Genomic DNA, 56,736 nt, shown 5'->3' with positions numbered 1-56,736 from the left:
CGGGGCTGCCGCATCCGGAGCAGCACCGGCCGCGTCCCGTGTGGAAGCCTCAGGCGATGCAGCGGCCGGAGCAGGGGGCTCTTGTCCCGGCTTCCGGGCTTCCAGTGGCTCGCTCTTGCTTGCCGGCGGAACCACTGTCAGCTGGCCTGCAACGGCCGGCGCCGGGATCACGGCCCCCGCGGCGCCGTCCTTAACTGCCGGGGTTGCCTTACCGGTCACCGACAGCGTGGACAGGTCGATCTGGCCCTTCACTGTGGAGGGCACCATCCCCAGCTTTGTCGCCTGGGCCGCAAGGTTCTGCGGAGCGTCGAAGTTCTGGACCTGCTGGGTGAGGTCCTGGTTCTGTTTGGTCAGCGTGCTCTGCTTTGCGCGCAATTCCACCAGCTGGTACTGGGCGGTGGAAACCGAGATGTTCAGCACCAGGACGGCGATCAGGGCCACCGCGAGCAGGCCGAAGCACAGCACCACAAATGGCGCACGGCGTTTCCGGGGAAGGGTCCGGACAACTGACAGGGGCGTCCGGCTGCGGCGTGGCGCGTCGGGCGAACCGGCAGGGAGCTTCTTCGCCGCCGCACCGGAGACGACGGGAAAGTTCTTCACGGCAGCGGTGCTCATTCAGCTCTCCTGGCTCGGATTCGTTCCACCGCGCGGAGCCTTGCTGAGGCAGCGCGGGGGTTTTCGGCGATTTCGACGGCGGTTGGCACTTCGGTGCCTTTGGTCAGGGTCTTCAGTTCGGGTTTGTGTTCTTCCAGCTCCACGGGGAAGCCGAGCGGAGCGGAAGATTTCGATCGGGCCTGGAAGACGCCCTTGACGATCTTGTCCTCCAGGGAGTGGTAGGACATGACCACAATGCGGCCACCCAACGCTGTGGCCTCCACTGCGGCCGGCACAGCGCGTTCCAGCACCTCGAGTTCCTCGTTGACCTCGATCCTCAGGGCCTGGAAGGTCCGCTTGGCCGGGTGTCCGCCGGACTTTGCGGCACCGGCCGGAACAACGGCACGGATCTGATCCACGAGTTCGCCGGTGGTGGTGAAAGGCTTGGCGGCGCGGGCGGTGACGATCCTGTTGGCTATCCGGCCGGCGAACTTCTCCTCGCCCCACTTGCGGATAATCCGGACCAGTTCCTCTTCGCTGTACGTGTTCACCACGTCCGCAGCTGTCTGCCCGCGGCTGGTATCCATGCGCATGTCCAGCGGAGCGTCGAAGGAGTAGGCGAAACCACGCTCACGTTCATCGAGCTGGAGCGAGGAAACGCCGAGGTCCATCAGGATCCCGTGGACCTCAGGGACGCCGAGGTCAGCCAGGACATCTTCGATTTCGTCATAGACGGCGTGCACGAGGTCGGTGCGTGCTTCGAAGGGCGCCAGCCGTTCTCCGGCCAGGGCAAGGGCTTCTTCGTCCCGGTCGATGCCGATCAGGTGCAGGTCGGGGAAGCGCTGCAGCATGGCCTCGGAATGGCCTCCCATGCCCAGCGTGGCATCAATGGCCACGGGTGTTTCACCGCGGCTCCTGGCCGCTTCGAATCCGGGCGCCAACAAATTGATGCACCGGTCCCGAAGGACCGGCACATGGCGTTCGGACGTGGGCTTCGGTTGATCGTTCATGCCTCGTCCTTTCTCGCCGTCGCTGTCACCTGGATGTTTCTTGACCCGGATCCCCATCCGCGCCTACCGTCCTGCCCGCCTGGCTCCGGGGAAGGTGAGCCAGGTTGGCCGGCTGGTGGGCCGGCTGGAGATCCCAACCAAGAAGCTGTCCGCTGTCCTGTTCCGGTCACAAAATGCCCGGAATGGGGTCATCGGTTTCAGAGAAGGCCGTTTCCTTCTCCGCGAGGTATTCATTCCAAGCCTGGGCGTCCCAGATCTCGGCACGGGTTCCGGCACCAATCACGGCCAGCTCCCTTCCGAGTCCTGCATACTCCCGGAGCGCCGGCGGAATAGTCACGCGCCCCTGCTTGTCAGGTACCTCGTCCGAGGCTCCAGAGAGAAAGACGCGGATATAGTCCCGCGCCTGTTTAGAGGAGATTGGCGCCTCCCGCATTTGCTCGTGGACCCGGGCAAATTCCTTCTCGCTGAAGACGTAGATGCAACGTTCCTGGCCCCTTGTCAGGACCAGTCCGCTGGCAAGTTCCTCCCGGAACTTCGCGGGGAGAATGATCCGCCCCTTTTCATCAAGACGCGGCGAATGTGTGCCCAGAAACACTGGCCCACCGCCTGTCCGATGTCAGGAACTGCACATCCCCTGTGTTGCAACCACCCTCTTATGTCCTCCACATTACTCCACTTTCCCCCACAGTCAACGCGAATTGGCCTCCCCGACCTGCATTCTTTGGGATAGCAGGCTCGAAATGGCGCGGAATTGTGTCCGTGGTGGGAAGTGGAGGACTTTCCACCACTCCGCTGGAATTCAGGTGTCGCCCGGCCCTGATTCAACCTTGCTTTTCACCCTGGGGGCGTTGATCCCCCCAAAATGCCCCGTCCTAAACACAAAAGACCCGCCGAAGCGGGTCTATTTACTGCCTGCGCCATGCGAGGGGAGCAAAGTGGGGAGGACGCGTTCCGATCAGCATGTTGGCTGGCCCAGACCCCCGCTGTCCGGATGCGCCATCGGCTGTTGCCACTTTCTGTACAGCGCTCCATCAGCTCCTGGGGCTTTCAGCACCTGCTTAAACACAAATAGACCCGCCGAAGCGGGTCTATTTGTTGTTCTCCCCTATTCCAGGGGAGCAAAGTGGGGGAATAAGTCCCGCCCAGCCGGCCGAACGGCTCAGGGTTCTCCCCTGCGCCTTTCGTCCCAACGTTCCTCGAGGCTGCTCATGAATGAGCTGCGCTGCTTACCGGCTTTGCCGCTGCCGGACTTCGAGCCCTTGGCTCCGGTTGAGCTGCTCCGCATTGTGGCGAAGTACACGCCGCCACCCATCACAATAAAACCGAGGACACCAACGAAGATGTTCTGGAGGGTGACGCCGACGAGTAACAGGAAGACCCCGGCAAGCGCACAGAGGACGCCGATCACGACGTGTCTTGTCGACCACGAACGCCCGGGGTCAGACCCCATTGAATTCGCGAACTTCGGGTCATCCTCGTGAAGCTGCTTCTCAAGCTGCTCAAGCAGCTTCTGTTCGTGCTCCGACAGCGGCATCACGACCTCCTTTTGTAGGCCAACGTCCGGGCTGGTCCCAGCCACTACTTCTGCTCAGATAACGTCTGGCATGCCCTGGTGGTTCCCGTACCCGCCGGCTGTGGCGGTAAACGAAAACCAGGCATGCAGACCCGGAGCGGGAGCATGTCCAAGAGAGTCCGGCAGTGAGTCCAGTCACTCAAAAACTTTGTATTTATAAGGATAGTTTGTTGAGGGCTGTTCTGAAAGACGGCAATGACTTTCGACGGCACTGCGGAGGAGCTCATTTGAGGCCTGGTCCAAAGCCTCATCCGGTGCCGCTTTCCGGCTCCAGGAGCCGGGCAGGAAGAACGGATTTGCTCCCGAATTTGCGGGCTACCTGGTCAAGTGCCTGCTCGGCGGCCCGCCAATTGTCATCCCGCCGGTCGATGCTGAGCTGGAGTGAGGTGGTGGCTGCGTCTTCGAGCTGTTCGGCCCGTACGCCCACCAGCCTCACTGCCATTGGCCGGTCCACCGATTCCAGGAGTTGCAGCGCGACTCCGTAAATGAGCTGGGCACTGTCCACGGGTGTCTGGACCGTCCGGCTGCGGGTGATGGTGGAGAAGTCAGCGAAGCGCAGCTTCAAGGCGATGGTCCTGGCCACCATGCCCGACGTCCGGAGACGCCCTGCGGTCCGGTGGGCGAGGCGGAGCAGTTCCCGGTGGAGGAGGGCGTCGTCAGCTGTGTCCACGGCGAACGTTTCTTCCGCGCCGATGCTTTTTTCCAGCCGGACCGGCGTTACGGGACGCGGGTCCTGTCCCCAGGACAGTTGATGCACGTGCTCCCCGGTGGCGCCCAGCATCTTCCGGAGCGAGGAGACCGGCGTTGCGGCCACATCAGCAACGGTCCGGATGCCCATCCTTGCCAGGATGTCCGCCGTTTTGGCGCCGATACCCCAGAGTGCGCCCACCGGCAGGCTGTGGAGGTAGGGCACCGTCTGGTCGGGGCCGATGAGGAGCAGCCCGTCCGGCTTGCACCGGGTGGAGGCGATCTTGGCCACGAACTTGGTCTCCGCAATCCCGACTGAAGCCGTGATGCCCAGCTCGGCGGCAACCCTGCTGCGGATCAGTTCCCCAATAGCGCGGGGCGGGCCCAGCCTGCGAATGGCGCCAGTCACGTCCAGGAATGCCTCATCAACGCTGAGCGGCTCCACCAGTTCAGTCACGGATTCGAAGATGGCCATCAGCTGCGCCGAGACATCGTAGTAGACCTTGTGGCGCGGCTCGATAATGACTGCCTGCGGGCACATCCGCATGGCCACGGCCATCGGCATTGCCGACTTCACGCCAAAAGCCCGGGCCTCGTAGGACGCCGACAAGACCACTGAGCGCTCCGCCGGAAAGCCGACGATGACGGGCTTACCCCGGAGTTCCGGCCGCGTGCGCAGTTCCACGGAGACGAAAAAGGCGTCCATGTCCACGTGCATGATGCACTTGCGCCTGCGGGCCCGGAGACCGGCTCCGGCCGGCTCATTCGTCCCAACAGGTCCCACGGCTGCAATCCTATCGCTTTGTACTGACTAAACTGGAGGCTGAATCCGGCATCAACACCAGGAGGAAAGTCCCTGTGACGGTCATTGGAAACCTCAAGCCAGCAGCCCTGGCCGCTTTCGCTGCCGCGGCAGCACTGGCCCTCGCTGCCTGCAGCCCAACACCGTCAGGAACCCCCGGCCCCACTGCTTCCGCTTCCTCGCCGGCCACAGCCCAGTCAACCACCACAGCCTCCGCCAGCCCCTCCGCTTCTCCCAACACCTCCGCTACGGTAGGCGCCGTCGTCGAAGGCTTCCCCCAGCAGCTTCTGCCCCTCATGCCGGGCGCCACTGTGGTGTCCAGCAGCTTCGACAAGGCCTCCACGCCTGCCACTGCCGCCCTGGTTGCCACCATCAGCTCCCCCACTGCCGCCGTCCTGGACTTTTACACCAAGGAGCTTGAGGCGCGGGGATTTAAAGCGGTGCCGGGCGAAGCGGTGGGAGCGGTTGCTTCCAAGGATTTTGTCCGGGGGGACAACGAGACGGTCAACCTGTCTGCGGTGGAAGCGGCCGGTGTGGTGACGTTCACCATCGGCGCCAACGTGGCAGCTGAGTCGGCCAAGTGACGGCGGCCGAGCAGCTAAGGAATGAACAGGCCGCCTTTGTGGCGGCGGTGGCTGGCGAACTGACCGATTTCCTCACCTCCCGGCAGTCCGTTATGTCCGCGATCTCCCCGGACATCGAACCCATCATGGGTTCCATCTCCAACCTGGTCACGGGCGGCAAGAGGCTTCGGGCGCTGATGTGCTACTGGGGCTGGCGCGGCGCCGGCGGCGAGTCCGGCGCCCAGCAGGTGGTGACTGCGGGAGCGGCCCTGGAATTGTTCCAGGCGGCCGCACTGATCCACGACGACATCATCGACCGCTCGGACACCCGGCGCGGCGGCCCCAGCGTGCATCGCCGCTTCAGCCAGCTGCACGGCACCCATGGCTGGGCACTGGACAGTGAGCGGTTCGGCCAGGCTGCGGCGATCCTCACGGGCGACCTCTGCCTCTCTTTCAGTGAAGAGGCCTTCACGGACATTGGCGAGCGTGCTGCTGCGGGCAGCCGGGCGCGGCTGATCTTCAACCTCATGCGCGCCGAAGTCATGGCAGGGCAGTACCTGGACATCCTCGAAGAGGTTGCCGGACCGGTCCGCGACCGCGCCGGTGCGGTGAGCCGGGCGCAGTCCATTATCAGGTTCAAATCTGCCAAGTACTCCACTGAGCATCCCCTGGCGTTGGGCGGTGCCCTCGCGGGAGCCTCGAACGAACTTCTCCGCGGTTATTCGGCCTTTGCCCTGCCCCTGGGCGAAGCCTTCCAGCTCCGCGACGACGTGCTGGGCGTTTTTGGTGATCCGCTCACGACCGGCAAGCCTGCCGGCGATGACCTGAGGGAGGGCAAGCGGACGGTACTCGTGGCGCTGGCCCTGGACCAGGCCTCGGCAGCCGAGTCCGCCTTTATCGATGCCCGCCTGGGCAGCCCGGATCTCACGGATGAGGACATCCGTGAGATCCGGCGGATCATCGAGGAATCGGGAGCCCTCCAGGCCACCGAGGTCCTGATCAACGAATTCGGCGAAGCGGCTTTTGACGCCCTCGAAATGCTTCCCCTGGACGACCTGCCTAAAACTGCACTGCGGAGGCTGGCTGAAGCAACGGTCAGCCGGGCCTCGTGATTCCTTCGTTTTAGGACTGGCAATTACCAGGCAAGGGTTTGTGCCCTGCGCCTGATTTCAGTTTTGCGGCCTTCCCGCAAAGCGTCGATGGGCCGTCCCCGCAGTGATTCGTCAGGCGTAAAAAGCCAAATGATGAGGTCCTCGTCCGAATAGCCTGCGTCAGCGAGCACAACAATGGTGCCTTTGAGGCTGTCCACCACCTGTCCGTCCTGAATAAATTCAGCCGGGACTGAGCGGATCTTCCGTTCCCCCACACGGACAGCAGCCAGCGCCCGCTCGTCAATCAGGCTGTGGACTTTGGTGATGGAAACGTCCAATAAACGGGCGACATCGGGAAGGGGCAACCATTCGCCCACGAGGTTCTCTACATTACTCACGGATCAAGGTTGCCACGCTGCCCGCCGTGGCGCCTAGTCAGGAATTATTGCCGGGCAGTGCTGACGTGGGGACACTCCGGAAATTCTGGTATCCCGGCAAAGCGCGAATTCTTGTGCTAACCGCGAATCCGTGAGAGATTCACATACATCACTTTCGTAACAGAAATAACAGCAGTAACAGTAGTATCGAAAATGACAGCGGCATCCCCGTCCGCGCCCGCAGTTGAGAAGAGGATCCCTTCACATGACGATGTCCCGCTCGCCGAAGCAGCCCCCAAAGCCGAGCCTGCCTATGATTGCTGCCACAACGGCAGCGTTGCCAGCGGTCGTATTGTCGTCTTTAGCCCTCGCCCAGCCCGCCGCCGCCCAGCAGCCGGCGCGCCCTGTTCCAGCCACGCTCGCAGCGGCCATGAAGGCCCAGGCAGCGCAGGCGACGGCGGCCGTCATCCCGGCGTCGTCCGTCTCCACCACCATTCCCGCCGCATTCACGCCGGCACAACCGGCCGCGCCGGCGGAATACACCATCGCCCGGGGTGACACCATCAGTGCCATCGCAGGCAGGTTCGGTCTGAACACCGGCGAGATCCTGGCGCTGAACAACCTCCAGGCCAACACCATCATTTACCCCGGGCAGAAGATCAAGCTGTCGGGCTCGCCGGCCGCACCGGCCGCACCGGCCGCTCCCTCCGCCCAGCCGGCCCCCGCCGCACCTTCGAATGCCGGAGCGGGCGCAACGTACACCGTGAAGCCAGGCGACACACTGGGGGCCATCGCGGCTAAGCACAAGGTGAGCCTTTCGGACGTGTTCGCCTGGAACAACCTCAACATGCGCTCCATTATCCACCCCGGGCAGAAAGTCAAAGTAGGCGCAGGCGATGCTGCACCGGCCCCGGCTCCGGCAGCACCGGCAGCCCTGGCCAACGCGTCTGCCACTCCAGCCAGCCCGGCCGCTCCCGCTCCGGCAACGGGATCCTACACTGTCAAGGCCGGTGACACGCTGTCCGCCATCGCGTCCCGCCACAACGTCAGGCTTTCAGAGCTCCTCTCCGCGAACCGGCTGAGCATGTCGTCGGTGATCTACCCGGGAAACAAGCTGGCGATCCCGGGCGCGGCCGCCCAGCCGGCCCCGCAGCCGGCGGCGTCAGTCACTCCGCTGGTTCCCAATACCTTCCTCGGCTTCACTTACCCGGCAGCCGTGGTGAGCTCGGCCAACGAGAACAAGGCGCTCCTGAACGCTTCCCCGGTCCCGTCCAGGGAACAGATGCAGGGAATCGTGGCGGACACGGCACGGGCGATGGGCGTGGAGCCCTCGCTTGCCCTCGCCTTCGCCTACCAGGAATCCGGGTTCAACCAGCGGGCCGTGTCGCCCGCCAACGCTATCGGGACCATGCAGGTGATTCCCAGCTCCGGCCAGTGGGCCTCGGATCTGGTGGGCCGGAAGCTGAACCTCCTGGATCCCCATGACAACGCAACGGCCGGTGTGGCGATCATCCGCCAGCTCCTGGCCACCAGCAAGGACCGGGACACGGCCATTGCCGGTTACTACCAGGGCCAGTATTCGGTGAGCAAGTACGGCATGTACGACGACACCAAGACGTACGTTGAAGCCATCAAGGCGCATCAAAAGAACTTCGGCTGACACCCCGGGGCCGCCCGCTGGACGGGTGCAAAGGGACATCGGCACGGGTCCGGACCAGTATGGGTTCGGACCCGTTTCATTGCTGGCTTACGATCGTAGGGTGACGGAACACGTGTCAGACCCGTTGGTAGGAACCCTGGTGGACAACCGGTACGCGGTCCGGTCCAGGCTGGCACGCGGCGGAATGTCCACGGTCTACGTAGCGACTGACCAGCGGCTGGATCGGGACGTGGCTCTGAAAGTACTGCACCCGCATCTGTCCGCTGACGAAAGCTTCCTGGGCAGGCTGGGCCGCGAAGCGAAGGCCGCCGCCAGGCTGTCACACCCCCACGTCGTGGGAGTGCTGGACCAGGGCACCGACAACCACACTGCGTACCTGGTGATGGAGTACATCAAGGGCCACACGCTCCGGGACGTCATCAAGACCAAAGGGGCGCTTCCGCCCAGGCTTGCCCTGGCATTGATCGATCCCGTGGTGGAGGGCCTCGGCGCCGCCCATGCCGCGGGGTTCATCCACCGGGACGTCAAACCCGAAAACGTCCTGATTGCCGATGACGGCAGGATCAAGGTCGCTGACTTCGGCCTGGCACGTGCCGTCACCACGTCCACCAGCACCGGAGCCCTGCTCGGGACCGTGGCCTACCTTTCGCCTGAACTTGTTTTGGGCAAACCCGCCGACGCGCGCAGCGACGTGTACTCCGTGGGGATCATGCTTTATGAAATGCTCACCGGCCAGCAGCCCTTCACCGGCGAGGTTCCTATCCAGGTGGCGTACCAGCATGTCAACGGTACGGTCGGCCCGCCGTCGGCCCTGGTGCCCGGCCTCGCGGCCGAAGTGGACGAACTGGTGCAATGGTGTACTGCCAACGATCCCGAGAACCGGCCGATCGACGGGAACGCGCTGCTCCAGGAACTACGGCACATCAGGACCAACCTCAGCGACCGTGAACTGGACCTGCAGCCCCCGGCGGCCGCAGGGATGGCGTCCCCAGGCCATACAGAAGTCATAGCCCGGACCAGCAATCCAACCAGCGTTATGCCTTTTGGCCGCCCTCCGGCCCTGCCTCACAGCCCGCCCCGGCCCCCTGCCGTCACGCAGGCGGGCCAGGAAGGACGCCCGGCGCCCTCCGGTGCGCACCACAACCTCACTCCCCCGGACTCCGACGACGAGGCATGGGCTCCCGCCGCGGCTGCCCCACTAAGCAAACGGGCGCAGCGCAAGGCGGAGAAGGAAGACGAGAAGGCACGCGCACGGGCTGCCGCCGTGCCGGCACGAAGCCTGCGCGAGGGCAGTGCGCGACGCCGCGGAGTCCTGTGGGTTGTTGTCCTGGTCATCGCCGCGCTCCTGGCCACGGGCGCCGGCTGGTTCTTCGGCATGGGCCCCGGTTCTGCCGCAGCCATCCCGGCGGTAGCCAACAAAACTGTGGCTGAAGCACAGGAGTTGCTGAGTAATGCCGGGTTCCGGTCCACCACCAGCGATGTCTTCGACGACGATGTGCCCAACGGGCTGGTGGTAGGGACCGAGCCGCCGGCCGGTTCGGAGATCCGGAAGTTCCAGCCGGTCTCCCTGTTTGTCTCCAAAGGCCCGCAGCTTTTTCCAGTGCCGGAACTGGCAGGCGGGACTCTTGAGGAAGCCAAGAACGGGCTCAACGCCGCGGAAATGGCGTTGGGAGGGGTCACGGAGCAATACAGCGAGACGGCCGCCGCGGGTGTTGTCCTTTCGCAGGATCCCGCCCCCGGAACGCCCGCACGGCATGGCACGCCCGTATCGCTCGTTGTGTCCAAGGGCCCCGAGCCCATCCCGGTACCCAACGTGGTGGGCCGGGACGAGGACGCAGCCGTGGATGCCATCGAGGCGGCCGGGCTGAAGGCTGACGTGGCCCGGGAGGAGGTCTTCGACAAGAACGTCCCGGAAGGCGCAGTGGTGAGCCAGTCCCCCGCGAACGGAACTCTCACCCGCGGCGGCACGGTGACGCTCACCATTTCGAAGGGCCCGCGCATGGTGGAAGTGCCGAGCTTCATCGGCAAGCAGGCCGCGGAGGCAAAGAAGGCCCTTGAAAGCCTCGGCTTCCAGGTCAAGGTGAACAACATCCTGGGCGGTTTCTTCGGCACAGTCCGGGACCAGGATCCCGTTGATACCGAAGTTCCTGAGGGGTCAGTCATCACCCTGACAGTGGTGTAGGCGGCCCTGCGCCCACACCACCATCAGAGCGTCAGCGTTTGGCGAGGGCTCCGGCCACCAGGAAGGCCATCTCCAGCGACTGCATGTGGTTCAGCCGCGGATCGCAGACAGACTCGTAGCGGTCCAGGAAAGCCTCCTGGTCGATCGGGTCCGCCCCGCCGAGGCATTCGGCAACGTCGTCGCCCGTCATTTCCACGTGCAGGCCGCCCGGAACCGTGCCCAGGGCATGGTGCACCTCAAAGAAGCCGCGCACTTCGTCGATGACGTCGTCGAAGTTGCGGGTCTTGTAGCCGTTCGGGGACGTGACGGTGTTCCCGTGCATGGGGTCGGTGACCCAGAGCACCTGGGCACCCGAGGCAGTGACCTTCTCGACGACGGCGGGCAGCTTCTCGCGGATGTTGCCTGCGCCCATGCGCGTGATGAAGGTGAGCCGGCCGGGCTCGCGCTCCGGGTCCAGCTTGTCGATCAGGCGGAGGGCGTCGTCACCGGTGGTGGACGGGCCCAGCTTCACGCCGATGGGGTTCCGTACGCGGGAAAGGAAGTCAACGTGGGCGTGGTCCAGTTCCCGGGTCCGCTCCCCGATCCAGAGGAAGTGCGCCGAGGTGTCGTACGGGAAGCCGGTCCGGGAGTCGATGCGTGTGAGGGCACGCTCGTAGTCCAGGAGCAAGGCCTCGTGGCTGGCGAAGAATTCAACGCGCTTCAGCGCCTCGAAGTCTGCCCCGCAGGAAGCCATGAACTTGATGGCCCGGTCGATGTCCCGTGCAAGGGATTCGTAGCGGGCGTGCGCAGGGTTCTCGGTGAAGCCCTTGTTCCACTGGTGTACCGAGCGCAGGTCCGCAAACCCGCCCTGGGTGAAGGCCCGGATAAGGTTCAGCGTGGACGCTGAAGTGTGGTAGGCGCGGAGCATGCGGGCGGCGTCGTGGCCGCGCGACTCCGGGGTGAAGTCGTAGCCGTTGACGATGTCGCCACGGTACGCCGGAAGCGTTACGCCGTCGCGGGTTTCGTCATTGGACGAACGCGGCTTGGCGAACTGGCCTGCCATCCGGCCCATCTTGATGACGGGCATGGCCGCGCCGTAGGTGAGGACCACGGCCATCTGGAGGATTGTTTTGACGCGGGCGCTGATCTTGTCTGCGGTGGCCGCTTCGAAGGTCTCGGCACAGTCACCGCCCTGGAGCAGGAACGCCTTGCCCTGGGCAGCGGCAGCCAGCCGTTCGCGCAGGACATCAACCTCGCCGGCGAACACCAGCGGAGGGAGGACGGAAAGTTCCTTCACCGAGGCATCAAACACCTCCCTGTCCTGCCAGCTGGGCTGCTGGGAGATGGGAAGGTCCCGCCAGTTGTCGAGTCCCGGATAGTTGGCCGCTCCGCTCTGGGCGGTACTGGACAGCGAGAAGGCAGGTTTTGCAGATAGCTCAGTCACTATCTAAGACTAACGGCAGAGCAGGGTGGCCGGGCACCGCAGCGTCACGCATCCTGGACAGCGCGTCATGCGGGCGGTTCAGCGGCTGCACCGGATTCGGAAGGCTTGCCTGCCAGCCGGAGCTTCACCACGGCCGCATATTCGTCCACGTATTCCTGGCCTGAGAGCCGCATCAACTCGAACATGATCTCGTCCGTGACCTGCCGTTGAACAAGGCGGTCATCGGCCTGGTCCCGGTACTTGGCGAAATCCAGCGGTTCGCCAAAGATCATGCCGATCCTGCGGATGTTCGGGAGCCGCTTTCCGATCGGCTGCACCTTGTCCGTCCCGATCATGGCCACCGGGATCACAGGTACCCCCGCTTTGAGCGCGAGCCTGGCCACCCCCACCTTTCCCCTGTAGAGGCGCGCATCGGGGCTCCGCGTGCCCTCCGGGTAGATGCCCAGCAGTCCACCGTGCGAGAGGACCTCCATCCCGGCGCTGAGCGATGCCTCAGAGGCGGCACCCCCGGACCGGTCCATGGGCAGCTGGTTGGTGAGCCGGAAAAACAGGGCAGTCAACCTGCCCTTGATCCCCGTGCCGGTGAAGTATTCGGACTTAGCCAGGAACACCACGGGGCGCCGGACCATCAGCGGCATAAAAATCGAATCGGAGAACGAGAGGTGGTTGGAGGCGATGATTGCCGCGCCCTCGGCGGGAATGTTATCCAGGCCCTTGACCCAGGGGCGGAAAAGCAGCTTCACGACCGGACCGAGGAAGATCCTTTTCATGACCCAATAGAACACGTGTGAAACCTCTCCGGAAGGCAGCCGTCACGCCCGGCATCGGGCCTGGTCAGCAGTTCAATGAAACCCTACTCTAGTGAGATTTATCCGGAACAGTGACACGATGGAGTCATGAGCGAAAGCAGCATCCCGTCACGTCCTGCCGCTTTCAGCTATCCCGGCCACGGGCCTAACGCCCGGATCGGCGTGGCCATCTGCCATGGCTTTACCGGCAGCCCGCTGAGTGTCCTGCCGTGGGCGCAGCACCTCGCCTCCCAGGGCTACGCGGTGACGGTACCCCTGCTGCCCGGCCACGGCACGGACTGGCGCGAGCTTTCCCGGACCAGGTGGAGCGACTGGTACGGCAGTTTCGAAACCGCCTACCTGGACCTTGCCGAAAGCACCGACACCTGCTTTGTTGCCGGTTTGTCCATGGGCGGAGCCATCGCCCTGCTCACTGCCTCCCGGCATCCGGTGGCGGGCGTCTCGGTGGTCAATCCCGGCCTCAGCTTCTACGACCGGCGGATCCGGGTCATCGGCGTGCTCAAGTATTTCCAGAAAACAACCATGCCCATCCAGGAGGAGCAGGCCACCGCCACCGTGACGGAGGACGGGGACTATTCGCGCACCCCGCTCTCTGCGGTGCATGAGCTGAAGAAGCTGTTCGGCGCAGCGATCAGGGGCCTTGCCCGCATTGCGGCTCCGGTGCAGGTTTTCAAATCGCTGACGGACGCGGTGGTTCCGCCCACCTCGCTGGCTGTACTGCGGCACCGCCTGGGCGCCCGTCTTACCGAAGTGGTCAGCCTTGCCAGCAGCGGCCACGTAGCTACGCTGGACGTGGATGCGCCGGAGATCTTCGAGAAATCAAGTGCTTTTTTCCGCACCCATGCCCACCAGACCACGTCGATGGAGACCCCATGACCTCCAGCCCTGACCACAGCCCCTTCAGCAGTCATTTCGGCGGCGACGGGCCCCGGATCGGAGTGGTCCTCTCACACGGGTTCACCGGCAGCCCCCATGGCCTGCGCTCCTGGGCGCACGCCTTCGCCGCCGCCGGTTTCGCTGTCCGGATGCCCCTGCTCCCAGGGCACGGGACCAGCTGGCAGGACCTCGCACGGACCCGGTGGCAGCAGTGGCACGGCGCCCTCGACGAGGCCTACCTGGAGCTGGATGCAGACTGCGACTATGTCTTCTCCGCCGGGCTGAGCATGGGCGGGGCACTCGCGCTGCGCATCGCCGCCACCCGCCCCGTGGCCGGAGTGGTCCTCGTGAATCCGGGGCTGGTGATTGACGACCCCCGCGCCCCTCTCGCCGGGATCCTGAAGCTGGTCATGAAAAGCACGCCGGCCATCGCCAACGACATCCTCAAGGAAGGCATGGACGAAGGAGCGTACCCGCGCACTCCCGTCGCCGCCGCCCACGAACTCAACAAGATGTTCAAGGACACCCTCAGGATGCTGCCCAGGGTCACGGCGCCCGTCCGGGTCTTCCGCTCCACCGTCGACCACGTGGTATCCGATTCCAGCATCGTGGCGCTTCGCCGCGGCCTCACGCACGCGCCCCTGGAGCTGGTCCGGCTGGAAAACAGCTACCACGTGGCCACCATGGACAACGACGCGGAGCAGATCTTCGAGGGCTCCGTGGATTTCATCCGCAGCGTTGTCGCGGCTGGCGGTCCCGCCCCCGCCTTTCCCGCACCGTCCGGCCAGGAGGCTTCCCGTGAACAGGCCTGATCCCGGCTCACCGGACCAGGGCGCCAACCAGGACGACGCCGTCTGGCTCGACCTGGTGGCCCGGCTTGAAGGAAACTCGCCGGCCGACACCGGCGAGGCGTCAACAGAACCGGCGCCTGGTACGCAGAGCGGCACACCTGCCGCAGCGGGAAGGCCGGCCACCTTCCGGGACTTCGACCCCCTGGGCCTTGCCGCGCCCACCGAACTCTCGGCCAGCGAGCGGCAGGACGCCTCCGCCTCCGGCGTGCAAGCCGATACGTCCGCCGTGGACCGTAACGGAGCGGGGCCGCGCGATTACGACGCCCCGGAGGACGAGGGCGAATTCATCCCCGAGGATCCGCCCAGCCTCGCCGGCACGGATCCGTTGACCATGCTGGCCTGGCTCGCGGCGGTGGGCGGGCCTATAGCCCTCCTGTTGTCCGCCATGTTCTGGCGCTCGGCGCCGCTGCTGGCCATCGTGGGTATCGTGGCCGTGTTTGTCCTGGGGACGGTCTACCTGATCATGAAGCTTCCGCAGGAAAAAGACGAGAACGACGACGGCGCCCGGGTTTAGTGCCGCGGTCCGCCACGTCAGCCGCGCAGCCTGCTGCTGACCCGGGAGAGGTCTGCCGCGCCGATCAGTCCGGCGTTCGGGCCCAGTGCCGCCAGCTCGATGCCGGCCGCGGGCCGGAAGCCCCGGCCGGTCAGGTTCCGGGAGAAGGCCTTCCGGGCAGGCTCCACTAAGAGGTCCCCGGCTGAACACAGGCCGCCGCCGATGACGAACAGGCCCGGATCCAGCGCCGCCGCCAGGTTGGCAAGCCCCAGCCCCAGCCACCCGCCCACTTCGTCAATCAGTTCGCGTGAAGCAGCGTCCCCGCCGAGGGCCAGTTCGGTGACCGTCGCTCCAGTGATCGTCTCGGAATTTCCGCCCACGGCTGCCAGGAGCTCCTGTGCCACCGGTCCGTTGGCCCGCGCCAAGATCCGCGCTTCCCGCCCCAACGCGTTGCCGGAGGCATACTGCTCCCAGCAGCCCCGGTTGCCGCACTCGCACCGGTGTCCGCCGGGCATGATGATTTGGTGGCCGAACTCGCCGGCCACACCAAACCTGCCGCGCTCCACCCGGCCGTCCATCACCATGGCGCCGCCGATTCCCGTGCCCAGGGTGATGCATACCAGCCGGTCCTCACCCTGCCCGGCACCAAAGCGCCATTCAGCCCAGGCCGCGGCATCGGCGTCGTTCGCCAGCAGGACCGGCCGACGCAGAAGTTTCTGGAGGTTGTCCCTTAACGGCTCGTTACGCCAGGCGAGGTGCGGGCTGAAAAGCACGGTGCCGCCGTCGAGGTCCATCCACCCGGCCGCACCGATCCCTACGGACCAGATCCTGTGCCCGCGGCCCAACTCCTCGACGAGCTCGACGATGACTTGTTCCACTGCCCGCGGATCCGTTCCGGGGGTGGACCGGCGGGCTTCGCTGAGGATCCTGCCCTCGGCGTCCACCACACCGGCGGCAACCTTGGTCCCGCCAATGTCGACGCCGATGGCCAGGCCCCGCCGCCCGAGGCGCAGGTGCTCACGGAAGCTTTCACCGTGCCGCCTTCGCGCCCTGCCGGCGGTTGGCCGCTGCCTCCAGGGAACCGGTCGTCGCAGGGGGCCGGCCTGTTCGCCGGGAGGCGGTGCATACATAGTCAACCATTCTAAGCGGGCCCCTCCCGGGCCGGAGGCTGCGTGGCCAGCATGTCCGGGCAAGAGGCAGTCCCGGGCATTGACGACTAAGTTACCGACCAGTAACTTTAGATACTGCACGGCCCGGCACAGGCGTACTAGTCTTTAGGCATACCCTGCCCGGGTCTTCGGATATCAAAGGAGCTATAGTGCGTGAATTCAGTGTTCCGCCTCTTGTTGTTGTCCCACCGGAAACCAACATCACGGACCTGGTCCTGCGGCAGGCCGCCAAGCCCAGCAACCCCTCACTGTTTTCGCGACTGGACACCGCCGGATCCTGGCAGGACGTTTCCGCAACGGATTTCCTCGCCGACGTCCGCGCCCTCGCCAAGGGCCTGATGGCCAGCGGCGTGGCCGCCGGCGACCGCGTGGGGATTATGTCCCGGACCCGGTACGAGTGGGCTCTGGTGGATTTCGCCATCTGGTTTGCCGGAGGCGTATCGGTGCCGATCTATGAGACCTCCTCCCCCTCGCAGGTGGCCTGGAACCTGGGCGACTCCGGTGCCGTGGCAGCCTTCGGCGAGGCCGCCCACCACGAGGACGTGATCCGCCAGGCAGTGAACGCCGAGGGACTCACCGCGCTCCAGCACGTCTGGCAGCTCGAAGGTCAAGGGCTGGATGCGCTCCGTGACGCCGGACGGCATGTCAGCGATGAAGATCTGGAAACCCGCCGCGCCTCAGCCAACCTGTCCGACGTCGCCACCATCATCTACACCTCCGGTACTACCGGACGCCCCAAGGGCTGCGAACTCACGCACGGCAACTTCGTGGAACTCTCGGAGAACGCCCTGGCCATTATCGGCGAGATCGTCCACGAAAACGCCAAAACCATCATGTTCCTGCCGTTGGCCCATGTTTTCGCCCGTTTTATCTCCGTCCTGGCCATGGCCGCCGGAACCACCGTGGCCCACACGCCGGACATCAAGAACCTCCTCTCCGACCTGCAGAGCTACGAGCCAACCTTCATCCTCGCCGTGCCCCGGGTGTTCGAGAAGGTGTACAACTCGGCGCTGACCAAGGCCGAGGACGGCGGCAAGGGAGCCATCTTCCACCGCGCTGCCGATACCGCCATCGCCTTTTCCAAGGCACGCCAGAACGGGCGGGTGGGCCTGGGACTGAAGCTTCGCCACGCCCTTTTCGACAAGCTTGTCTACGGCAAGCTGCGGGCCGCGATGGGTGGGCATGTTGCGCACGCGGTATCCGGCGGCGGGCCGCTGGGCGAACGCCTGGGCCACTTCTTCCAGGGCATCGGCCTGCAGGTGCTTGAAGGCTACGGCCTCACCGAAACCACCGCCCCTATCTCCGTCAACACTCCGTCACTGATCAAGATCGGCTCCGTCGGCAAACCGCTTCCGGGAAATGCCGTCAGGATCGCCGAGGACGGCGAGATCCTGGCCAAGGGCGTCTGTGTGATGCGCGGCTACTACAAGCGCGAGGACCTCACCGGTGAGACGTTCGACGGCGACTGGTTCCGTACCGGCGACGTCGGCCGCCTCGACGAGGACGGTTTCGTCTGGATCACCGGGCGCAAGAAGGAGATCATCGTCACCGCCGGCGGCAAGAACGTGATCCCCGCCCTGCTCGAGGACCAGATCCGCGCGGACGCCCTGGTCTCCCAGGTGCTGGTGGTCGGCGACAACCGGCCCTTCATCGGGGCTTTGGTCACCCTGGACCAGGAGGCCCTGCCCGGCTGGCTGCAGCGCCACGGACTCCCTGCCACCACGTCACTGGAAGAGGCGGCCGGCAACCCCGTGGTCAAAGCGGCAGTCCAGGACCTCATCACCGCAGCAAACTCCTCGGTCTCCCAAGCCGAGGCCATCAAGTCCTTCCGCATAGTCCCCGCCGACTTCACCGAGGCATCAGGCCACCTGACCCCGTCCATGAAGGTCAAGCGCGCCCAGGTCATGAAGGACTTCGAGACCGTCATCGAGGAAATGTACGCAGCACCGCGGTCCTGACGTCCCCGGGCGAAGTGGTCCCCGCTGCAACACCTTTGTAGCCAAGCACCACTAAGAGGCAGGCCTGGTCCGGCAGCGTGCGTAAAAGGGGCCCCGCGCCCCTGCCCGCCGCGAAGCGGCCTCGGCAGGGCGCGGGGAATAGCACGCAGAGGATCGGGCCTGCCTCTACCACTGCCGCAAAAGCAACGAGAGGGTCCTCCTGACAGGAGGGCCCTCTCGTCGTTGTTACGGTTGGTTACTGCTCAACCACCAGCAGCAGGTCTCCGCCCTGGACCTGCTCCACGGAGGAGATGGCGAGGCGGGAAACCTTGCCGGCTACCGGTGTGGTGATGGATGCTTCCATCTTCATTGCCTCGATGGTGGCCACGGTGTCGCCCGCGTTGACTTCGTCGCCCGGCTTGACGGTAACGGTCACGGCGCCGGCGAACGGGGCTGCGACGTGGCCCGGCTGGGCGGGGTCTGCCTTCTCGGCGGCCTTGACGTTGCTGACTACGGAACGGTCGCGGACCACCACGGGGCGGGACTGGCCGTTCAGGGTGCACATGACCGTGCGCATGCCCTTCTCGTCAGGCTCTGAGACGGCTTCCAGGGAAGCGATCAGCCGCACGCCCTTCTCCAGCTGGATCTCGTGCTCCTTGCCGCGCTGGAGGCCATACAGGTAGTCGCGGGTATCCAGGACCGAGATGTTGCCGTAGGTCTCCACGCTCTTCAGGTAGTCCTTGGTGGGACCGTCGAAGAGCAGCCTGTTCAGGGTGTGCTGGCGGGTCTTGGAGTCGGACTTCAGCGCAGCACTGTCCTCGGCGCTGAGCTCCGCGTCCCGGACCTTCACGCTCCGGCCCTGGAGGGCTTTGGTGCGGAAAGGCTCGGGCCAGCCGCCCGGCGGGTCGCCGAGTTCGCCGGACAGGAATCCAATGACCGAATCCGGGATGTCGTAGTTCTGCGGGTTCTCGTTGAAGTCTGCCGGGTCCGCGTTCAGTCCCACCAGGTGCAGTGCGAGGTCGCCCACCACCTTCGAGGACGGAGTGACCTTGACCAGGTGGCCCAGGATCCGGTCAGCAGCGGTGTACATGTCCTCGATGGCTTCAAACCGCTCCCCCAGGCCCAGGGCCATTGCCTGCTGGCGGAGGTTGGAGAGCTGGCCGCCCGGGATCTCGTGCTGGTACACGCGTCCTGTGGGGCCCGGAAGGCCTGACTCGAACGGTGCGTAGACGCGGCGGACAGCCTCCCAGTACGGTTCCAGCGAGCTGACGGCTTCCAGGCTGAGCCCGGTGTCCCGCGGGGTGTGGGCCAAGGCTGCCACCAGGGCGGACGCTGAGGGCTGGCTGGTGGTTCCGGCCAGCGACGCCGAGGCGACGTCGACGGCGTCCACACCGGCATTCACGGCGGACAGCAGGGTGGCCAGTTGGCCACCAGCGGTGTCGTGGGTATGCAGGTGCACCGGAAGGTCGAAGCGTTCCCGGAGTGCTGAGACCAGTTTCGCGGCTGCCGCCGGACGGAGCAGGCCGGCCATGTCCTTGATTGCCAGGATGTGGGCCCCGGCGTCAACGATCCTCTGAGCGAGCTCCAGGTAGTAGTCCAGGGTGTAGAGCTTCTCGTTGGGGTCCAGCATGTCGCCCGTGTAGCAGAGCGCAACTTCAGCCACGGCAGTGCCGGTGGCCCGGACCGCACGGATGGCGGGGGCCATCTGGCTGACGTCGTTCAGGGCGTCGAAGATCCGGAAGATGTCGATGCCGGTGGCCGCGGCCTCGTTAACGAAGGCTTCGGTGACTTCCTCCGGGTATGGCGTGTAGCCCACGGTGTTGCGGCCGCGCAGGAGCATCTGCAGGCAGACGTTCGGAAGCGCCTGGCGCAGGGCAGCAAGCCGGTCCCAGGGGTCTTCGCCCAGGAACCGCAGGGCGACATCGTACGTGGCACCGCCCCAGGCTTCCACGGACAGCAGCTGCGGCAGGAGTGCGGTCACCGCGGGGCCGGCAGCGACGAGGTCGCGGGTCCGGACGCGGGTGGCGAGCAGCGACTGGTGCGCGTCGCGGAACGTGGTGTCCGTGACGGCCACCGCGTTCTGCTCACGGAGTGCTTTGGCGAAGCCTTCCGGTCCCAGCTCGAGGAGCTTCTGGCGTGAGCCCGGTGCCGCCTGCTGGTCCTTGACGGACGGGAGCTTGCTGGCGGGGTTGGAGTGGACGGTCAGTTCGCCGTTGGGCTTGTTGACGGTGACATCGGCCAGCCAGGTGAGGAGCTTGGTGCCACGGTCTGCAGAGACCCGCGCCTTGAGCAGCTCCGGGCGCTCGTCGATGAAGGACGTGGCCACATCGCCGGCGATGAAGTCGGGATCGTCAAGCACAGCCTGCAGGAAGGAGATGTTGGTGGAGACGCCGCGGATGCGGAATTCCGCGAGGGCACGGCGTGCGCGGGCCACGGCGGCGGGGTAGTCCCGGCCTCGGCAGGTGAGCTTGACCAGCATGGAGTCGAAGTGCGGGCTGATTTCGGCACCCGAGTAGACGGTGCCGCCGTCGAGCCTTACGCCCGCGCCGCCGGCGGAGCGGTAGCCGGTGATCTTTCCGACGTCGGGGCGGAAGCCGTTGGCCGGGTCTTCGGTGGTAATGCGGCTCTGCAGCGCGGCACCGCGCAGCTTGACCGTGTCCTGGGAGAGGCCAAGGTCAGCGAGGGTCTCGCCGGCGGCGATACGCATCTGTGCCTGGACGAGGTCAACGTCGGTGACCTCTTCGGTGACCGTGTGCTCCACCTGGATGCGCGGGTTCATCTCGATGAAGACGTGCTGGCCCGCGCGCTCACCCACAGTGTCAACGAGGAATTCCACGGTGCCGGCGTTGACGTAGTTCAAGGCCTTGGCGAACTTCACGGCGTCCCGGTAGAGCGCCTGCCGGATGCCCTCGTCCAGGTTGGGGGCCGGGGCAATCTCGATGACCTTCTGGTGGCGCCGCTGGATGGAGCAGTCCCGCTCGAACAGGTGCATCACGTTGCCCTCGGCGTCGGCGAGGATCTGCACTTCGATGTGCCGCGGGCGCAGTACGGCCTGTTCGAGGAACATGGTGGGATCACCGAACGCGGCATCGGCCTCGCGCATCGCGGACTGCAATGCCTCGGGCAGGGCCTCACGGGTGTCCACCCGGCGCATGCCGCGCCCGCCGCCGCCGGCCACGGCCTTGGCGAAGATGGGGAAGCCGATCTCATCGGCTGCGGCAAGGAGTTCGTCCAGGTCCTTCGACGGAGCGCTGGACTTGAGGACCGGAACGCCGGCGTCACGCGCGGCCTTCAGCGCCGCCACCTTGTTGCCTGCAAGTTCCAGCACTTCGGCCGGCGGGCCAACAAAGGTGATGCCGGCGTCCTTGGCTGCCCGGGCCAGGTCCGGGTTTTCGGAGAGGAACCCGTAACCGGGGTAGATGGCGTCCGCACCGGACTCCTTGGCAACCCGCACTATCTCCGCAACGTCCAGGTACGCACGGACGGGGTGGCCCTCTTCGCCAATCAGGTAGGCCTCGTCCGCCTTCTGGCGGTGGATCGAGTTCCTGTCTTCCTGTGGGAAAACGGCAACGGTCTTTGCGCCCAGCTCGTAGCCGGCGCGGAAGGCCCTGATCGCGATTTCGCCGCGGTTGGCCACCAGAACTTTGGAAAACATACTTCTCCTGCATCATTGCGGGTGGATCGGTGAGTGGTCACAGTGTCTAGGACCTGCAAGGACAAACACAAATCTTTGTGGCCACCGTCACAGATTTTCCCGTCATGTCCCGAACCCTTTCGCCGGGCCGGGCGGAAACCGCCTTCAACAGCACAGTCGGTGCCATGCCGACGCCCTTAAAGCGGGATTCGCCGACGCATCCACATATGATGAGTAGGGCGGCAGGACCGTCCGGCTTCGGCGCTGCCGGAGCAAACATTACCCCCAACACGGCATCCGGCGTTAGGTTTTGGTCTCTCAAGTGCAAGTAGTCAGCATCAGCAGCCTCAAGGGTGGAGTCGGCAAGACTTCGGTCACCACAGGATTGGCATCTGCCGCGCTTGCCGCAGGTGTCCGCACGCTGGTGGTGGACCTTGATCCCCACGCAGACGCCACCACTGCCCTGGGCGTCCAGCCCGGCGACCAGTTGGACATCGGCAGGATGCTCAAGAGCCCCCGCCGCGCCAAGCTGGCAGACAACGTGGCGGGCAGCAGCTGGACGACGCTGGCCCACCCCAACGGCTCCGGCCCCGCGGTCCTGGATGTTGCCGTCGGCTCTGCCTATACCGGAATCTACGACCGCCCGGACCTCAGCCGCCGCGACCTCCGCCGGCTTTCGTCGGTCCTGGCCGGCGCAAATGACTACCAGCTGGTCCTGATTGACTGCCCGCCTTCCCTCAACGGCCTGACCCGCATGGCGTGGTCGGCCAGTGACAAGGTGGCCCTTGTCGCCGAGCCGGGGCTGTTCTCCGTTGCCGGCACCGAGCGGACCATGCGGGCCATCCAGCTGTTCCGGCAGGAATTTGCCCCCAACCTGTCGCCGGCCGGCATCATCGCAAACCGCGTGCGGTCCGGTTCCTCGGAGCACAGCTACCGGCTCGCCGAAATGGAATCCATGTTCGGTGAACTCCTGCTGAGCCCGAGGATTCCGGAGCAGGCGAACTGGCAGCAGATCCAGGGCGCCGCCCACCCCGTGCACCACTGGCCGGGAGATTCCGCCAAATCCGCCGCCGCCCTGTTCGATGACCTGCTGGCGAACCTCATGGCTGTGGGCAGCGGATTGCGCAGCCGCGCCAGGTAAGAGGTTCGTTTTAACGGCAGAAGCCGCTCTCCAGAGGAGAGCGGCTTCTGCCGTTAAAACTGTCAGCTGATCTTGCGGGCGGCCCGCCGCTTACTCAGTTCGTCGTCGGGAAAGGACTGCTCGGCAGCGTGCTCACTCGGCAGCGATGCCAGGCTGCCTTCCACCTCGCGCCAGACGCGGCCCACCGCGATGCCGAACACGCCCTGGCCGCCCTGCACGAGGTCAATCACCTCGTCCGCCGAGGTGCACTCGTAGACGCTGGCGCCGTCGCTCATCAGCGTGATTTGGGCGAGGTCTTCCACGCCGCGTTCGCGAAGGTGCTCCACCGCGGTGCGGATCTGCTGCAGTGAGACGCCCGTGTCGAGGAGGCGCTTGACCACCTTCAGAACGAGGATGTCGCGGAAACCGTAAAGGCGCTGGGACCCCGAGCCGGCGGCGCCGCGGACGGCGGGTTCAACCAGCCCCGTGCGTGCCCAGTAGTCCAACTGGCGGTAAGTGATGCCAGCAGCCTTGCAGGCGGTGGGACCCCGGTAGCCGGCGTCCTCGTCCAGGACGGGAAGGTCTTCGGTGAACAGGAGGCCCTGGGCACCGCTCGCGGGCATCGCAACACCAGCCGTGGGCTGTTTCAGCCCGCCTGCTTCGCCTTTGGGACTCACCTGGATCCTCCTTGTCATAAGCCCCCCGTGAACAACTGCAACGGCAGGAACAGGTACGAAGACCATGCCTGTAATTTCCGCGGGGCGCACCTTCCAGTGTGACTTGCGCGGCTGCCGTAAGCAATGGGAACTTGATACTTCGACGTTAGGCCTGCAGGGACCCAAGGTCAAAGACGTTGGCCGGTTCAAACAGGCGTGTCGAAACTCTCGACCTCAACTTTAACCTTAACGTGACCTTAGCCGTCGAAATCCTCGGGCTCCACGTCGTCCAGGAACTCCCGGAAGCGGCGCAGTTCCCGCTCCTCGTCCACGGTGGGGCCGGGCTCGGCGTCCTCCCCCTCGTCGTGCTCGGTAATCCGGACGCCGGCTTCGTCCATCACGGAGTCCGCGCACCAGATGCGGCATTTGGCGCGCAGGGCGATGGCGAGTGCGTCGGAGGCCCGGGAGCTGACGGTGGTGCCGTTCTCAAACTGGAGCTGGCCGTAGAAGATGTTGTCCTCCACCGCCACGATGTTAACGCTGACCACTGAATGGCCCAGGGACTCCACCACGTCCACGAGGAGGTCGTGCGTCATGGGCCGGGGCGGAACCACTCCCTGCTGGGCGAGGGCAATGGCGCTTGCTTCCGGGGTGCCGATCCAGATGGGCACGTGGCGTTCGCCGTGCATCTCCCGGAGGAGGACCAGCGGCTGGTTGGAAGGCAATTCAATCCGAACGCCTACGATCTCGACTTCAATCATCAGATGTCCATGCGTGAGATGTGGTCCTGCACCAGAGCCCGGTGCAGGGTAAGGCAGAGGTCGCTGATTTCGCGGGCGGCCTCCGCCGCGCGCGCCTGGGATGCGGCGTCCTTGCGGGAGGCAAGAGGCGCCACTGCGCGTTCCACCAGCCCGAACTCGCGTTCGGCAGCTGCCTGGAAGGGACGAAGGTGCCGCGGCTCGAGCCCGTGGCTTTCCAGCTGCACACAGGCCCGGGCCACCTGGAGGGCGTGCTCGTCAAACTGTCCGTTGGTATGGCTGATCAGCCCGAAACTCAACAGGGCCTGGAGCAGCGGGACGCTGGCGCCGGACTCCGTCCGCAGCTGTTCCTCGGTGAGCTTGCGCCCCCGGCTCTGCAGTTCCGCGGCGAGTTCGTCGGAGACGATCCGCGGGGAAACCACGACGCCGGGCGGCAGGTTTTCGGGCCGTTCTCCCCTGTCGATGGCGTCAAGGTAGTCCTTGATGACTTTCAGGGGCAGGTACTGGTCCCGCTGCAACGCCAGGACAAACCGCAGGCGCTCAACGTCGCCGTCGGAATACTGCCGGTAGCCCGCAGGGGTACGGCGGGGATTGATGAGCCCCTTTTCCTCGAGGAACCGGATTTTTGACGCGGTCATTCCCGGGAAGTCGCCGCTGAGCTGGGCGAGGACTTCGCCGATGTTCAGGACCTGCGGTCCCCGGCGTTCCGGTTGTGCCATTGCCACAGGCAGCGGTCCCCGGATCAGCCGCGGCCTGCAGCGCTGGCAGGGCTCAGGTAGAAGGTGAGGCGGAATTTGCCGATCTGGACTTCACTGCCGGACTTGAGCTCAACGCTGTCCACGCGGTCGTGGTTGACGTAGGTCCCGTTCAGGCTGTTCTTGTCCACCACTTCAAAGCTCCGGGCGGTGCGGCGGAATTCCACGTGGCGGCGCGAGACGGTGACGTCATCGAGGAAGATGTCGGCATCCGGGTGGCGGCCGGCGGTAGTGACGTCCGAATCGAGCAGGAAGCGGGCTCCGGCGTTCGGTCCGCTGTGCGCAACGAGGAGGGCGGAACCGGCGGGCAGTGCCTCCACGGAACTGCGTTCGTCGGTTGACAGTTTGGGCGCGATGGTGGGTTCATCGGTCACCGGGGTGAGATGGATCGAGGTGGTCTCCGACGCCCTAGCCGCACCATTGCCGTATTCCCCATCGGCAGGGTTGTTTGTGTGGCCAGCCATGGACTCCTCCTCTTCGACGATCCGGCGCTCGCGCCGGTATTCAACTTTTGCCCTCCGCACCTGCCCTGCAGGTCCGGAACCGGCTCCCGATCCGGCCGCTGACGTGCGAAGACGTTCCTCTTGCACGTCCGGCCGAACCGGATGTACCGGTTAGCTTTTAGCCTACCTGTTGTTCGTACTCGGATGCACTGAGCAATGACTCCACGGCGTCCGGTTCGGCCAGTTTGACTTCGATGAGCCAGCCGTCGCCGTAGGGATCGGTGTTGATCAGGGCCGAATCGGTGTCCAGGGAGTCGTTGCGGGCCACCACTTCACCGCTGACCGGGGCGTAGATGTCGCTGACGCTCTTGGTGGACTCAACCTCGCCCACCACTTCGTTCGCCGTAATCTTTGTGCCAACTTCGGGCATCTGGGCGTAAACAACATCCCCTAGCGCGTCCTGGGCGAAGTCGGTGATGCCAACGCGCACCACGCCGTCGGCGTTGGGAGCAGTGACCCACTCATGTTCGGCGGTGTAGGACAGTTCTTCGGGAATGTTGCTCATCAGGGGCCTTTCATCGGGTCGAACACCAATGTCAACGGGGCCAAACAGGCCGCCGCTGAAAGTATAGGCACAAGTGCCGGGGCGTTCGCGGGCGATTCTGACAAGATGGGACGCATGACCGAACGCACCGTTCCGGGACCCGGGGAAGCTGCAGGGTAAGCCATGCCTGAACTTCCGGAGGTAGCTGGCCTGGCCGAATTTCTTGACGAACATCTGCAGGGAACCTCGGTGACCAAAGCGCAGATTGTTTCCTTCGCTGTGCTCAAAACGGCAGATCCGCCATTCAACGCCCTCGAGGGCAGGACGGTGACGGGGGTGCGGCGCTTCGGCAAGTTCGTCAGTATCGATACCGGCGGAATCTCGCTCGTCTTCCATCTGGCGCGTGCGGGCTGGGTGCGTTTCACGGACTCCCCCACTGATGCGCAGCTGAGGATGGGCAAGGGCCACATCGCGGCCCGTTTCACCTTTGCGGGCCCTGATGGTCCGCGCGGCATCGACCTCACGGAGGCTGGAACCAAGAAGAGCCTGGCAGTCTATGTGGTGCGGGACCCGCAGGACGTTCCCGGCATCGCCACACTGGGGCCGGATCCGTTCACCGAAGCGTTCGACGCCGACATGCTGGCCGAGATCCTCGCCGGCAGTTCACAGCAGATCAAGGGACTCCTCAGGAGCCAGAGCGTCATCGCCGGCATCGGCAACGCCTACAGCGACGAGATCCTGCACGCTGCGCGGATCTCGCCCTTTGCCACCGCCAAGTCGCTGGACCGCCCAACGGTGCAGGTCCTTTATGACGCCATCCACAGCGTCCTGGGCACAGCTTTGGCGGAAGCGCGGGGCAAGCCGCCCAAGGACCTGAAGGACGTCAAGCGGAGCCATATGCGGGTTCATGCCCGGGCCGGATTGCCTTGCCCGGTATGCGGGGACACCGTACGGGAGGTTTCCTTTGCCGATACGGCGCTGCAGTACTGCCCCACCTGCCAGACGAAAGGCAAGATCCTGGCCGACCGCAGGACCTCAAAGTTCCTAAAATAGGGTAAGCACGGCCCTTCACAGCGCGGAAAAACGGCGTGTATCGTGAGTGGCACGTCCCCTCCCAACAATCATTTCGGGCGGACGGAAACTGATTACATGAGGGTCCAGAAACCGGCGCTCACTGCTCACATACAGTGCCTATCTGGGCCCTTCGCATGTGTTCAGGCAATCACTCATACACCCTGCAGATGAAGTTCCCCGGGAATTGATCAAGCTTCATACAAAGGGCATTCGCACCCTCAAGTACGGCGTCTCCCCGCGCCCATTGGACTTGAGAGGCAAACCGCAGACAGGCGAGTCGACGACGACGTTGACCGCGCCCCAAGACGGCCAGCGCCGCTCTGCCTGCTCTCCCGTTCCTGCGGCATCGAAAGTAATTGATGCACGATAGGAAAGTTCAATGAACAAAGTAACCCGCCTCCTCGGCTCGGCTGCCCTTGCCACGGGCCTGATCTTCGGAGGATCAACCGGTGTGGCGTTTGCCAACGACAACGACTACAGAGATAGCCACAAGTCGTCGTATGACAACCGCGACCGGCGTGACGACGATCGTCGCTATGACGGCCGTAATTCCTACCACAATGACTACAAGTACCTCTACCGCTGCAGCAACTGGCGGGGCCACCACCACTGGTACGAGTGGAGTGACCGGTACGAGCACCGGAGGAATTGCGATTTCGTTCTCAAAGTAAGAGTGCGTTACTGATCTCCTGGCCACTGCGCCGGGAACAGGAAAAGGCCGGAACCACGCGTTTCCGCGTGCTTCCGGCCTTTTTGGTCGGGCTGACAGGATTTGAACCTGCGACCCCTTGACCCCCAGTCAAGTGCGCTACCAAGCTGCGCTACAGCCCGTTAGTTCCGCCGTTCTCCGCTGCGCTTCATCCGCGGGCTAACCCGGGGATTTCCACCAGCAGTCCGGCCGAACCACCTAGAAGAGCTTACACGATCCCGGAGGGTGCCAGTGACACTTTCCGGGATTCGCTGCTCAGGTGTGGCGTAATTAACGCTTCTTGCCCCGCTTTTCGCGCACGCGCATGCTGACCTCGATGGGCGTTCCCTCGAAGCCAAAGGTTTCCCGCAGCCGGCGGGTGATGAAGCGGCGGTATCCGGGGTCCAGGAAGCCGGTGGTGAACAGCACGAACTTCGGCGGCCGGCTGGAGGCCTGCGTGCCGAAGAGGATGCGCGGCTGCTTGCCGCCGCGGACAGGGTGCGGGTGGGCAGCCACCAGCTCGCCCAGGAAGGCGTTCAGGCGGCCGGTGGCGATGCGCTTGTCCCAGCTTTCCAGCGCCACATCCAGGGCCGGAACGAGCCGGTCCTTGTGCCATCCGGTTTTCGCCGAGATGTTGACCCGGGGAGCCCAGTTCACGTGCGCCAGGTCCTGTTCGATTTCACGCTCAAGGTAGCGCCGGCGTTCGTCGTCGAGCAGGTCCCACTTGTTGAACGCCAGCACCAGGGCACGCCCTGATTCGATGGCGAGCTGCAGGATCCGGACGTCCTGCTCGCTGAGGACCTCGTCCACGGCGAGCAGCACGACGGCGACCTCCGCCTTTTCGAGCGCGGACTGCGTCCGCAGGGAGGCATAGAAGTCCGCACCCTGCGCCATGTGCTGGCGGCGGCGGATGCCTGCCGTGTCCACGAAGCGCCAGGTCCGGCCGCCAAGCTCGATGAATTCGTCCACCGGGTCACGCGTGGTTCCGGCGGTGTTGTCCACCACCACGCGCTCCGTGCCGGCGAGCTTGTTCAGCAGCGAGGACTTGCCCACGTTGGGGCGGCCGATCAGGGCGATGCGCCGGGGGCCGCCGGAACGCTCAAGGCCTTCGATGGTGGAGAACTCGGGAAGCACGTCCATCACGTGGTCCAGCAGGTCCGCCACGCCCCGGCCGTGCAGGGCCGAGACGGGGTAGGGCTCGCCGAAGCCGAGGCCCCACAGTGCAGCGGAGTCGGCTTCCTGCGCGAAGTCGTCAACCTTGTTGGCCACCATGATGACGGGCTTCTTGCTGCGGCGCAGCATCTTCATCACGCCTTCGTCGGTGGCGGTGGCGCCCACGGCGGAGTCGACGACGAAGAGGACTGCGTCCGCGAGCTCCACGGCCATTTCGGCCTGCTCGGCCACCCGGGCGTGGATGCCGCGGGCGTCGTGCTCCCAGCCGCCGGTGTCCACCAGCGTGAAGTTGCGGCCGTTCCAGTGGGCGGAGTACATCACGCGGTCGCGGGTAACGCCGGGGGTATCTTCCACCACTGCTTCGCGGCGGCCCAGGATGCGGTTCACCAGAGTGGACTTGCCCACGTTGGGCCGGCCGATGATGGCCAGGACCGGATCCAGCTTGACCGGGCCGTCGTAATCCTCGTCGCCGAATTCGCCGCTGAGGAGCGCGGCGTCGTCCTCGTCGAGGTCGTAGTCCTCAAGGCCCGCCCGGAGGGACGCCGCGCGGAGCTCCGCTTCGTCGTCGTCAATCGCGGCCAGCCGTTCAGCAATCTGGTCGGTGCCGGTGGGGGTGTATTCGTCGTCGCCGGCGCCTGGGTGGCCGGAGGTCTGGGTGGTGTCGCTCATTGCACTGTCCTTAGTGGTCATCTGCCGGCGTCCCGGCTACTGCTTGAAGTCTTTGTGGATTGGTGCCCGCCGGCAGCGGCTGCCCGGTGAGTTGAATGGAATCCTGCACATGCCCTGACAGTGCGTCACGGATCTCCAGCGCCGCCCTGTCCATTGAAGCACGGCCGCTTTCCCCGGCCCTGCGGCCCAGGGTCAGCGCATTCCCGAAGCTGACGTGGAACCGCCGGCCCGGCCGCGGCACGGAATCAAGGTGCTCGTCGCCCTTGCGGGTGCCGAGGATCGCAACCGGCACCACCGGCGCCCCGGAGTTCAGTGCCAGCCAGGCAACGCCGCCGTTGATGTCTTCTGCTGCCCCGCTCCCCCGCGTGCCTTCGGGGAGGATGCCGACGCAACGGCCGGCGTCGAGCACTTTCCTGCAGCGCTGCAGCGCGGCGCGGTCTCCCGACCGGTCCACCGGGAGCTGCCCCGATGCAGTGAGGACCCGGCCCAGGAACCCGGTGAACATCTCCTGTTTCACCAGGATGTGCATGGGCCGGGGCGAGGCACCGAACATCACCGGCCCGTCCAGGAAGCTGATGTGGTTGGCGGCAAAAATCACCGGACCGCCGGTGGGGACGTTGTCCCGTCCGGTGACTGATGTCCGGTAAACCAGGTGATCCAGGGCCCAGCCCACCGGCCTGCTCCAAGCCATGGTCCAGCCGGACGGGATCTCCGGCCTGCTCCTGCCCGTGGCCGGCTGGTTCATGGCCGGCTCAGTCACGGTTCAGGACCTTGGTCACAATCACCAGGGCTGCGGCGACTGTCTGGTCGAAGTCGAGGTCCGAGGAGTCCAGGGTCACCACGCCCGAGGCGGCCTGGGTGAAGTTGACCACGGTGGAATCCTTGGCATCACGGTGGGTCACCTGCGCGGCCAGCTGTTCGGCGTTCTGAGTACCGCCGAGCTGGATGCCGCGGCGGCGAAGCCGGGCTTCCTCGCTGGCGGTGAGCAGCATCCGCACCTCTGCGCCGGGTGCGACGACGGTAGTGATGTCCCTGCCTTCCACCACCATGCGCCGGTGGTGCTTTTCAATCAGGGCCCGCTGCCGCCGGATAAGCTCCGTCCTGGCACCAAGGGTGGTGGCCACTGCACTGACTGCCGAGGAGATGGCAGGTTCCCGGATGGCGTCCGTAACGTCCACGCCGTCAACGCGGACGTACTCCTCATTGGGGCTGGTGCTCATATCCAGGACCAGGTCGCGGGAGGCCTGCTCCACGGACGCAGCGTCCTCCAGGTCAATGCCGGTCGTGACACAGTGCCAGGTCAGCGCGCGGTACATCGCGCCGGTGTCCAGGTAGGCGAGGCGGAGCCTCCGGGCCACTTCCTTGCTGACACTGGACTTGCCCGAGCCGGACGGCCCGTCGATGGCAACCACCAGCGGCCTGCCGAGGCGGATCGCCGGCAGGGTGTCAAGAAGTTCCTGTGTCATTACTGAAGTACCCGCCATCCGCGGTCGTTTAATGCTTCGATCAGGTGGTCATGCTTATTGGGCAACACTGACAATTCCACCATGCCCACGTTCTGGCCGGACGAATGGTCCAGCCGCAAGTCCTCAACGTTTACCCCGATTTCACCGATTTCGGTCAGGAGCTGCGCGATCTGGCCGGGTTTATCGTCCACCAGGACGGTGAGCCACGAATACGCCTGCGGAGGCCCGCCGTGTTTGCCCGGGATCCGGGCCTGTCCGGCATTGCCTTCGCTGATCAGCTGCGCGAGGTCCAGGCGGGCACCCGGCGCCGCGGGCTGTTCCAGCGTTCCGATCAGCCGGTTGAGGTCCTCGCGCACACCGTAAAGGATCTCCACCACCTTCGCCGCATTGCCGCCCAGGATCTGCACCCAAAGGGTGGGATCGCTGGCAGCAATCCGGGTAACGTCGCGCAGGCCGTTCCCCGCCAGGGACAGCGCATGCAGCGGTGTGCCCTGCAGCCGGCTGGCCAACAGCGAAGACATCACCTGGGGCAGATGCGAAACAAGCGCCACGGCCTCATCGTGCTCGTCGGCCGTGAACTGGGATACGACTGCTCCCAGGTCGGCAGCCAGCGAGCGGGCCACCTGGAGGGCTTCCCCGGAAGTCTCGTCGGACGGGCAAACCACCCACGGCATCGACGTGAACAGCTCGCCACGGGCAGCAACCGGCCCGGACTTTTCCCGTCCTGCCATGGGATGGGTGCCCACGTAACGTGACAGGTCAACGCCGCGGCCGCGCAGTGCTGCGAGGATCCCGGCCTTGACACTGGCGATGTCCACCACCACGGATTCCGGGTAGTCAGCCAGCGCCTTCGCCACAACATCGGCCGTGACATCCGGCGGGGCGGCAACAACCACCAGCTGCGGCGCGTCCCCGGCCAGGGCAGCGAGGGGCTGCCCCGCCCCGATGTCCACCGCAACAGCCTGGTTGGTGGGCGACGGATCGGAGAGGTACACCGGTACCCCGCGGCCCCGCAGGCCAAGCCCGATGCTGGTCCCCAGCAGCCCAGTACCGAGGACCACAACGGGACCGTCCAGGTGCCCGCGGCCCTGGCTGTGGAAAGCCGACATGGTCAGAGCCCTACGGATGCCAGCAGGTGGCCGACTTCCTGCTTGCCAAGGTTGCGGATGCTTCCCTGGCGCTGGTCGCCCAGGCCAATGGGTCCCACCTTGACGCGGACCAGCCGCAGGACCGGGAACCCGACGGCGTCGAACAGGCGGCGCACGATGCGGTTCTTGCCGGAGTGCAGCACCACCTCGATCAGCACGTGGCCCGGGGTGGAGTCGACCAGCCGGAAGGAATCGACGGAGGCAAAACCGTCTTCCAGTTCAACACCCTGCTTCAGCTGGGCGCCGATCCCCTGCGGGAACGGGCCGCGGACCTGGACCAGGTATGTCTTGGGAACCTCATAGGACGGGTGCGTCAGCCGGTTTGCCAGTTCGCCGTCGTTCGTCAGCAGGAGCAGCCCCTCGGTGGCGACGTCCAGCCGGCCCACGTGGAAGAGCCGCTCGCCATGCTGGTTCCGGAGGAAGTCGCTGATGCAGGGCCGGCCTTCGGGATCCTCCATGGTGGAGACAACACCCTTGGGCTTGTTGAACACCATGTAGACCATGTTCTCGTCCAGCTGGATCCGGATGCCGTCCACGTGGATGACGGCGGTTTTCGGGTCGACCCGGACGCCGAGCTCGGTGACCACCTGGCCGTCCACTTCCACCCGGCCCTCGGCGATCATCTCTTCGCAGACACGCCGTGATGCCACGCCGGCGGAGGCCATCACCTTTTGCAGGCGGACGCCGTCGGCATCGTGGAGTTCGGACTGGGGAACTTCACCGCGCGGGCCCTTCTTGCGTGACGGCTTGCGGATCGGCCCGAGGTTCTGGCCGAAGCGTTCGCTGCCGAAGGCGCGTGAGGCGGCTGCCCCGGGGGCGCCGGTCCGCGGCTTCTGCTTGGGGGCCCCGGGAGTGCCGGGCGCTTTTTTGGCACCGGGCTTGCGCGCGGCAGGCTTCCGGGAAGAAGGCTTGGCGGCCCTTGCTTCCGGGGCTCCCCCGCTTGTCCGGGCTTCCGGTGCCTCATCCGGGTCGATGAAGCGCTCCTCGCGCGGCTTGGGCGCGCGGTGCGGCCGGTCGCTGCCGAAGCCGGCGCCGCGCTTGGCTGAACCGCCGCGGAAGCCGCCGGCGGACGCGCCGCCCTGGGAGGTGCTGCGTCCCGGCGTGTTGTTGTGTCCGGAGCTGTTGCGTCCCGAACTGTTACGTGGTGAACCCTGGCGTCCCGCCTGTGTCATGACCCGTCCTTCGATATGTTGACCGGCAAGGTGTCCAAAGACAACCCTAGCCAGCCGTGCAGAAATAATCTGCCCTTGTAAGTACTCGTGCCGCAGCCAGGGCTGGTTCCCTGCCTACGTTGCTTCGGCGTCGTAGAACTCCGCGATCCCGTCCAGCCCCGGGAGGTGCGGGGACAGCTGCGGCAGCTCGGCCACTGAACTGATGCCCATCCGTTCGAGGAAGTACGACGTGGTCCGGTAGAGGATGGCGCCGGACTCGGGATCGGTTCCCGAGTCCTCGATCAGCCCGCGCTGAGCGAGTGTCCGTACGACGGAGTCAACATTAACTCCCCTGATTGCGGACACCCTGGCCCTGGAGACCGGCTGGCGGTAAGCGATCACCGCGAGCGTTTCCAGGGCGGCCTGGGTGAGCCTGGCCGTCTGCCCCTCCAGCACATATTTGCCCACGATATGGGCGAATTCAGCACGGGAGTAGATCCGCCAGCCACCGGCGACTTTCCGCAATTCAAAACCCCGGGGGCTGGAGCCGAAACCAGCTGGGCTGGCTGAATCCATATCCGGGGCGTTAACAGTATAGCCGTTATACTCGCGCTGGAGTTCTGCCAGCAGGGCGCCCACCGCATCAACGGTCAGCTCAAGGCCGGCGGCCAGCTCCTCTTCCGTGGCGGGCTCATCGATGACCATCAGCACGGCCTCGAGGGCAGCCTTGGCGCCGCCGGGGAGGCCATTGACGTCCGGTTCCTCCCGGGCTGGGTCTTCTGTCGGTTGTTGGGTCACAGCTGCTCCTCAAATTCCTCACTCAGGTTCTCGGCGGACCAGTCCCCGCTGCCGGCCGTCCAGTGCACGGCCAGGTCCCCCAGCGGCGAGAGTTGGTCAAACGAGACGGCTTTGTCCCGGAACAGTTCCAGCAGGGCAAGGAACCTGGCCACCACCACCAGGGTGGAGTCGGCGTCGGCGATCAGGGTCCGGAACGTCAGCGGAGATTCGAGCTGCAGCCGAAGGCCCACGATCTCAGCCTGCTCCTTCACGCTGACTGTGCCGCCGTGAAGGTGGGCAAGGCCTACTTCGGTTGGCTGCGGAGCCTTGGGCCGCATGGCTGCTTCGGCCAGGCGGGCAAACTGTTCGGGCGTGTGTTTCCAGACGAGTTCGGGGAGCATCGCTGCGAAGTGTTCTTCCAGCGCGACCTGCCGGGGGAAGCGCAGGGCCTCCTGGTGCAATGTTTCGCCGAGGAGGCCGGCCACGTGCTTGAACGCTTTGTACTGGAGCAGCCGGGCGAAGAGCAGGTCCCTGGCTTCCAGAAGCGCGATGTCTTCGTCGTCGTCCACCTCGCCGGCAGGCAGGAGCCGGGCAGCCTTGAGGTCCAGGAGCGTTGCCGCGATCACCAGGAATTCGCTGGCCTCATCCAGGGCCCACTCTTCGCCCAGCTTCTGCAGGTTCCGGATGTACTTGATGAACTCGTCAGTGACGGTGGCGATGGCCACCTCGGTGATGTCCAGCTGGTGTTTGGCAATCAGCCCCAGCAGGAGGTCGAACGGACCCGTGAAGTTGGCCAGCCGCACCTCGAAGCCGGGCTTGGTTTCGGCCACGGCGTGGCTAGGGTGCGCCGCCGCGCGAAATCAGTTCCTTGGCCAGCCTGCGGTAAGCGTCGGCCCCCACGTGGGTGGCGGCGTAGCTCGTGATCGGCTCGGCGGCCACGGTGGCGTCGGCGAACTTGATGGAGCGCTTGATGACGGTTTCGAAGACCTTGTCCCCGAAGGCCTCCACCAGGCGGGCGATCACTTCGCGGCTGTGCAGGGTGCGGGCGTCGTACATGGTGGCCAGCACGCCGTCCACCTGCAGGCGGGGGTTCAGCCGGTCCTGGACTTTGTCGATGGTTTCCACCAGCAGCGCCACCGCACGGAGGGCAAAGAACTCGCAGATCAGCGGAATGATCACGCCGTGCGCGGCGGTGAGGGCGTTGACGGTGAGGAGTCCGAGTGACGGCTGGCAGTCGATGAGGACGACGTCGTATTCGTCTTCGACCTTCTTGAGCGCACGGTCCAGTACCTGCTCGCGTGCCACCTCGTTAACCAGCTGCACTTCGGCTGCCGAGAGGTCGATGTTTGCCGGCAGCAGGTCGACGTTCTCCACGCCGGTCTGGTGGATGGCGTCCCGGATGTTTACCTTGCGGTCCATGAGGACGTTGTAGACCGTGAGGTCCAGTTCGTGGGGGTTGACGCCCAGGCCGGCGGACAGGGCGCCCTGGGGATCAAAGTCCACCAGGAGCACACGGCGGCCGTATTCGGCCAGTGCTGCCGCGAGGTTGATGGTGGAGGTGGTCTTTCCAACGCCGCCTTTTTGGTTAACCATGGCGATGACGCGGGCCGGACCGTGGGAGGACAGCGGCGCGGGTTCCGGGAACTCGCGGTATGGGCGCCCCGTGGGCCCCATCACCGCGTCTTCCAGGTCGAATTCCGTGCCCTCCAGAGTTGCTGAACCCTGTTCGCTGCTCACGTATCTATCCACACTTTCGATGACGGTGATTTCCTGCCGCTGGATGGCCAGCAACGCTCCTGCTTCTCCCCAAGGTTACAGCGCCCGACACGGTATTCGAGGCAACTTGACTTTCCGCGAATGTTGAGCCTTTACCCTCTAGCTGAGGTCGAAGGTTGCCCCGTTCCGGCACGCAAAACTGCCCCCGCAGCAGAGGCTGCGGGGGCAGTTTGGAGGTTAGCGAAGGGGGCTAGGCGGTGGTGGCAACCGTCCGTGCGCCCTCTTCCTTGGGTGCCATCTCGCCATGGTGGTGGGCGATCATGGTCGCCTCGTCGAACGGCTCCTCGCCCGAGAGGACCCGGCCAACCTGGCCGCCGTCGATTTCCTTGACCCAGGTGCCGATCAGGATGGTTGCCACAGCGTTGCCGGTGAAGTTGGTCAGGGCGCGGGCCTCGGACATAAACCGGTCGATGCCCACGATCATGCCTACGCCGCCGAGCAGTTCGGGCTTGTGTGCCTGCAGGCCGGCAGCGAGGGTGGCCAGGCCGGCGCCGGTGACGCCGGCAGCACCCTTGGAGGCGATGATCATAAAGATCAGGAGGGAGATCTGGGCGCCGAGGTCCAGCGGGGTGCCCATGGCGTTCGCAACGAAGAGCGATGCCATGGTCAGGTAGATGGCCGTGCCGTCAAGGTTGAAGGAGTAGCCGGTGGGGACGGTGACGCCGACGACGGGCTTGGAGACGCCGAGGTGTTCCATCTTCGCGATCAGGCGGGGCAGTGCTGCCTCGGAGGAGGACGTGGAGAAGATGAGCAGGTATTCGCGGGCCAGGTACTTCATGAGCTTGAAGATGTTGACGCCGGACACCACCTGGAGCAGGCCGCCGAGGATGACCACGATGAACAGGGCGCAGGTGATGTAGAAGGCAATCATCAGGGTGAACATGCTCACGATTGCCTGGAAGCCGGTGGCTCCGACGACGGCGGCGATGGCACCGAAGGCGCCCACGGGGGCGAGCCACATGATCATGATGAGGATCCGGAACACGAGTGCCTGGCCGTGGCCGATGGCTTTCAGGATCGGCGCGCCCTGCGGCCCCATCTTCTGCAGTGCAAAACCAACGAGGATGGCGGCAAGGAGGGTGGGAAGGACGGGGATGTCACCGGGAATGATTCCGAGCAGGAAGTCCACGGTGCTGTCCGTGGCGGCCTTCTTGTTGGGATCGTAGGGGGTCAGCTTGAGGCCCTCACCGGGGTGGATGATGTTGCCCACCACCAGGCCGATGGCCAGGGCGAAGGTGGACATGATGACGAAGTAGAGCAGCGCCAGGCCGCCTACCTTGCCCACCGTCGCGGCCTTGGCGATGGAGCCGATGCCCAGGACGATGGTGCAGAAGATGATGGGGGCGATCATCATCTTGATGAGCTTGATGAACCCGTCGCCAAGCGGCTTGAGGGATTTGCCCACTTCAGGGAACAGCAGGCCGACGATGGCGCCCAGGATGACGGCGGCGATGACGGCAATGTAGAGGTAATGCGATTTGTCCAGGCCCTTGCGCGGCGTCTTCACGCTGTCAAGCGACTCTCCTCGTTGAGAAGCCATGATGTGTCTCCTTTGGATAATCTGGTAGACGCTGCGGCACAGTCTCTGGGCTCAACACGTCCTCCGGTGTGATATCCATCATTGGGCAGGTGGTGACCCAGCTCACCGTTGCGTTCATATTGGTCGTGACGCAGTTTTCGGCCGGGCGACGTTGAATCCGTCGGGGAAAGGTACAGATGATCCACCGTTGGAGTATCGCCCGCCGGCTCTTTGTGGCGAACCTGCTGATTGTGGTGTCCTTCATCGCGATTGTTGGTACCGCCACGTTCATCGACGCCCGCGACCGCACCTATGAGGAAGCCGGGCGCCGGATGACCGGCGTTGCTGCCGCGATCGCAGCCAATCCCCTGGTGCTCCAGGCTGCGGACACCGCCGATCCCTCGGCTCTGCTGCAGCCCTACGCGCTCAATGTGATGGCCGGATCGGGAGCCGACTTCGTGACGATCATGGCGCCGGACCGGACGCGCTGGACGCATCCGCGCAACGAGGAACTCGGCAGGCCTTACATCGGCTCCATTGACGCGGCACTGGGCGGCGGGACGTTCACCGAGGTGACGGCGGGAACGCTGGGGCCCTCGGTGCGCACCATAGCGCCGGTGAAGGATGCGGCCGGGAACGTCAAAGCACTGGTCGCCGTGGGCGTCACGGTCCGGAACGTCGACATTGCCGTGTCCGGCCGGCTCCCCGCCCTCGCGGCCATCGGACTGGCCCTGCTGGTGGGCGGTTCGCTGGCCTCGTGGCTGCTGGGACGGTATCTCCGGCGGGTCACGCGGGGCTGGGGGCCTGAGCAGCTGGCCCAGCTCTTCGCCTACTACGAATCCGTGCTCCATTCGGTGCGGGAGGGGCTGATCCTGATCGACACCAAAGGCCACGTGGTGATGTACAACGACCAGGCGGCCGAGCTGCTGGGCCTGGAAGGTCCCGGCAGCAAGGACCCCACGCGGCCGCCGTCGTTGGCCGACCTGCCGCTGGACGAGGGGCTTAGGATCCTGTTCGAGTCCGGGCGCAACGCCAAGGACGAGATCGTCCTCACAGGTTCGCGCATCCTGGTGGTCAACCAGGGGCCCGCCAAGGGGCCGGCCTCGACGGGCAGCCGCGGGAGGACTCCTGTCTACGGCACTGTGGCCACCCTGCGGGACCGGACCGAGATCGAGGCCCTCGGCAGCGAACTCGAAACCATGCGTACGCTCTCTGATGCGCTCCGGGCCCAGACGCACGAGCATGCCAACCGGCTGCACACGATGGTTTCGCTGCTGGAGCTGGGCCGCACGCAGGAGGCGCTGGCCTTCGCCACGAAAGACCTGGAACTCAGCCAGCAACTGACCGATGACATGGTCAGCTCGGTGGACGAGCCGGTTCTTGGTGCCCTGGTGATGGGCAAGGTGGCCGAGGCGCACGAGCGCGGAGTACAGCTGGACGTTTCCGCGCTGGGCTCGGCGAGTGTGGCGGGGATCGCCGTGCAGGACCTGGTGACCATCCTGGGCAACCTGCTGGACAACGCCATGGATGCAGCTGCGGACGGCCTGCCACCCCGGAAGGTGGAGCTGACGGTGGAAGCGGATGAGGAAGGCCTGGACATCACAGTCCACGACTCCGGTCCGGCCATTGATCCGGCGGCAGCGGAGAACCTGCTCCGGCACGGGTTCAGCACCAAGCCGTCCGGCCCCGGCGGGCGGGGCATCGGCCTGGCGCTGGTCCGTCAGGCTGTGCACCGCCTGGGGGGTACCCTGACAATCAACGGCCGGCGCGGTGCCAAGTTCGAAGTGTTCCTCCCCGCAGCGGTCACAGCAGAGAAGGAGCACAACCGTTGAGCAATATCCGCGTCCTCGTTGTGGAGGATGAGGCCATCGCAGCTGCCGCCCATGCGGCTTACGTGGGGCGGCTGGCCGGTTTCGAGCTGGCCGGCACGGCCCCGGACGGACAGTCCGCACTGCGGCTGCTCAACGAGTTCGCTGCGGCGGGGAACCCGGTGGAGCTCGTCCTGCTGGACATGAACCTTCCCGACCTCCACGGACTGGACATCGCCCGCCGGATGCGGGCGTCCGGGATCCTGGCCGACATCGTTGCCATCACCGCCGTCCGCGAACTGGCCATCGTGCGCAGCGCCGTGGCGATCGGTGTGGTCCAGTACCTGATCAAGCCGTTCACCTACGCCACCTTCGCAGACAAACTGGAAAGCTACCGCCAGTTCCGGCAGCAGCTCGCCGGCCCGCCAGGGGGTTCCGGGAAGACGGGAGCTTCGCAGACGGACGTGGACCAGGCGTTCGCCAGCCTGCGCGCACCCTCCGAGTTGCCATTGCCGAAGGGCCTTTCGGTGTCCACGCTGGCTTCGGTCCAGGAGTTCATGAAGGAGCAGCAGGGCGCCGTGTCCGCCACGGAGGTTATGGACGCCCTGGGGATGTCCCGTGTTACCGCCCGCCGCTACCTGGAGTACCTGGCCGACGCCGGGACCGTGTCCAGGACGGCCCGTTACGGCACCCCCGGCCGGCCTGAGAATGAGTACCGCTGGGCAGCCCGGTGATGGTGCCTTCCGGCGTCCGGTGATTGAGCCTGTCGGGATCCCAATCCGACAGCGTGTATACACTCAGTGCTTTTTTATCAAAATCGCCGGGTAGATCTGCTGCTTTTTTCGCGCCTACTGTATACACTGGCTGTACCAACGAAGGGACAACCAGTGCGAGCCAGCGACCGCGCCTACACCGCGCTCCGCGACGACATTGTCCAGTGGCGGCTCCAGCCGGGGACCTTGCTGGCCGAAGTGGAACAGGCGGAGCGGCTTGGCGTCTCGCGCACGCCGCTCCGGGAGGCGCTGGCCCGCCTGACAGCAGAAGGCCTGACGACGGCGGGCGGCCGCGGCCTCGTCGTCACCGGCATCTCGCTGGAGGACATCGAGGAACTCTTCGAGCTCCGGGAGACATTGGAAAGCAAAGCTGCAGCACTCGCGGCGGAGCGCGGCGACCCCACTGCTTTCCGGACACTGGAGGCGGAGTTCCGGGCGGCACCTTCACTCCTCAACGGCAGCGCACCCGCCCTTGAGGACTACTACCTGCTGGTCGAACGCCTGGACTCAGCGATCGATGCCGCGATCTCCAATTCCTACCTGGCGCAGGCTATGCGCAGCCTCCGGGTGCATCTTGTCCGGGTCCGTCGGCTGGCCGCCGACGATGCCGCCCGGCTGACCGCTGCAGCAGCCGAACATGCGGCTATCGCGGAGGCCATCGCTATCGGAAATCCCCGCCTCGCACAATCAGCCACCACCCTGCATCTCCACCGCAGCCTGTCCCACATCAAAGCCACCCACCCACCCCGCTAGAAGGAGCCCCATGGTCAAGGAACACCACGTCCGCGTCTACAAGAGCGAGGAAAACCTTCCCCGCGAGGACCAGCTGGCGTACAAGATCGCCAAGGTGGCTGCCGACCCCGTAGAGGTCACTGATGACGTCACGGAGATGGTGGTCAACCGGGTCATCGACAATGCCTCGGTGGCCATCGCGTCGTTGAACCGGGCGCCGATTGTCGCTGCCCGGGCGCAGGCCCTGGCCCATGGCCCCTCGACCGGAGGCAAGGGCGCGAAGGTCTTCGGCATCGGCGAACGTGTTTCCCCTGAGTGGGCGGCCTGGGCCAACGGGGTAGCAGTCCGTGAGCTGGACTACCACGACACCTTCCTCGCCGCCGACTACTCCCACCCCGGCGACAACATTCCCCCGATCCTGGCCGTGGGCCAGCACGTGGGCTCCAGCGGCCGGGACCTGGTGCGCGCAATCGCCACCGGATACGAGATCCAGGTGAACCTGGTCAAGGCCATCTGCCTGCACAAGCACAAGATCGACCACGTGGCCCACCTCGGCCCGTCCGCCGCGGCCGGCATCGGCACCCTTCTGGGGCTCGACGTCGAAACCATCTTCCAGTCAGTGGGCCAGGCCCTGCACACCACCACAGCCACCCGGCAGTCGCGCAAGGGCGAGATCTCCACCTGGAAGGCCCACGCCCCGGCCTTCGCGGGCAAGATGGCCGTCGAAGCCGCCGACCGTGCCATGCGCGGCCAGACCTCCCCGGTGCCGATCTACGAAGGCGAAGACGGCGTGATCGCCTGGCTGCTCGACGGACCGGACGCGTCCTACATGGTTCCGCTCCCCACTCCCGGGGAGGCCAAGCGGGCCATCCTGGACACCTACACGAAGGAACACTCCGCCGAGTACCAGGCCCAGGCCTGGATCGACCTGGCCCGCAAGCTCAACCGGGAACATCCCGAGGCCACCGAGCCGGGCAACGTCAAGTCGGTACTGATCCGCACCAGCCACCACACCCACTACGTGATCGGCTCCGGCGCCAACGACCCCCAAAAGTACGATCCGACGGCGTCGAGGGAAACCCTGGACCACTCCATCCCCTACATCTTCACCGTCGCGCTGCAGGACGGGGCCTGGCACCACGTGGACTCCTACTCCCCCGAACGGGCCGCCCGCCCGGACACCGTCGAGCTCTGGCAGAAGGTCACCACGGAGGAAGACCCGGAATGGACCCGCCGCTACCACTCCCTGGACATCGCAGAGAAGGCCTTCGGCGGGTCCGTGGAGATCACCCTCACCGACGGCACCGTCATCACCGATGAGATCGCCGTCGCCGACGCCCACCCCCTCGGCGCCCGGCCCTTCGGCCGCGAGCAGTACATCACCAAGTTCCGTACCCTCGCCGCCGGCCTCGTGGAGGAAGCCGAAATCGAACGGTTCCTCGCGGCCGTCGAACGCCTCCCCGAACTCGCCCCCGGGGAACTGGACCAGCTCAACATCACCGCCGCCCCCGGCGTCATCAACCTCAACGCCGCACCCAAGGGGCTCTTCTGATGCTGTACTCCAAAACCACCCCCGAACAGAAGCGCATTTGGTTCCGCGAGCTCCTCGCATCCGGCACCATCGCCCAGTTCCCAGGCGCGTTCAACCCCCTCTCGGCCCGGCTGATCCAGGAGAAGGGCTTCGCCGGGGTCTACATCTCCGGCGCGGTGCTCGCCAACGACCTCGGCCTGCCGGACATCGGCCTGACCACCCTCACCGAAGTCGCCACCCGGGCCGGGCAGATCGCCCGGATGACCGACCTGCCCGCCATCGTGGACGCCGACACCGGCTTCGGCGAACCCATGAATGTGGCCCGCACCGTCCAGGAAATCGAAAACGCGGGCCTCGCCGGGCTGCACATCGAGGACCAGTTCAACCCAAAACGCTGCGGCCACCTCGACGGCAAAAACGTGGTGGACCTGGACACCGCCACCAAACGGATCCGCGCCGCCGCCGACGCCCGCCGCGACCCGAACTTCCTCATCATGGCCCGCACCGACATCCGCGCCGTGGAAGGACTCCAAGCCGCACAGGACCGCGCCCGGGCACTGGTGGACGCAGGGGCGGACGCGATCTTCCCCGAAGCCATGGCCACACTGGACGAATTCCAAGCCATCCGCGATGCCGTGGACGTGCCCATCCTGGCCAACATGACCGAATTCGGCAAAAGTGACTTGTTCACCACGGACCAGCTCCAGGGCGTCGGGGTGAACATGGTCATTTATCCGGTGACGCTTCTCCGTAGTGCCATGGGCGCTGCCGAGCGTACGCTGGAATCGATTATGGCCGAGGGCACGCAGGAGGCGCAGGTCGGCAGCATGCTGACCCGCGCACGCTTATACGATCTCGTTGACTACGAAGGCTACAACCGCTTTGACAGCGGAGTGTTCAATTTCCGGGTCCCCGGGGAGTAGGGAAAACCGCGCCGGTACCAAAGGCGACAGGAACGAAGGAGTTTCAGCATGGCTGAAGAGGACATCAAGAAGGGTCTTGACGGCGTCGTAGTGGATTACACGTCCGTCTCGAAGGTCAACCCGGACACCAACTCCCTGCTGTACAGGGGCTATCCCGTCCAGGAGCTGGCGGCAAGGTGCAGCTTCGAAGAGGTGGCCTACTTGCTCTGGAACGGCGAACTGCCAACCCCGGACCAGCTGGCGGAGTTCACGGCCCGGGAGCGGGCCGGCCGTGCCCTTGATCCGGTTGTCAAGCAAGTGATCGATGCGCTGCCGGACACGTCCCACCCCATGGATGTCTGCCGGACGGCGGCGTCGGTGATGGGCGCCCGGCACCCCCTGGCCGAGGATGCGTCCCGCGAAGCCAACATGGCCAAAGCCATCGACCTGTTCGCCGCCATGCCGGCAGTTGTGGCGTACGACCAGCGGCGCCGCCACGGGCAGGGCGTCATCGAGGCGCGTGACGACCTCGGCTATTCGGCGAACTTCCTGTGGATGACGTGTGGCGAGGAACAGGTGCCGGAGGTGGTGGAGGCGTTCAACGTGTCGATGATCCTCTATGCCGAGCACTCCTTCAACGCGTCCACCTTCACCGCCCGCGTCATCACCTCCACCCTCTCGGACCTCCACTCGGCAGTTACTGGAGCCATTGGTGCCTTGAAGGGGCCGCTCCACGGCGGGGCCAACGAGGCCGTGATGCACACCTTCGACGAGATCGGCATCCGGCCGCAGGAATCCCTTGAGGAAGCGGCGGCCCGGGCCAAGTCCTGGATGGAAAACGCGCTGGCGCAGAAAAAGAAGGTCATGGGGTTCGGCCACCGCGTCTACAAGCACGGCGACTCGCGCGTGCCCACCATGAAGGCCGCGCTGGACAAGATGGTTGCCCATTACGGCCGGCCCGAACTGCTGGGGCTGTACAACGGCCTGGAGGCCGCTATGGACGAAGCCAAGGGCATCAAACCCAACCTCGATTATCCCGCCGGCCCCACCTACCACCTCATGGGCTTCGATACGGCCACCTTCACTCCCCTGTTCGTGGCCAGCCGCATCACCGGGTGGACGGCGCACATCATGGAGCAACTGGACGCCAACTCGCTGATCCGTCCTCTGAGCAAGTACGTCGGTCCCGAGGAACGGCACGTGCCGTAGGGCAGGGCTTCACTGAAGCACGACGGCGGGCGGTCACCCTGGTGTGGCCGGCCCGCCGTCGGGCGTTAACGCCTGGGGCAGGAGGCTTTCGGAGGACGCAACGCCTTCGTTGTCGGTGTCCATGGTGACCACGATGTTGACCGTGCCGCCTTCCAGGACCACCGGGAGCCAGTGGTCGGCGTCCTGCCACATCCGGTCCACCGGGAGGGCGTCCACGCGGAACCACTCCGGCAGGATCTCGTCGCTTTCCGCCGGCTCACCGTGCCAGGTCCTGGCGGTGAAAAGGCTGGTGTACATGTTCCACTCAGGACGTGCCGGGAACACGAACCGCACCACGCCGGCGTCTGTGAGGTCCTCCTGCCGGACCACCACGCCGGTTTCCTCCAGGACCTCACGCACCACGGCCTCGCCGGCGGTCTCGCCGGGTTCGACGTGACCCCCGATGCCCACCACCTTGCCCAGCCCAAAGCCGGTCCGTTTGAGGCCCAGCAGCACCTCCGGGCCCGAACCCCCGTCACGGAGCAGGAAGCAGAGAGTAACCCGTGCTGCAGTCATGCGCTCAAGCCTAGGGGCTCCGGGAGTTGTCCGCGAGGAGGCGCCAGGGTCCGCCCAGTATGCCAAGCTCTACGTGTGACTCCCGAAACTGTTGACGGGATACGGCCGGCCCGCCTCTCGGCCGTTGATGCCCGCCTGCCGGAGTGGCTGGTGCGCAACCCTTTGTACTGGGGCTGGGCCTGGACCTGTTTCTGGGCGGTGCTGATTGTTGTGGATGAATTCGTGGATTTGGCCGGCTGGACGTGGTATCTGCTGGTGGCTGCGGCTGCCCTGCCCACGCTGCTCAGCACCCTGGCCGTGCTCCACGTGACTCCCCGGCAGCTCGTGAAGGCCACAAGGGAATCGGTGCTGGGCCTGTTCTTTGTGCGTTTCCTGGCACTCGTTGCGGCATTTATGGTCTGGGCCATCTCTGTTGTGCTGAGTGCGTCCATCTCCACCACTATCCAGGCCCTCGCGGGTGATTCCGAGCGTGAGGTGACCGCCCTGGGGTTCAACCTGATGGCAGCCCTGGTCCCGCTGGTGGTGGCCGTTCTGTGGCTGGCGTTTGTAGCCCGCTGCGCCTGGTTCCTGCGGCGGCTTCGCGGCTGGCGGCAGGTTCCGGCGTTTTCACGGGTGCCGAAATCGTTCCTCCGCGGACGTCCGCGGCTGCGCCGGGTGGTGATTGGCCTGGCGCATCCTGGACTGATGCTGCTCGCGGGGATGGGCACGTCCGTGCTTGCTTTCCTGCTGGGCCCGGTGGAACTGACCATCGAGGCGCTGCTCTAGGTGCCCGAAGGGCAGTTCAGAAGGCCGGAGCTGTTCGCGGCAGCTTTCAGCCCAGCGCCCGGGGGTGGGCTGCAGCGTAGATTTCCCGCAGCGTGTCCGCGGTGACCAGCGTGTAGACCTGGGTGGTGGTCACGGAGGCGTGGCCCAGCAGTTCCTGGACCACACGGACGTCCGCGCCGCCTTCGAGCAGGTGGGTGGCGAAGGAGTGCCGGAGGGTGTGCGGCGAGACGTCCTTGGTGATGTTGGCTTTCTCGGCGGCCGCCTTGAGGATGGTCCATGCGCTCTGCCGGCTGATCCGGCCGCCGCGCGCGTTCAGGAACAAGGCCGGCGTGCCCTTGCCCTTGGCTGCCAGCAGGGGGCGGCCGCGGACGAGGTAGGCGTCCAGTGCCCTGGCCCCGTAGGACCCGAGCGGGACCAGCCGCTCCTTGGAGCCCTTGCCGAAGAGCCGCACGATGGCAGGTCCGCTTTCAGCCACCTCGAGGGAGATGTCGTCCACGTCCAGGCCCACGGCCTCGCTGATGCGGGCACCGGTGGAATACAGGAACTCCAGCAGGGCGCGGTCCCGCAGGCCGGTGGCGGTATCAGTACCGGCCGCCTCCAGGATCCTGGTGACCTCATCCACGCTGATAGCCTTCGGCAGCCGCTTCCCGGGCATCGGCGGGTGGACGTCGCTGGCAGGGTCGGCGGGCGTGAATCCTTCGAGGGCCCAGAACTTATGCAGGCCCCGCACGGCCACCACCGTCCTCGCCGCGGACCGCACGCCCAGGGCGGTACCGCCGTCGGACCCGTCCGACAAAGCACGGACATATCCGGTGACGTGATGGCGCGTAATGTCCTCGGGGCGGATGCAGCCTGCGGCGGCAAGGTAGCGGGAGTAGCGGGCCAGGTCCCGGCGGTATGCCGCGAGGGTGTTGGCGGCCAGGCCGCGTTCCACGCCCATGTGCTGCAGGTAGTCGGTGATGGCCCGGTCAATGGCCGTGGGGGCCGCCACCGGGACTGTCTGCGCCTCCGCAGCCGGAAGGGCAGTCTCAGCCGAAGGACCAGGGGCCATCAGCGCTGGCTGGGGTGCTCGGGCCAGGGAGCGTCCGCCGGGCGGAGGTTCGCAAATCCGTCAGCGCGGGCAGCAGCCGCGGCAAGGATCCCGACGACGGCGGACGGGTTGTGCAGGCGGCCGGCAAGCACGGACTCCACGGCGTCGTCCAGGTTGATCCAGTGGAACTCGATTTCGGCTTCCTCGTCCGTGCGCTCGTGGCGCTCATGGTGCGGGACTTCGGTGAGGTCGCGGGCCAGGTAAATTCGAATGGCCTCGCTGGAGGAACCGGGCGAGTTGAAGACATCGGCCAGCACGTTCCACGTGCCGGCGGCAAGGTCCGCCTCTTCGGCGAGTTCCCGTGCCGCGCCCACCTGGAATTCCTCGCCCTCCACATCCAGCAGTCCTGCCGGGATCTCCCACAGGTCCATGCCCACGGGGTGCCGGTACTGCCTCAGGAGGAGGATCTCACCGTCGCTGTTCATCGGCAGGACGGCAACGGCGCCCGGGTGGTCAATGTAGTCCCTGGTAAGTGCCTCGCCGCTGTCCTGCAGCTGGAACGTATCACTGACCACATCCCAGATGCGGCCTTCGTAGACCTTCTCGGTGGACAAAAGACGGCGCGGGCTCGGTGCATCCGAAACCTTGACTACGTGGGTGGCTTCGTGTGTACCGGGCATCGCGCCGTCCTTTATGTCGTGCTGAACTACTTAGCGGCTACCGTACCGGACGGCGCGGCGGCGGAAGCACCGGCACCCTGGACGGCGGCCGTGTCGGCGCCCTCCTGGTGGTCCAGTGCCGCCTTCACCAGGCCGGCGAACAGCGGGTGCGGCCGGGTGGGGCGCGAGCTCAGCTCGGGGTGCGCCTGGGTGGCCACGTAGTACGGGTGGACGTCCGCGGGCAGCTCGACGAACTCCACGAGCTTGCCGTCCGGGGATGTGCCGGAGAAGACGAGGCCCTGTGCGGCAATCTGGTCGCGGTACTTGTTGTTGACCTCGTAGCGGTGGCGGTGGCGTTCGCTGACCGTGGTCTTACCGTAGGTTTCGGCGATCACCGAACCGGCGTCGAGCTTAGCTTCGTACAGGCCCAGGCGCATGGTCCCGCCGAGGTCGCCGCGGCCTTCCACAAACTCCAGCTGCTCTTCCATGGTGGCGATGACCGGGTACTTGGAGTCCGGCTCGAATTCGCTGGAGGACGCGCCTTCCATCCCCACCACGTTGCGGGCGTATTCGATGACCATGCACTGCAGGCCCAGGCAGAGTCCCAGGACCGGCAGTTTGGTTTCGCGGGCGAACTTCAGTGCGCCCAGCTTGCCCTCGAGTCCGCGGATGCCGAAACCGCCAGGGACGCAGATGGCGTTGACGCCGTCGAGTGCCTTGATGGCGCCTTCGCGGGTTTCGCATTCGTCGGAGGGGACCCAGCGGATCTTGACCTTGGTGTCGTTGGCGAACCCGCCGGCGCGCAGGGCCTCGGTGACGGAAAGGTAGGCGTCCGGCAGGTCGATGTACTTGCCAACCAGCGCGATTTCCACGTGGTGCTTGGGGTTGTGGACAGCTTCGAGGAGTTTGTCCCAGCTGGTCCAGTCCACGTCCTTGAACGGAAGGTCCAGGGCCCGCACGATGTAGGAGTCCAGTCCCTGGGAGTGCAGGGTCTTGGGGATGTCATAGATGCTGGGCGCATCGGCGGCGTTGACCACGGCGTCGATGTCGACGTCGCACATCCGGCCGATCTTTTCGCGCATGGCCTCGGGCACTTCGCGGTCCGAGCGGATGACGATCGCTTCGGGCTGGATGCCGATGGAGCGCAGCGCGGCAACGGAGTGCTGGGTGGGCTTGGTCTTCAGTTCCTGGGACGGTCCGATGTACGGAACCAGTGAGACGTGCAGGAAGAAGACGTTGGTCCGGCCAATGTCCTGGCGGACCTGGCGGGCCGATTCGAGGAACGGCTGGGATTCTATATCGCCTACGGTGCCGCCGATTTCGGTGATGATGACGTCCGGGGCGTTCTTGCCTTCGGCGGGCAGGCGCATGCGGCGCTTGATCTCATCGGTGATGTGCGGGATGACCTGCACGGTGTCCCCGAGGTACTCGCCGCGGCGTTCCTTGGCGATGACGGTGGAGTACACCTGGCCGGTGGTGACGTTGGCGGAGCCTTCGAGGTTTTCGTCCAGGAAGCGCTCGTAGTGTCCGATGTCCAGGTCCGTCTCGGCGCCGTCATCCGTGACGAAGACCTCGCCGTGCTGGAAGGGGTTCATCGTGCCCGGATCCACGTTCAGGTAGGGATCGAGCTTCTGCATAGTTACAGACAGGCCGCGTGCCCGCAGCAGATGACCGAGGCTTGATGCCGTCAGTCCCTTACCGAGCGAGGACGCCACACCACCGGTTACGAAGATGTGTTTGGTCGTCTTGGACGAGCCCGGGAACCGGGAATTTACACGGGAATTTGATCGCTGCACCACGGAATTCGAGCCTATCATCAAATGCGCCTTCCACGGGTCCGGCAAACTGTTTCGCCAAATGATCCAGTCTGCGTGTCCGGGTGTCCCGGAAGCAAGGGGTGGCTTCTCCCCGCCAGCCCCTTGCTGGCACTGTCAGGCCCGTTGTGGCAGGAGTTTGGCGTCGTCCAGCAGTTCCTGCGCGTGCGCCTGGGCTGATTCCGAGTCCTCCTGGCCGGCCAGCATCCTGGCCAGTTCGCGGACCCGTTCGGGGCCGTCAAGGAGGCGGACATCACTTGAGGTGAACCCGGTGGCCGTTTTGCCGTCGGCTCCCCTGACGGAGGTTTTGGTGACGGTGATGTGCTGGTCCGCGAAGGCGGCCACCTGCGGCAGGTGCGTGACCACCAGCACCTGCACGTGCCGTGCCAGCATGGCCAGCCTGCGGCCGATCTCGACGGCGGCACGTCCGCCCACGCCTGCATCCACTTCGTCGAAGACGAACGTGGGGACGGGATCGACGGCTGCCAGCACCACTTCGATGGCCAGCATGACCCGAGAAAGCTCACCGCCGGACGCGCCCTTGCCCAGCGGCCTGGCGGGGGCACCGGAGTGCGGCTGCAGCAGGAAGCTGATCTCGTCAGCACCGTGCGGTCCCAGCTGCCCGGTGGGCTCGAGATTGATCAGCAGGGTTGCGTCGGCCATGGCCAGGGCCTTGAGCTCGGCGCTGACCCGGGTGGACAGTTCCTTGGCGGCCTTGGCCCTGATCTTGCTGATGGCGGCCGCCTGCTTCTGCAGGTCCGCCTCGGCCCGGACCACTTCAGCGTCCAGGGTTTCGATCCGGGTGGAATCGTCCTGCAGTTCATCGAAGCGCACGCGGGATTTCTCTGCCCACTCAAGCACTTCGTCGATGGACGGGGCATACTTGCGGATCAGCTTGGCCAGGACGGCCCGCCGGTCCTCGATCTCCGCGAGGCGTTCCGGCCCCTCAGTGTCCAGGCTGGCCTGGTAGCTGGCCAGATCGGTGGCGATATCGTTCAGCAGGAAGCCCACCTCGGCCAGGCGGGCTGCCGCGGAGCCGAGTTCGGCGTCGTGTTCGGCCACGTGCTCCAGCGTCCGCTTGGCTGCATCCACCAGCGTGGTGGCGTCGCCCGCTTCGCCGAAGTCCTCCGCGATCAGCGCCTGGTGTGCCGTGCTGGCCGCGATCCGCAGCTCCTCCACGTTGGCAAGTTTCACCGCTTCTGCCTTGAGGAGCTCGTCCTCCCCCGGCTGCGGGTCCACCTCGTCGATTTCGGCGAGGGCGGCCTCCAGGGATTCGGCTTCCCGGAGCCTGTCCCGGGCGGCACTGCGCAGCTCGTCCAGCTCTGCCTGGCTGGATTTCCAGTGGTTGTACAGCTCCTGGTAGGCGGCCAGCGGGCCGGCCAGGGAGTCGCCGGCGAACTTGTCCAGCGCCCCGCGCTGTGCCGCGGCGCCCTTAAGCCGGATCTGGTCCGACTGGCCGTGGACCACCACCAGGGTCTCGCCGATCTCGGCCAGGACGCCCACAGGGGCGGCCCTTCCGCCCAGGAAGGCACGGCTGCGTCCGTCCGCACCCAGCCGGCGGGCCAGGATCAGTTCCGCGCCGCCGTCGAACTCTTCCGCCTCCCCGCCTGCCTCCAGCGCACGCTCAATGGCGGGATGCCCGGCGTCGAGCTTCAGCACAGCCTCCGCAGTTGCGCTCTTGGCGCCGCTGCGGACGGCACCGGCGTCGGAGCGGGCGCCCAGGAGGAGGCCGACGGCGGTGACCACCATGGTCTTGCCGGCGCCGGTCTCGCCGGTCACCACGCTCAGCCCGGGGCCCAGCGGCAGAGTTGCGTCGGTGATGACGCCCAGATCGCGGATTCTCAGTTCTTCAAGCATGGTTCACTTTGCGGTTGAGGGATCGGGATCGACGTCCGGCTGCCCGCTGGCCGGCACCTGGAGCGGCGGCATGGGACGGGGCGTCCGGACAATGGGAATGGGGCCGGTGTGGATGGCGTCAGCCTTGGGGACAGGGCCGCGCCAGCCGTGGATTGGCAGCTCGAATTTGCGGACCAGCCGGGCCGAGAAGGGTGTCTGGTGGGTGCGGGCAAGCCGCACCGGGGTGGCTGATTTGGTGACCTCCACGCGGGCGCCCGGAGGCAGGTCCACCGAGCGCCGGCCGTCGCACCAGAGGACGCCCTGCGCATCGGTCCGGCCCAGGACTTCGACGGCGAGGCGTGAACGGGGCGAGACCACCAGGGGCTTGGCGAAGAGCGCGTGGGCGCTGATGGGCACAATAACCAGGGCTTCCACCTCCGGCCAGACCACAGGGCCGCCTGCTGAAAACGCGTAGGCGGTGGAGCCTGTGGGGGTGGCGAGCACGATGCCGTCGCAGCCAAAAGAGGTCAGCGGACGCTGGTCCACTTCGGTGACCACTTCGAGCATGCGCTCCCGGTTGGCTTTTTCGATAGCGGCTTCGTTCAGGGCCCAGGTATGCCAGATCTTCTGTCCGCGCACCCAGACCTGGACGTCGATTGTCATGCGCTCTTCCACCGTGTAATCCCGGCTGGCGATCCATTCAACGGTCTGGGCAAGGTCGGCCCGCTCGCTCTCGGCGAGGAACCCCACATGGCCCAGGTTCACGCCCAGCAGGGGCACATCCACTTCCCGGACGAGCTCTGCCGCGCGGAGGATGGTGCCGTCGCCACCCAGGACCATCACCAGTTCGACGTCGGGCAGTTGGACGTGGTCGTGGAGCACTTCCACGGGCTGGGCCAGGTGGCCGAAAAAGCGTTCCATGTCCGCCAGTTCGGAGTCCTGCATCACCGGGACAATGCCGGAGGCGTGCAGCAAGGCGCAGGCCTCCCAGGCGGCCTTCAGTGATTCCTCGCGGCCGGTGTGGGCGAGGACCAATACGCGCCTGCTCATCAGGTTCCGCTCTCTAGTGGTTGTGCCAGATAGTTCCGAGCAAGGCAGCGGTGGCTGCGTCTCGCTCTTCGATCTTAGGCAACTCTTGGCTCATCCTGCGCTTTATCCACAGGAAGTATTCGACGTTTCCGTCCTGGCCCGGAAGCGGGCTCTGCGCGAGGCCGCGCAGGTCCAAGCCTGAATCGAGGGCTGCCCGGGCCACTTTTTCCACCGCCATCCGCCGCTCCCGCTGCGACGTCACAACCCCGGTGCGTCCCAGCCGGTCCTTGCCGATCTCGAACTGCGGCTTCACCATCAGCACCAGGTCGCCGCCGGGTTCGGTGCATTCCGCCAGCGGCCGGACCACCAGGGTCAGGGAAATAAAGGACAGGTCAGCCACGGTGAGCGCCGCAGGGCCGCCGACGTCCGCGGGAGACATATACCGCACGTTGAGTCCCTCGTGGACTTCCACCCGTGGATCTTCCCGCAGCCGGGGCACCAACTGGCCGTGCCCGACGTCGACCGCCACCACGTGCGCGGCGCCCCGCCGCAGCAGGACATCAGTGAAGCCGCCTGTGGAGGCTCCGGCATCAAGGCACCTTTTCCCGGCGGCCTGCACCTCGGGAAATGCTTCCAGGGCGCCGGCCAGTTTGTGCCCTGCCCGGCTCACATAGGTGTCTTGTTCGTCATGCTGGACCACAACGTCTTTGTCCTCGGCGACCTGGAGTGATGCCTTCCCGAGCACCTGGCCCGCGGAGCTCACTTTGCCTTCGGCGATCAGCGAGGCGGCATGGGTGCGGGACCTGGCGAGGCCGCGGGCGACCAGGGCCTGGTCGAGCCGCAGCGGCATCAGGCGCCACCGTCCGAGGGGGCACTGCTGGCGGGGTCCCCGGTTGCGGGGTCCGCGCTTGCGGGGTCGGTGTCCAGGGCTGCCCGCAGGTTGTCATGCAGTGCGTTATAGACCTCTTCGTGGTCCGCAACGGGGATCCGGGGCAATCCGTCCAGGGGTGCGAGGGCCTTATGGACCAGCCGGTCAGTCACCCCGTGCTGGCTGTTCAGCGGCCAGTCCGGGGAGGGCTGGGCTGCTGCGGATTCGGCAGGGGTGCTCAGCTCAGTCATCCAACCAGTCTAGTGATTGAGCCACGCCAGTTTCGGTTCCTGTGCCGTGGAGGCGTCCGGGGTGGCCGCCCACCAAGCTGCACAGGCAGCACGCCAGGCGTCGAGGCTGTCCTGGCTGCCAATGATGCCCACGGCTCCGTTGGCCACGCGCGCGGTGGCTTCACCGCATGTGTATGTGCCGTCGTCGTGCGTTACCTCGGGGTAGGGGCGGTACAGGTCCGTCAGGTCGTTGATGATGTAGTTGGGCCGTTCGGCGGCGCGGGCGGCAAGGATGGTCTGCCGGGTGTCGACGCCGGTCAGGACAGCCACGGTGGCGAAACCGGCGTTGTTGCCGCCCAGGATATCCGTGTCCAGCCGGTCCCCCACCACCAGCGGGCGCTCTGCTCCGAGCCGCTTGGCGGCTGAGTGGAAGAGCGGAGCCTCCGGCTTGCCGGCCACGCGGGGCGTCCGGCCCGTGGCGGCCGTAACTGCGGCCACCAGCGTTCCGTTGCCGGGAGCGATGCCGCGGGCCTGCGGGATGGACATGTCCGTGTTGGTGGCCACCCACACGGTTCCAGCCGCAACAACGTAGGAGGCCTCGGCGAGTTCCTTCCAGCCGATGGCCGGGTTGAAGCCCTGGACCACTGCCACCGGTTCCTCGTCCTGGCTGTACACCGGCACGAGGCCCACGAGCTCGATTTCCTGGGCCAGCGCGGGGCTTCCGGTAATGAGCACGCGGGAGCCCGGGGGCAGCTCTGAAGCCAGCAGCTCCGCGGCGGCCTGTGAGGAGCTGACCACCTGGTCGTCAGCGGCCGGCGCACCCAGCTCACGGAGGTGTGCGGCCACCTGCGCCGGGGTCCGCGAGGCGTTGTTCGTCACGTAGCCCAGGCCCACGCCGATCCCTGCCAGCTGCTGCAGTGATTCCACCGCACCGGGGATGGCGTGCGGGCCGGCGTACACCACACCGTCCAGGTCCGCGAGCAGAGCATCGAACCGGGAGATCAGGGTTGCTTCAGTCATCCGTCTTAGTCTTCCCGGCGGTCCTGCTGGTCCTGCTGGTACTGCTGGTCCTCCGGAGCGTTGCCGTCCGGCAGGTCGTCTCCATCGTGGTCCAGCTCGTCGTGGCCCAGCACGTCGGGTTCCACTGAGTCCTCGTCCGACTCGGCGTCGTCCGAAACGAAGTAGTCCGCTTCCTGGTCATCGATGCTGGCGTCCGCGGCTTCTTCAGCTGCCGGGGCTTCTGCTGCCCCGGTGCTTGCTGTCGGTGATGTGGCGGGGGCGTCAGAGGCAGCGGGTGACGTCGCGGCTGCACCGGATGCGGTGGATGCGCGGTCCAGGAGGCGGCGGCGCTCGGCTTCCTCGCGGGCTTCTTCTTCTTCGTCCCAGCCAAGGTCGATGATGTCCGGTTCTTCGTCAACGCCAAGGCCCAACGCGTTTTCAGCCACTACGGCCTGCTTCTGCCACTTGTCCGCCTCGGTGGTCCGGCCAACGGCAGCCAGTGCGTCGGCGTAGGCGCGGAAGAGGCGGGGGCTGTAGGAGAAGGCGCGGTTCATGTCCAGCTGCGGGATCTCCAGCTCGGCAACGGCGGCATCCAACTGGCCAAGGTCGGTGCGTGCGCCGGCGGCCACGATGGCAAGTTCAACCTTGCCGGGGGCGTCCAGGTCCTGGGCTTCCTCGGACCGGACCACGTCCAGGGCGCGGTCGGGGCGGCCCAGGCCGCGTTCGCAGTCGGCCATGACGGGCAGGTGCACGTTGGACCCGCTGATCCGCCGGTACGTCCGGAATTCCCGAAGTGCCTCGCCGTAGTGGCCGGCGGCGTAGGCGGTGAGGCCCACGGCTTCGCGGACAGCAGCAAGCCTGCCGCCGCGCCGGCTGGCGGCAAGGGCGTGCTGGAAGGCCAGCTCGGGCTCATCGTCAATGAGGCGCCCTGCCATCACCAGGTGGCGGGCGACCCATTCGGCGCTGTTGGCCTCAAGAGTTTTGATCTGGTGCTGCGTGGCCCGGTCCAGCTCCTTGCCCGTCACATCGTCGTCGATCTGAGGGGACCGTTCACGGTCAGGGCGGTTGGCGCTGCGGAGGTCGCGCACGTTAGGTACACGGGCCGGGCGTTCTTCCTGGCGGTCGCGGCCAAAGGTGCGGGGACCGGCGTCGCCACGGCTCTCGCCGCGACCGGGGCCGCGGTCAAAGCTGCGGGGCGCGCGCCGTTCTTCCTGGCGGTCGCCGCGGTTGGGACGGTCGCTGCGATCGCCGAACGGTTTGCGGTTTTCTCCTCCGCCAAACCCGCGGCGGTCACCTTCACCATCACGGCGCGGGCGATCGCCGAAGGGACGGTTTTCCCTGTCACCATAGGGCTTACGGTCGCGGTCACCAAAGGGCTTGCGGTCGCGGTCACCGGACGGCTTACGCTCGCCACCACCGAAACCGCGGCGGTCGCCTTCGCCGTCCCGGCGCGGACGGTCGCCGAAGGGACGGCTCTCCCTGTCGCCGTAAGGCTTACGGTCACGGTCTCGAAAAGGCTTACCCTCGCCGCCACCAAACCCGCGGCGGTCACCTTCGCCCTCACGGCGCGGACGATCACCAAAGGACCGGTTCTCACGGTCACCATAAGGCTTACGCTCGCCGTCACCGAACGGCTTACGGTCACGGTCACCAAACGGCTTACGCTCGCCACCACCAAACCCGCGGCGGTCACCTTCGCCATCCCGGCGCGGACGATCACCAAAAGGCTTTTTATCGCGGTCTCCGAAAGGCTTGCGCTCTCCCCCGCCGGCTGCGCGCTTTGAAGGATCGTTGTTGTCCCGGCCTGGCCGGGAGCGGAATCCGCGGGGTTCGCCGCCGGAGTTGTTGTGTCCGCGGAACCCGCCGCGGTCATTTCCGCCGCGGTTGCCGCCGTTGTGCTCAGCCATGTGGATTCCTCCTGTTGTGAGCCGACCACTGGCGCAACTGCAGCCGCTCGTATCCGTGTTTCGTTTCCTACGCAACCCGAAATCAAGCGCTTCGAAGTCCGTACATCTTCATCAATTCTAGTGGAGTTGCCTCCCCGGGCAGGACAAGTCAACCGCCAGGCAGCAGCATCGTGGCAATCTTCACACCCCAGGACGCTCTCTCACTTGATGCGGCTTTCCGGGTGACGCTCTCTCACTTGATGCGGCTTTTGGGGTGACGCTCTCTCACTTGATGCGGCTTTCCGGGTGACGCTCTCTCACTAGATGCGGTGTTCCGGGTGCTCTTCCGTGTGGTGGCGGACGACGGCGGTTGGTTCGGGATGTCGGCAACCTGAGCCGTATCTGGTGGACGGGTGAGAGAGCGATCGAGGAAAACCCACGTTAAGTGAGAGAGGGAGGGTGGAAAACCCGCGTTAAGTGAGAGAGGGAGGGTGGAAAACCCGCGTTAAGTGAGAGAGGGATGGTGGAAAAGCCGCGTCAAGTGAGAGAGGGTCCCGGCGGGGTTGTGTGTGTTAAATGAGCGAAGCCCCAACCATTGACTGGTTGGGGCCTCGACCTAATGATTGTCCGGCGGTGACCTACTCTCCCACACCCTCCCGGGT

General features: G+C 65.8%; 53 protein-coding genes and 1 tRNA gene (1 of these 54 only partly in view). 19 read left to right on the top strand and 35 right to left on the bottom strand.

Annotated features, from left to right (window positions below; genetic code table 11):
• From ftsL to dinB, 5 genes are all read right to left on the bottom strand, one after another.
• Nucleotides 1-615 carry the 5' portion of a cell division protein FtsL gene (gene ftsL / locus AC3A4Z_RS00270; protein WP_498709291.1) on the bottom strand. 78 nt of this gene lie to the left of the window's left edge, so 615 of the gene's 693 nt are visible here — the first part of the coding sequence; its start codon is at nt 613-615; its stop codon lies beyond the left edge, outside the window.
• On the bottom strand, nt 612-1,604 hold the full coding sequence (gene rsmH, locus AC3A4Z_RS00265; RefSeq protein WP_498709289.1) for a 16S rRNA (cytosine(1402)-N(4))-methyltransferase RsmH: 993 nt from the start codon (nt 1,602-1,604) through the stop codon (nt 612-614). The genes ftsL and rsmH overlap by 4 nt, the downstream gene beginning before the upstream one ends.
• A gap of 166 nt (nt 1,605-1,770) precedes the next feature.
• Nucleotides 1,771-2,199: a division/cell wall cluster transcriptional repressor MraZ gene (gene mraZ / locus AC3A4Z_RS00260; RefSeq protein WP_018763545.1), complete on the bottom strand. Its 429-nt coding sequence runs from the start codon at nt 2,197-2,199 to the stop codon at nt 1,771-1,773.
• Nucleotides 2,200-2,763: 564 nt separating this feature from the next.
• On the bottom strand, nt 2,764-3,138 hold the full coding sequence (locus tag AC3A4Z_RS00255; protein ID WP_498709287.1) for an SCO2097 family morphological protein: 375 nt from the start codon (nt 3,136-3,138) through the stop codon (nt 2,764-2,766).
• Nucleotides 3,139-3,424: 286 nt separating this feature from the next.
• Entirely contained in the window at nt 3,425-4,648 is a 1,224-nt protein-coding gene (gene dinB / locus AC3A4Z_RS00250) for a DNA polymerase IV (protein WP_498709284.1), read from the bottom strand.
• Nucleotides 4,649-4,722: 74 nt separating this feature from the next.
• On the opposite strand from dinB, the gene AC3A4Z_RS00245 reads away from it, so the two are divergent.
• Both AC3A4Z_RS00245 and AC3A4Z_RS00240 read left to right on the top strand, forming a co-directional pair.
• Nucleotides 4,723-5,250 (top strand): hypothetical protein, encoded by a 528-nt coding sequence (locus AC3A4Z_RS00245; RefSeq protein ID WP_498709282.1) that lies wholly within the window; start codon nt 4,723-4,725, stop codon nt 5,248-5,250.
• Complete coding sequence (locus AC3A4Z_RS00240) at nt 5,247-6,341, top strand: polyprenyl synthetase family protein (protein WP_498709280.1); 1,095 nt, start codon at nt 5,247-5,249, stop codon at nt 6,339-6,341. The genes AC3A4Z_RS00245 and AC3A4Z_RS00240 overlap by 4 nt, the downstream gene beginning before the upstream one ends.
• A 23-nt stretch (nt 6,342-6,364) precedes the next feature.
• Here AC3A4Z_RS00240 and AC3A4Z_RS00235 read toward each other — a convergent pair whose 3' ends face one another.
• On the bottom strand, nt 6,365-6,718 hold the full coding sequence (locus tag AC3A4Z_RS00235; protein WP_493971606.1) for an Rv2175c family DNA-binding protein: 354 nt from the start codon (nt 6,716-6,718) through the stop codon (nt 6,365-6,367).
• 244 nt (nt 6,719-6,962) lie between these two features.
• Between AC3A4Z_RS00235 and AC3A4Z_RS00230 the strand changes: the two genes are divergently transcribed.
• Both AC3A4Z_RS00230 and pknB read left to right on the top strand, forming a co-directional pair.
• Nucleotides 6,963-8,357 carry a lytic transglycosylase gene (locus tag AC3A4Z_RS00230; RefSeq protein WP_498709277.1) on the top strand — a complete coding sequence of 465 codons (1,395 nt, stop codon included), beginning with the start codon at nt 6,963-6,965 and terminating at the stop codon, nt 8,355-8,357.
• A 100-nt stretch (nt 8,358-8,457) separates the two neighbouring features.
• Nucleotides 8,458-10,539, top strand: a complete 2,082-nt coding sequence (gene pknB / locus AC3A4Z_RS00225; protein WP_498709275.1) for a Stk1 family PASTA domain-containing Ser/Thr kinase — start codon at nt 8,458-8,460, stop codon at nt 10,537-10,539.
• Nucleotides 10,540-10,570: 31 nt separating this feature from the next.
• On the opposite strand, the gene AC3A4Z_RS00220 is transcribed toward pknB, so the two are convergent.
• Nucleotides 10,571-11,962, bottom strand: coding sequence for a class II 3-deoxy-7-phosphoheptulonate synthase (locus AC3A4Z_RS00220; RefSeq protein WP_455834001.1), 1,392 nt, complete (start codon nt 11,960-11,962; stop codon nt 10,571-10,573).
• Nucleotides 11,963-12,027: 65 nt separating this feature from the next.
• Nucleotides 12,028-12,747, bottom strand: coding sequence for a 1-acyl-sn-glycerol-3-phosphate acyltransferase (locus AC3A4Z_RS00215; RefSeq protein WP_493971610.1), 720 nt, complete (start codon nt 12,745-12,747; stop codon nt 12,028-12,030).
• A gap of 111 nt (nt 12,748-12,858) precedes the next feature.
• Between AC3A4Z_RS00215 and AC3A4Z_RS00210 the strand changes: the two genes are divergently transcribed.
• From AC3A4Z_RS00210 to AC3A4Z_RS00200, 3 genes are read left to right on the top strand one after another with little or no spacing between them, the layout of a single operon-like run.
• The gene (locus AC3A4Z_RS00210) at nt 12,859-13,647 is read left to right on the top strand and encodes an alpha/beta hydrolase (protein WP_498709271.1); all 789 of its coding nucleotides are present in this window, start codon (nt 12,859-12,861) and stop codon (nt 13,645-13,647) included.
• Nucleotides 13,644-14,459 carry an alpha/beta hydrolase gene (locus AC3A4Z_RS00205; protein WP_498709270.1) on the top strand — a complete coding sequence of 272 codons (816 nt, stop codon included), beginning with the start codon at nt 13,644-13,646 and terminating at the stop codon, nt 14,457-14,459. Before AC3A4Z_RS00210 ends, AC3A4Z_RS00205 begins: the two co-directional genes overlap by 4 nt.
• Entirely contained in the window at nt 14,446-15,012 is a 567-nt protein-coding gene (locus AC3A4Z_RS00200) for a hypothetical protein (protein WP_498709268.1), read from the top strand. The genes AC3A4Z_RS00205 and AC3A4Z_RS00200 overlap by 14 nt, the downstream gene beginning before the upstream one ends.
• A 17-nt stretch (nt 15,013-15,029) precedes the next feature.
• Here AC3A4Z_RS00200 and AC3A4Z_RS00195 read toward each other — a convergent pair whose 3' ends face one another.
• A complete protein-coding gene (locus AC3A4Z_RS00195; protein WP_498709266.1) occupies nt 15,030-16,121 on the bottom strand; it encodes an ROK family glucokinase in 1,092 nt (363 codons plus the stop codon).
• 188 nt (nt 16,122-16,309) lie between these two features.
• Here AC3A4Z_RS00195 and AC3A4Z_RS00190 point away from each other — a divergent pair, with 188 nt between their 5' ends.
• Nucleotides 16,310-18,118 (top strand): AMP-dependent synthetase/ligase, encoded by a 1,809-nt coding sequence (locus tag AC3A4Z_RS00190; protein WP_498709264.1) that lies wholly within the window; start codon nt 16,310-16,312, stop codon nt 18,116-18,118.
• Between the two features lie 235 nt (nt 18,119-18,353).
• Here the strand turns inward: AC3A4Z_RS00190 and AC3A4Z_RS00185 are convergent, their stop codons facing one another.
• Nucleotides 18,354-21,752, bottom strand: a complete 3,399-nt coding sequence (locus tag AC3A4Z_RS00185) for a pyruvate carboxylase (RefSeq protein ID WP_498709262.1) — start codon at nt 21,750-21,752, stop codon at nt 18,354-18,356.
• Between the two features lie 301 nt (nt 21,753-22,053).
• Here AC3A4Z_RS00185 and AC3A4Z_RS00180 point away from each other — a divergent pair, with 301 nt between their 5' ends.
• Nucleotides 22,054-22,872, top strand: a complete 819-nt coding sequence (locus AC3A4Z_RS00180; RefSeq protein WP_493971617.1) for an AAA family ATPase — start codon at nt 22,054-22,056, stop codon at nt 22,870-22,872.
• A 62-nt stretch (nt 22,873-22,934) separates the two neighbouring features.
• Here the strand turns inward: AC3A4Z_RS00180 and AC3A4Z_RS00175 are convergent, their stop codons facing one another.
• From AC3A4Z_RS00175 to gcvH, 5 genes are all read right to left on the bottom strand, one after another.
• On the bottom strand, nt 22,935-23,528 hold the full coding sequence (locus AC3A4Z_RS00175) for a MerR family transcriptional regulator (protein ID WP_306632926.1): 594 nt from the start codon (nt 23,526-23,528) through the stop codon (nt 22,935-22,937).
• Nucleotides 23,529-23,764: 236 nt separating this feature from the next.
• Nucleotides 23,765-24,268, bottom strand: a complete 504-nt coding sequence (locus AC3A4Z_RS00170) for a bifunctional nuclease family protein (protein ID WP_190988956.1) — start codon at nt 24,266-24,268, stop codon at nt 23,765-23,767.
• Nucleotides 24,268-24,984: a transcriptional regulator FtsR gene (gene ftsR, locus AC3A4Z_RS00165; protein ID WP_050055550.1), complete on the bottom strand. Its 717-nt coding sequence runs from the start codon at nt 24,982-24,984 to the stop codon at nt 24,268-24,270. Before ftsR ends, AC3A4Z_RS00170 begins: the two co-directional genes overlap by 1 nt.
• 23 nt (nt 24,985-25,007) lie before the next feature.
• Nucleotides 25,008-25,484 carry an FHA domain-containing protein gene (locus AC3A4Z_RS00160; protein WP_050055551.1) on the bottom strand — a complete coding sequence of 159 codons (477 nt, stop codon included), beginning with the start codon at nt 25,482-25,484 and terminating at the stop codon, nt 25,008-25,010.
• A gap of 157 nt (nt 25,485-25,641) precedes the next feature.
• On the bottom strand, nt 25,642-26,028 hold the full coding sequence (gene gcvH, locus AC3A4Z_RS00155) for a glycine cleavage system protein GcvH (protein ID WP_050055552.1): 387 nt from the start codon (nt 26,026-26,028) through the stop codon (nt 25,642-25,644).
• Nucleotides 26,029-26,190: 162 nt separating this feature from the next.
• Here gcvH and AC3A4Z_RS00150 point away from each other — a divergent pair, with 162 nt between their 5' ends.
• Together AC3A4Z_RS00150 and AC3A4Z_RS00145 are read left to right on the top strand one after the other, a co-directional pair.
• On the top strand, nt 26,191-27,060 hold the full coding sequence (locus AC3A4Z_RS00150) for an Fpg/Nei family DNA glycosylase (RefSeq protein ID WP_498709258.1): 870 nt from the start codon (nt 26,191-26,193) through the stop codon (nt 27,058-27,060).
• A 400-nt stretch (nt 27,061-27,460) separates the two neighbouring features.
• The gene (locus tag AC3A4Z_RS00145) at nt 27,461-27,766 is read left to right on the top strand and encodes a hypothetical protein (protein ID WP_498709257.1); all 306 of its coding nucleotides are present in this window, start codon (nt 27,461-27,463) and stop codon (nt 27,764-27,766) included.
• Nucleotides 27,767-27,835: 69 nt separating this feature from the next.
• Here the strand turns inward: AC3A4Z_RS00145 and AC3A4Z_RS00140 are convergent.
• The 10 genes from AC3A4Z_RS00140 to AC3A4Z_RS00095 form a co-directional block, all read right to left on the bottom strand.
• Nucleotides 27,836-27,912 (bottom strand) — tRNA-Pro (locus AC3A4Z_RS00140).
• 148 nt (nt 27,913-28,060) lie between these two features.
• A complete protein-coding gene (gene der / locus AC3A4Z_RS00135; protein WP_498709256.1) occupies nt 28,061-29,611 on the bottom strand; it encodes a ribosome biogenesis GTPase Der in 1,551 nt (516 codons plus the stop codon).
• A gap of 10 nt (nt 29,612-29,621) precedes the next feature.
• Nucleotides 29,622-30,302: a lysophospholipid acyltransferase family protein gene (locus AC3A4Z_RS00130; RefSeq protein WP_498710029.1), complete on the bottom strand. Its 681-nt coding sequence runs from the start codon at nt 30,300-30,302 to the stop codon at nt 29,622-29,624.
• A 61-nt stretch (nt 30,303-30,363) separates the two neighbouring features.
• Nucleotides 30,364-31,077, bottom strand: coding sequence for a (d)CMP kinase (gene cmk, locus AC3A4Z_RS00125; RefSeq protein WP_498709255.1), 714 nt, complete (start codon nt 31,075-31,077; stop codon nt 30,364-30,366).
• Nucleotides 31,077-32,186: a prephenate dehydrogenase gene (locus AC3A4Z_RS00120; protein ID WP_493971621.1), complete on the bottom strand. Its 1,110-nt coding sequence runs from the start codon at nt 32,184-32,186 to the stop codon at nt 31,077-31,079. Before AC3A4Z_RS00120 ends, cmk begins: the two co-directional genes overlap by 1 nt.
• A 2-nt stretch (nt 32,187-32,188) precedes the next feature.
• Nucleotides 32,189-33,397 carry a pseudouridine synthase gene (locus AC3A4Z_RS00115; protein ID WP_493971622.1) on the bottom strand — a complete coding sequence of 403 codons (1,209 nt, stop codon included), beginning with the start codon at nt 33,395-33,397 and terminating at the stop codon, nt 32,189-32,191.
• 114 nt (nt 33,398-33,511) lie between these two features.
• Entirely contained in the window at nt 33,512-34,174 is a 663-nt protein-coding gene (scpB, locus tag AC3A4Z_RS00110) for an SMC-Scp complex subunit ScpB (RefSeq protein WP_498709253.1), read from the bottom strand.
• Nucleotides 34,171-34,983: a segregation and condensation protein A gene (locus tag AC3A4Z_RS00105; protein ID WP_498709251.1), complete on the bottom strand. Its 813-nt coding sequence runs from the start codon at nt 34,981-34,983 to the stop codon at nt 34,171-34,173. Before AC3A4Z_RS00105 ends, scpB begins: the two co-directional genes overlap by 4 nt.
• Before the next feature lie 7 nt (nt 34,984-34,990).
• Nucleotides 34,991-35,890, bottom strand: coding sequence for a ParA family protein (locus tag AC3A4Z_RS00100; RefSeq protein ID WP_050055622.1), 900 nt, complete (start codon nt 35,888-35,890; stop codon nt 34,991-34,993).
• Between the two features lie 229 nt (nt 35,891-36,119).
• Nucleotides 36,120-37,469, bottom strand: coding sequence for a cation:dicarboxylate symporter family transporter (locus AC3A4Z_RS00095; RefSeq protein ID WP_493971625.1), 1,350 nt, complete (start codon nt 37,467-37,469; stop codon nt 36,120-36,122).
• Nucleotides 37,470-37,645: 176 nt separating this feature from the next.
• Here AC3A4Z_RS00095 and AC3A4Z_RS00090 point away from each other — a divergent pair, with 176 nt between their 5' ends.
• From AC3A4Z_RS00090 to AC3A4Z_RS00065, 6 genes are all read left to right on the top strand, one after another.
• On the top strand, nt 37,646-39,280 hold the full coding sequence (locus AC3A4Z_RS00090; RefSeq protein WP_498709249.1) for a sensor histidine kinase: 1,635 nt from the start codon (nt 37,646-37,648) through the stop codon (nt 39,278-39,280).
• Nucleotides 39,277-39,990 carry a response regulator gene (locus tag AC3A4Z_RS00085; RefSeq protein ID WP_498709246.1) on the top strand — a complete coding sequence of 238 codons (714 nt, stop codon included), beginning with the start codon at nt 39,277-39,279 and terminating at the stop codon, nt 39,988-39,990. The genes AC3A4Z_RS00090 and AC3A4Z_RS00085 overlap by 4 nt, the downstream gene beginning before the upstream one ends.
• 153 nt (nt 39,991-40,143) lie before the next feature.
• The gene (locus AC3A4Z_RS00080; protein WP_498709244.1) at nt 40,144-40,782 is read left to right on the top strand and encodes a GntR family transcriptional regulator; all 639 of its coding nucleotides are present in this window, start codon (nt 40,144-40,146) and stop codon (nt 40,780-40,782) included.
• A gap of 10 nt (nt 40,783-40,792) precedes the next feature.
• On the top strand, nt 40,793-42,313 hold the full coding sequence (locus tag AC3A4Z_RS00075; protein ID WP_498709243.1) for an MmgE/PrpD family protein: 1,521 nt from the start codon (nt 40,793-40,795) through the stop codon (nt 42,311-42,313).
• On the top strand, nt 42,313-43,215 hold the full coding sequence (prpB, locus tag AC3A4Z_RS00070; protein WP_498709242.1) for a methylisocitrate lyase: 903 nt from the start codon (nt 42,313-42,315) through the stop codon (nt 43,213-43,215). The genes AC3A4Z_RS00075 and prpB overlap by 1 nt, the downstream gene beginning before the upstream one ends.
• A 48-nt stretch (nt 43,216-43,263) precedes the next feature.
• Entirely contained in the window at nt 43,264-44,403 is a 1,140-nt protein-coding gene (locus tag AC3A4Z_RS00065; protein WP_498709240.1) for a bifunctional 2-methylcitrate synthase/citrate synthase, read from the top strand.
• Nucleotides 44,404-44,436: 33 nt separating this feature from the next.
• On the opposite strand, the gene AC3A4Z_RS00060 is transcribed toward AC3A4Z_RS00065, so the two are convergent.
• Nucleotides 44,437-44,958 carry an 8-oxo-dGTP diphosphatase gene (locus tag AC3A4Z_RS00060; RefSeq protein WP_498709238.1) on the bottom strand — a complete coding sequence of 174 codons (522 nt, stop codon included), beginning with the start codon at nt 44,956-44,958 and terminating at the stop codon, nt 44,437-44,439.
• A gap of 75 nt (nt 44,959-45,033) precedes the next feature.
• Between AC3A4Z_RS00060 and AC3A4Z_RS00055 the strand changes: the two genes are divergently transcribed.
• Entirely contained in the window at nt 45,034-45,723 is a 690-nt protein-coding gene (locus tag AC3A4Z_RS00055) for a hypothetical protein (RefSeq protein ID WP_498709236.1), read from the top strand.
• A 46-nt stretch (nt 45,724-45,769) separates the two neighbouring features.
• Here AC3A4Z_RS00055 and xerD read toward each other — a convergent pair whose 3' ends face one another.
• From xerD to AC3A4Z_RS00010, 9 genes are all read right to left on the bottom strand, one after another.
• Nucleotides 45,770-46,774: a site-specific tyrosine recombinase XerD gene (gene xerD / locus AC3A4Z_RS00050; protein ID WP_493971634.1), complete on the bottom strand. Its 1,005-nt coding sequence runs from the start codon at nt 46,772-46,774 to the stop codon at nt 45,770-45,772.
• The gene (locus AC3A4Z_RS00045; RefSeq protein ID WP_498709234.1) at nt 46,774-47,433 is read right to left on the bottom strand and encodes an NUDIX domain-containing protein; all 660 of its coding nucleotides are present in this window, start codon (nt 47,431-47,433) and stop codon (nt 46,774-46,776) included. The genes xerD and AC3A4Z_RS00045 overlap by 1 nt, the downstream gene beginning before the upstream one ends.
• Nucleotides 47,434-47,459: 26 nt before the next feature.
• Nucleotides 47,460-49,229: a CTP synthase gene (gene pyrG, locus AC3A4Z_RS00040; RefSeq protein ID WP_493971636.1), complete on the bottom strand. Its 1,770-nt coding sequence runs from the start codon at nt 49,227-49,229 to the stop codon at nt 47,460-47,462.
• A 114-nt stretch (nt 49,230-49,343) separates the two neighbouring features.
• On the bottom strand, nt 49,344-51,083 hold the full coding sequence (recN, locus tag AC3A4Z_RS00035; RefSeq protein WP_498709233.1) for a DNA repair protein RecN: 1,740 nt from the start codon (nt 51,081-51,083) through the stop codon (nt 49,344-49,346).
• Between the two features lie 3 nt (nt 51,084-51,086).
• On the bottom strand, nt 51,087-52,112 hold the full coding sequence (locus AC3A4Z_RS00030) for an NAD kinase (protein ID WP_498709231.1): 1,026 nt from the start codon (nt 52,110-52,112) through the stop codon (nt 51,087-51,089).
• A 13-nt stretch (nt 52,113-52,125) separates the two neighbouring features.
• Nucleotides 52,126-52,941, bottom strand: coding sequence for a TlyA family RNA methyltransferase (locus AC3A4Z_RS00025; protein ID WP_498709228.1), 816 nt, complete (start codon nt 52,939-52,941; stop codon nt 52,126-52,128).
• Nucleotides 52,941-53,210, bottom strand: coding sequence for a hypothetical protein (locus tag AC3A4Z_RS00020; protein WP_498709227.1), 270 nt, complete (start codon nt 53,208-53,210; stop codon nt 52,941-52,943). Before AC3A4Z_RS00020 ends, AC3A4Z_RS00025 begins: the two co-directional genes overlap by 1 nt.
• A 9-nt stretch (nt 53,211-53,219) precedes the next feature.
• The gene (locus AC3A4Z_RS00015) at nt 53,220-54,209 is read right to left on the bottom strand and encodes an HAD-IIA family hydrolase (RefSeq protein WP_498709226.1); all 990 of its coding nucleotides are present in this window, start codon (nt 54,207-54,209) and stop codon (nt 53,220-53,222) included.
• Nucleotides 54,210-54,214: 5 nt separating this feature from the next.
• Nucleotides 54,215-55,213 (bottom strand): hypothetical protein, encoded by a 999-nt coding sequence (locus AC3A4Z_RS00010; protein ID WP_498709225.1) that lies wholly within the window; start codon nt 55,211-55,213, stop codon nt 54,215-54,217.
• Between AC3A4Z_RS00010 and AC3A4Z_RS00005 the strand changes: the two genes are divergently transcribed.
• The gene (locus AC3A4Z_RS00005) at nt 55,178-55,972 is read left to right on the top strand and encodes a hypothetical protein (protein WP_498709223.1); all 795 of its coding nucleotides are present in this window, start codon (nt 55,178-55,180) and stop codon (nt 55,970-55,972) included. The genes AC3A4Z_RS00010 and AC3A4Z_RS00005 overlap by 36 nt on opposite strands.
• Nucleotides 55,973-56,736: the final 764 nt, after the last annotated feature.

The sequence above is a fragment of the Arthrobacter sp. Soil_C_49 genome (assembly GCF_057656635.1).
The sequence above is the reverse complement of the archived record's forward strand: the minus strand, read 5'-3'. Positions and strand labels throughout refer to the sequence as shown.

Excerpts from the sequence above, each read along its gene's own strand:
- rsmH (WP_498709289.1), bottom strand. The coding sequence starts at position 1,604 with ATGAACGATCAACCGAAGCCCACGTCCGAACGCCATGTGCCGGTCCTT.
- AC3A4Z_RS00255 (WP_498709287.1), bottom strand. The coding sequence starts at position 3,138 with ATGCCGCTGTCGGAGCACGAACAGAAGCTGCTTGAGCAGCTTGAGAAG.
- AC3A4Z_RS00230 (WP_498709277.1), top strand. The coding sequence starts at position 6,963 with ATGACGATGTCCCGCTCGCCGAAGCAGCCCCCAAAGCCGAGCCTGCCT.
- AC3A4Z_RS00210 (WP_498709271.1), top strand. The coding sequence starts at position 12,859 with ATGAGCGAAAGCAGCATCCCGTCACGTCCTGCCGCTTTCAGCTATCCC.
- AC3A4Z_RS00205 (WP_498709270.1), top strand. The coding sequence starts at position 13,644 with ATGACCTCCAGCCCTGACCACAGCCCCTTCAGCAGTCATTTCGGCGGC.
- AC3A4Z_RS00195 (WP_498709266.1), bottom strand. The coding sequence starts at position 16,121 with ATGTATGCACCGCCTCCCGGCGAACAGGCCGGCCCCCTGCGACGACCG.
- AC3A4Z_RS00185 (WP_498709262.1), bottom strand. The coding sequence starts at position 21,752 with ATGTTTTCCAAAGTTCTGGTGGCCAACCGCGGCGAAATCGCGATCAGG.
- AC3A4Z_RS00170 (WP_190988956.1), bottom strand. The coding sequence starts at position 24,268 with ATGATTGAAGTCGAGATCGTAGGCGTTCGGATTGAATTGCCTTCCAAC.
- ftsR (WP_050055550.1), bottom strand. The coding sequence starts at position 24,984 with ATGGCACAACCGGAACGCCGGGGACCGCAGGTCCTGAACATCGGCGAA.
- AC3A4Z_RS00160 (WP_050055551.1), bottom strand. The coding sequence starts at position 25,484 with ATGGCTGGCCACACAAACAACCCTGCCGATGGGGAATACGGCAATGGT.
- gcvH (WP_050055552.1), bottom strand. The coding sequence starts at position 26,028 with ATGAGCAACATTCCCGAAGAACTGTCCTACACCGCCGAACATGAGTGG.
- AC3A4Z_RS00150 (WP_498709258.1), top strand. The coding sequence starts at position 26,191 with ATGCCTGAACTTCCGGAGGTAGCTGGCCTGGCCGAATTTCTTGACGAA.
- AC3A4Z_RS00145 (WP_498709257.1), top strand. The coding sequence starts at position 27,461 with ATGAACAAAGTAACCCGCCTCCTCGGCTCGGCTGCCCTTGCCACGGGC.
- der (WP_498709256.1), bottom strand. The coding sequence starts at position 29,611 with ATGAGCGACACCACCCAGACCTCCGGCCACCCAGGCGCCGGCGACGAC.
- AC3A4Z_RS00130 (WP_498710029.1), bottom strand. The coding sequence starts at position 30,302 with ATGGCTTGGAGCAGGCCGGTGGGCTGGGCCCTGGATCACCTGGTTTAC.
- cmk (WP_498709255.1), bottom strand. The coding sequence starts at position 31,077 with ATGACACAGGAACTTCTTGACACCCTGCCGGCGATCCGCCTCGGCAGG.
- AC3A4Z_RS00120 (WP_493971621.1), bottom strand. The coding sequence starts at position 32,186 with ATGTCGGCTTTCCACAGCCAGGGCCGCGGGCACCTGGACGGTCCCGTT.
- AC3A4Z_RS00115 (WP_493971622.1), bottom strand. The coding sequence starts at position 33,397 with ATGACACAGGCGGGACGCCAGGGTTCACCACGTAACAGTTCGGGACGC.
- AC3A4Z_RS00095 (WP_493971625.1), bottom strand. The coding sequence starts at position 37,469 with ATGGCTTCTCAACGAGGAGAGTCGCTTGACAGCGTGAAGACGCCGCGC.
- AC3A4Z_RS00090 (WP_498709249.1), top strand. The coding sequence starts at position 37,646 with ATGATCCACCGTTGGAGTATCGCCCGCCGGCTCTTTGTGGCGAACCTG.
- AC3A4Z_RS00075 (WP_498709243.1), top strand. The coding sequence starts at position 40,793 with ATGGTCAAGGAACACCACGTCCGCGTCTACAAGAGCGAGGAAAACCTT.
- prpB (WP_498709242.1), top strand. The coding sequence starts at position 42,313 with ATGCTGTACTCCAAAACCACCCCCGAACAGAAGCGCATTTGGTTCCGC.
- AC3A4Z_RS00065 (WP_498709240.1), top strand. The coding sequence starts at position 43,264 with ATGGCTGAAGAGGACATCAAGAAGGGTCTTGACGGCGTCGTAGTGGAT.
- AC3A4Z_RS00060 (WP_498709238.1), bottom strand. The coding sequence starts at position 44,958 with ATGACTGCAGCACGGGTTACTCTCTGCTTCCTGCTCCGTGACGGGGGT.
- xerD (WP_493971634.1), bottom strand. The coding sequence starts at position 46,774 with ATGGCCCCTGGTCCTTCGGCTGAGACTGCCCTTCCGGCTGCGGAGGCG.
- AC3A4Z_RS00045 (WP_498709234.1), bottom strand. The coding sequence starts at position 47,433 with ATGCCCGGTACACACGAAGCCACCCACGTAGTCAAGGTTTCGGATGCA.
- pyrG (WP_493971636.1), bottom strand. The coding sequence starts at position 49,229 with ATGATAGGCTCGAATTCCGTGGTGCAGCGATCAAATTCCCGTGTAAAT.
- recN (WP_498709233.1), bottom strand. The coding sequence starts at position 51,083 with ATGCTTGAAGAACTGAGAATCCGCGATCTGGGCGTCATCACCGACGCA.
- AC3A4Z_RS00030 (WP_498709231.1), bottom strand. The coding sequence starts at position 52,112 with ATGAGCAGGCGCGTATTGGTCCTCGCCCACACCGGCCGCGAGGAATCA.
- AC3A4Z_RS00025 (WP_498709228.1), bottom strand. The coding sequence starts at position 52,941 with ATGCCGCTGCGGCTCGACCAGGCCCTGGTCGCCCGCGGCCTCGCCAGG.
- AC3A4Z_RS00020 (WP_498709227.1), bottom strand. The coding sequence starts at position 53,210 with ATGACTGAGCTGAGCACCCCTGCCGAATCCGCAGCAGCCCAGCCCTCC.
- AC3A4Z_RS00015 (WP_498709226.1), bottom strand. The coding sequence starts at position 54,209 with ATGACTGAAGCAACCCTGATCTCCCGGTTCGATGCTCTGCTCGCGGAC.